Here is a 57,225-nt window from a genome sequence, read left to right on the forward strand (position 1 = left end):
TTCAACAGACCCTCCACCTTGATGCCGTCCAGGTCCCCGGTCAGCTTCGGTTCAGTGCCGATGATGACCAGTTGTGAAGGTACGCCCCGCTTCCGCAACTCGCGGTGGATCCGCACCACCAGATCGCCCTGTTTGCGTTCCCAATCGTAGCCGATGTAGAGCAGCCGGCAGCGATCGCGCCGCCGCTCCGTGATGGCCCGCATCACGTCCCCGTGCTCCGGTATCTGGTCCAGGTTCGGTCCGAAGGGGACCACATGCGTCTTCGCTGGATCGGCACCGTGCCGTTCAATGGCCGACCGCGCCGCCCATTCCGAGGAATAGAAGGCCAGATCGGCCTTGCGAAGAGCTTTGGCTTCGAGCTCCATGCCGTTCCGGATGGTCTCGCGGGCAAGCCGTGAAAATTCCGGATAGAACCCGATCATCCCGGCGAAGGTGGCATCGGTCCAGAAGGCGATGGGCGCGTTGGTCCGCAGGTAGGGCACGGGCAGCGAACTGGAAGCCAGCACCAGGTCCGGGTCCAGTCCCTTCAGCTGCGCGGAGACCGACTCGCACAATTCCTGCACGACACTTTCCTGGCGTTCGGTCTGGAACTGCTTGCCCAGTACCATGTTGATGGCTTTCCGCACACGCCAATAGCCCTGGTTGCTGATGGGTTCCGGCTGGATGCGCGTGACCCGATGGCCGTAGGCCTCCAGCCCTTTGGCCATGCTCGCCGCCGTGGCGGGCCAACTCCCTTCGGAGCGCAGCCCCGTGAAGGTGACGAACGCGATGTGCATGCCGGTCTGGACGTACCTGGTGTCAGGTCAAATGTAGGTGCCCCCCATTCGTCGCGATTCCATCGCCTGTAACGGTCCCTGGCAGGGATATGTGTTTTCCTATTGTTCCACCATGATCCTCGCGCGGTGCGACAGCGGACCTTCATGCATCACCAAGTGGTACAAGCCGCTCATCAGTGATCCCTCCACGATGAGACCCTGACCACCGGCGGATACCATGCCCCTCCAGGCTTCACGTCCGGCGGCATCGAACAGTTGGGCCATGGCGGCATGCTCCATGGGTCGGCCGAAGCGCAACTCAGTGCCGGCCTTCACGGGATTCGGATGCACATGGAACAGGACATTGGCGCCGGGAGTATCCTCCGCACCGGTGGAAATGCCGCATACGACATCGTCCTCCTGGATCAGCACGATGCCGGTGAAGGGTTGCAGGGCGATGCTGTTGCTGTAGGTGGTGCCGTTCACATCGCTCCAGCAGCCGTCCAATGGGAAGTTCTGGAGGTTGGTGGTCTCATTGAAGAGCAGGATGTGCCGCTCGTAGGGGTCGATCGGTTGCACCTGCACGCGCTGCAGGCTCACGTTGTCCAGCCAGTAGGTGGGTTCCGTGTAGTGGTTGATGAATTGTACACGGGCGCCTTCGGTACGGTCGCTTTGGAAGAAGATCTCCAGGTCGCGGCGTTCATTGCTGAAGGGCAGTTCCTTGTTGAAGAAGGCGTAGGGACCGGTCATCTGCGATTCACCCTTCACCTCATTCTTCAACTTGCCGTGCGCGGTGGATTGGATGCTGAGACGCAAGCGGTAGAATTCACCATCGATCAACGGCACCATGTTCTGCTGGTGCAGGAAGAAGATGTCGTAGCTGCTGTTGTCGGCGAAATGCACCTTCATGGCACCATTGTCCAGGAAGGTGTGGTCCTGCGTCACCTGGGCCTGTGTGGGCCAACCGGTCCAGCCGTTCACGTTCTGGGTGAAATGGCCGTTGGTGATCAGCTCATTGCCGATGACCTGCTGTACGGCGTAGGGTGACAGCCGTTGCTGGCTCCGCGTGGACCCGACGTCCTCGCCGCGCTCCTGCTGCCAGCGCTCCAAGGTGTATCGGCGGTGCTCGCCCGTGGCGAAGTAGCGCACCATGATGCTCAGTTCGTCGTAGGGATGGAAGAAGCGGTTGTTGCTGAAGGTGCCGAAGTCCACATCATTGGGCGAGTACACGTTGAACTGGCGCATGCACAGCTGCTCTGGCCGCACGCTGAACATCACATTGCCCGAGTAGATGGTGTTGTAGGCGGGCACGTGGAAGGGCGGGGTGGAGCCCGGGCCGTTGTTGTTGGAATAGTCGGAGAGGCTCAGTTGCACCGCGTTGTCGAAGAGCACGTTGTTGCGGATGATGTTGCCCGCCGAGAGCATGGTGTGGTCCACATGGATGCCCGCCCCGTCGCAGCGCGTCACCACGTTGCGCTCCACGGTGGTGTTCACGATGTAGGTGTTGCCGAAGTAGATGCCGAAGCCTATCCTGTAGTAGGCGTAGTGCTGGGTGGCCACGCTTTCCAGGTCGCACACCATCTCATCCACGATGTTGTCGCGCACGATCACACCGTCCGCATTGTCGAAGGTGATGGCGGCCCCGTCGTTGAGGATGGAGGTGGCACGGCGCACCACGTTGCGTTCCACCAGGCCGTTGTTGGTGGTGCCGATGCCCAGGTACCCGATGTTCTCCAAGCGGTTGTCACGCACAACGTGGCCATTGCCGGAGATGACGATACCGAAATAGCCCCAGCCATCCTCGCCCTGGCCGGGCACGATCGCGATGTCCGTCAACGTATTGTTGGCCACGAGGGTGTTGGGCTCGCCATAAATGCTGATGGCCGTGGCGTAGGTGTCGTGGATGGTATTGTTGATGTACTGGTTGTTGCTGCCGCTGCTGGAAACGGCCTTGTAGCAATAGCGGAAGGTGCAGTTGGTCACCACCACATGGTGGGCCACCTCCGTGCTGATGCCCGCGGCGGTCTGCCCCTGGAAGGTCATGTTCTCGATACGGATGTGCTGGCGCTGCCAGCCGGGCACGAAGCCGTGGTTCACCGTGGAGGCGAGCACCTGCGCGCTGTTGGGATTGGCGTTGCCCGGCAGCCACACGTACAATTGGTTGGTGGCGGCGTCATGGTACCATTCGCCTGGCGCGTCAAGGGCGGCCAGGCTGTTCTGGATGAAGAAGCCCCAGTCGTGCGTGCCGGGGTTGAGGCCGATCTGCGAGATGTAGAGCGTGCCGTTGCTGTGGTTGTTGATGTTGGCCTTTTCGTAGGACCAGTTGCTGGTGCGGATGACGATCTGCGCGCCGTTCCATTGGCCGTTGGGCTGGTCCAACTGGGCCGGATTGGAGATCTGCGTGTTGGTGCCCTGCGCGTTGCGGAGCCAGCCGCTGTTGGGGAAGCGCGCCAGCGTGAGAGGCTGTCCATTCACGATGACATACTTGGGCGCAGTGGTGAGCGTGGCCCGCCAGATGTTTCCCTGGTGCTGCACCCAGTTCGCCACTGGGTAGCCGCCGGAGATCACCGGGTTCTCGCCCGTGCCATAGGCGCCGAAGACGATCGGGTTGTTGGCAGTACCGTTGGCGTTCAGGTGCAGGATGCCGGGGTAGACCCCCCCGCGCTGGAACATGATCTTGTCACCGGGCTGCATCCCCTGGGTCACCTGTTGCGCCCGCTGGAGCGTTTGCCAGGGGGTGTTCTGCGAGGTGCCGTTGTTGGCGTCGTTGCCGTTGGGCGATACGTAATAGGTCACCGCGCCGGCCAGCGAGGGCCAAAGGATGACGGTGAGCGGCAGCAGCTTGCGGAGTATCGATCGGCCCATGGTACAGGTTCGTTTGCCGCGTTGAACCGAAGCCTGCTCCAGCATGTTCCGAACATTCGACGATCGGCCCTTTTCACCCGATGGATCGGGTTTCTGGCCCTGGCGCGCTTCCACGCCGGTCTGTTGAAGGGGTGGGCCGTCCCTATCGGGGTGGGCCCGCGATGCCGGGTACTTTCGCGCCGTGCGCAACAAGACCGGTCCCCTGCGGGTGCTCGTCGTGGGTCAGACCCCGCCACCCTTCGGCGGCCAGGCCATGATGATCCAGCACCTCCTGGATGGCCGATACAGCACCATCCGGCTCTACCATGTCCGGATGGCCTTCTCCGAGGATATGGACAGCGTGGGCCGGTTCGCTTGGCGCAAACTGTGGGTGCTGTTGGTCACCATCCTCAAGGTCTGGTGGGCACGGATCGTGCACAGGCCAAGGGTGCTCTACTACCCGCCTGCCGGTCCGGGTCGCGTTCCCGTGCTTCGCGATATCGCGCTGCTGCTGGCCACACGCTGGCTCTTCCGGCGCACGGTGTTCCACTTCCATGCGAGCGGTGTAGCGGATCACATCGGCAGCATGCCCGGCCTTTGGCGTGGGCTGGCCCGCCTGGCCTATGCTCGTCCCACATTGGCCATACGCACCGCACCTCAGAATCCTGACGATGGGCAGCGCTTCGGTGCCCGGCGCAGTGTGGTGGTGCCCAATGGGGTGCCCGACCGGCGTGGCAGCGTGGAGGAACATTCAGCCGTGGAGGGCGGGACCATCACCATCCTCTTCACCGGCGTATTGATCCCCAGCAAGGGTGTGGAAGTGCTGTTGGATGCTTTCACCCGGCTTGTCGCCAGGGGGGTGGATGCACGTCTCCAACTCATGGGACGCTGGGGCGATGCGGCATTCGAGCGGCGATGCCTGGACCAGATGCGGCAACAGGGCATCGCGGATCGTGTGGAGATCCTGGGGGTGAAGCATGGCACGGACAAGGACCACTTTTTTGCCAACTGCGACATCTTCTGTTTCCCCTCGTTCTTCGAGTCCGAAAGCTTCGGCCTGGTGCTCGTGGAGGCCATGAGCTTCGCCAAACCCGTGGTCGCCACCCGATGGCGCGGCATCCCCTCGGTGGTGGAGGATGGGCGCAACGGCATCCTGGTGCCGGTAAGCGACGCCCAGGCCCTGGCCGATGCGCTGCTGCGGCTGTGCCGTGATCCGCGACTCCGCCGTGCCTTGGGTGATGAAGGCCGGCGCATCTTTGAAAAGCGCTTCACGTTGGAAGCCTTCCACCAAGCCATGGAACACGAACTTCTTCAAGCTGGCATATACGATCGATGAGCATGCGGTTGTTGGTCACGGGCGGTTCAGGCTTCATCGGTACCAACCTGATGGCGCGTTTCATCGACCAAGGCGTCCCGCTGCTGAATCTCGATTGGGCACAACCCCTGGACAGGTCCCACCAGGCTTGGTGGCGCGAAGTGGACATCATGGATCGTGCTGGGCTGGAGAACGCCTTCAATGACTTCAGGCCCACCCATGTGGTCCACCTGGCCGCCCGGACGGACACGGACGAGAAGACCGATGTGGAAGCCTATGTGCAGAACCATGAGGGCACCCGCATCCTGCTGGAAGCGGTGCGCAACAGCACTGCGGTGGAACGCGTCATCGTCACCAGTACGCAATTCGTCTGCGAGGCGGGCTACCAGCCCAAGGACGACCTCGACTTCAAGCCATTCACGGTATATGGGGAATCGAAGCGCCTCACGGAACTGGTCACGCGTGATGCCGGACTATCCTGTGCCTGGACCATCATCCGCCCCACCACCATCTGGGGACCCTGGTCCTTGCGCTACCGGGATGTGATGTTCAAAGTGATGCGCAAGGGTCTCTATTTCCATCCAGGCCGCCAGCGCGTGATCCGATCCTACGGATACGTGGGCAACGTGGTGTGGCAGATCGAGCGCATGCTGTTGGCTGAAAGAAGCGCGGTGGATGGCAGGGTCTTCTATGTCGGCGACCCGCCTTTCGATCTGAAGACCTGGGTGGAGACCGTATCGCGCGAGCTTACCGGGCGGACGGTGCGCTACATCCCGGCCTGGTTCGTCAAGGCCACAGCGCTGTTCGGTGATGCGATGAAGGCCCTTCACCTTCCATTCCCCATCAACAGTGGACGTTTCCGCAGCATGACCAGCGACTACATCACACCCATGGACCGCACCATCGAGGCTTTCGGTGAGGCACCTTGGTCGATCGAAGCCGGTGTGAAGGAAATGGTCCGCTGGTACGACGAGGTGAGCCATGGTGTGGCCGTACCTCCGCATCGTGTGGCCAAGCGCATCAACACGGATAGCGAGCGGGCATGATCCGGACACTCCCCAAGCGCCGGGTACTCACGGTGGACGTGACCACGGGTACTTTCCAAGAGCAGGTGGCTAGGATCATGGACCAGGCTGCGGCAGGAAACCCGTCTTACGTGTGTTGCGTGAATGTCCACATGGCCATGGAGGCTCGTGACCCCGGATTCGCTGCCGTGGTGAACGCCGCAGGGATGGCCACGCCTGATGGTATGCCCATCGTACGCAGCTTGAAACTCCTGCACGGCATCCGGCAGGATCGGGTGGCTGGCAACGACCTGATGCCAGCCTTGCTGGCCGAGGCGGCGCGCATGGGGGTCGGGGTGTTCCTCTATGGGGGAGCTGCCGAAACATTGGCCATGATCGTAGCGCGTGCGCGGCAGGAGTTCGTGGGGATCCGGATCGTGGGCACCTACGCACCGCCGTTCAAACCATTCGCGGAAATGGCGTTCGATGCGGATGCCCGGCGCATCGCCGACTCAGGCGCGGGGCTGGTCCTCGTGTCGCTCGGGTGCCCCAAGCAGGAACGCTGGATGGCTCAAATGCAGGGTCGTTTCCCGGCTGTGAGCGTCGGCCTGGGTGGTGCCTTTCTACTCTACGCTGGCATCGATTCCCGCGCCCCGCGTTGGATGCGCGACCTCTCTTTGGAATGGCTTTATCGCCTGGCTTTGGAGCCCGGAAGGCTTTGGAAACGCTACCTCATCACCAATACGCGCTTCATCGCCATGTTGGTGGGCGCACTCCTGAGAGGCAGGTCCAGGCGGAAGTGATCGACGGAACCGCGATAGGGTTCGACGAATATCAACAGGTCTTTCCATTGCCACGCGAATGACCATGGTCAGTGCAATCTTCTGATATCCAGTTGTTTGAGAACCTGGACCGTGGCACCATGTCCAGGCCTTGGCATGGAGATGAACCGGTTATCAACATCGACGAAAGAATGATTTTGTCCGACGAACTTGACAGGGGTTGAGTGGTCCGATAGCTTTGCGCCCTGTCGGTGGTCGATCCATCGGCGGTCCGCCCAACCTCCGCATGGACAAGACCACTACGCTTACTCCCGATCTTGGTACCGAGCGCAATGCGCGCACGGAGTTGGCCAACGACCTTGGCAACCTGCTTCGCGCGAGCCGCTTTTCGCTTCAGCACGTGCAGACCGGCCTCAACAAGGTGCTTACGCTCGAACCACTCACCTCGGTCAAGGACCTGGTCATCGTGGGCGAAGGCCCGGCGGCCGAAGAGATCTTCCAGTATTGCGAGGACCAGACCGTGCGCGGCTACCGCTTCCGGGGCATTTTCTCCGACCGGCCATTGGAGGGCCCCTTGGGCGAACGCCGCGTGGGTGACATCCAGGCAGCCAAAGCCTTCGCATTGCAGAACCGCATCGACATCCTGTATTGCGCGCTGCCGGGCACGCGCCGCCAGGAGATCACCGACCTGATGGAATTCTGCGAGCGCAATACCATCCGCTTCCGGGTCATCCCCAGTGCGGAGAGCTTCATTCCTGTGGTGAAGACCAGCGACCTGGAGTTCCATGGAGCCGTGCCGGTGAGCAAGTTGCGCCGCGAACCCTTGGAGAGGGTCTCCGGCCGCATCCTCAAGCGGGCCTTCGACCTGGTCTTCTCCACGGCCGTCATCGTGCTGGTGTTCACTTGGCTTTTCCCCTTGCTGGCCCTGTTGGTGAAGCTTTCCAGCTCCGGCCCGGTCTTCTTCAAACAATCCCGCCTCGGCCGGGACAACAAGCCCTTCACCTGCTGGAAGTTCCGCAGCATGCGCATGAACAAGGAGGCCGACAGCAAGCAGGCCACCAAGGACGACCCCCGCGTGACCCGCGTGGGCAGGTTCCTGCGCAAGAGCAACCTGGACGAGATGCCCCAGTTCTTCAATGTGCTGCTGGGCCACATGAGCGTGGTGGGTCCCCGTCCGCACCCCTTGAAGCTGAACGACCAGTATCGGGACATCATCGACAAATACATGGTACGCCACTTTGTGCGCCCGGGTATCACCGGTTGGGCCCAGGTGAACGGCCTGCGCGGCGAAACGCGCACCCCTGAACTTATGGAACGCCGGGTGGAACTTGATGTCTGGTACCTGGAGAACTGGTCCTTCTGGCTTGACCTGCGGATCGTGGTGCTCACCGTGACCCGGATGTTCGGCAAGGACCCCAACGCCTATTGAGCTTCTCCCCCGGTCTTTTCACCCAACCGGTTCTTCGGGAAGGCAAGACCGCTATATTTGCGGCCCCTCGCCAGGGGGCAAGACCGAAAAACACGATGGCCAATCACAAGTCAGCACTCAAGCGGATCCGCCAGACGGAGACCCGCAACGAGTTGAACCGCTACCAGCACAAGACCACGCGGAACGCCTTGCGCAAGCTGCGCGGCACCGAGGACAAGAAGGAGGCGGAGAAGCTCCTCCCGGAGGTGTCCTCCATGCTGGACAAGCTCGCCAAGCGGAACATCATCCACCGCAACAAGGCCGCCAACCTCAAGTCGTCCATCCAGAAACACGTCAGCGGGCTGAAGTGATCCCGCACGTGGCTTACCTTGGACAGGTCCTCCATCGGGGGACCTGTTCTTTTTCCAGCCCATGAGCGAACAGGAGGCACCGGAAAGCCGGCGAAGCATACGGGAATGGGCCGAGGATGACAGGCCCCGCGAGAAGCTCATGACCCTGGGCGCCGGAGCGCTTTCCAACGCCGAGTTGATCGCCATCCTCATCCGCAGCGGCAGTCAGCGGGAAAGTGCCTTGGACCTGGCCAAGCGCCTGTTGGGCGACCTGGGCGATGACCTCAACACCCTGGGCCGTGCAGGTGTGGCCGATCTCACACGATACAAGGGGCTGGGGGAGGCGAAAGCCATCAGCATCGTGGCGGCTCTGGAATTGGGCCGGCGCCAAAGGGCCACAGGTCCGAAGGAGCGCCCGCTGATCGCCACCAGCCAACATGCCCTCGAAGCGATCCGCCATCGCCTTGCCGATCTGGCGCATGAGGAGTTCTGGCTGTTGATGATGGACCGGGGCAATCGGCTCATCGGCGACCAACGCGTGAGCCAGGGAGGCATCCATGGCACCGTGGCCGACCCGAAGGTCATTTTCAAGAAAGCGCTGGACCATCGGGCCTCATCGGTGATCCTATGCCACAACCACCCCAGCGGCCAATTGCGCCCCAGCGAGGAGGATATCAAACTCACCCGCAAACTCACGGACGGTGGCCGGCTGTTGGATATCACCGTGCAGGACCACCTGATCGTCACCTCCACCGGTTACTTCAGCTTCGCCGACAACGGCATGATGTAGATGGCGGGTCCTCTGCGCATTCTCACGGTGGTGGGCGCCCGCCCGCAGATCATCAAGGCCGCGGCCGTCAGCAGGGCTTTCGCCGCTGCGGGTGCTTCGCGTTTGGCCGAGACCATCCTGCACACCGGCCAGCACTATGATGACAGCATGTCGCGGGTGTTCTTCAGGGAGCTTGGAATTCCCGATCCGCGGATCCAGCTGGGTGTGGGGTCGGGCAACCATGGGGCGCAGACCGCGCGCATGCTGGAAGGCATTGAGCAGGCCTTGGACAAGGTGAGGCCCGATCTGATGCTGGTGTACGGTGACACGAACAGCACACTCGCCGCATCGCTGGTGGCGGCCAAGGCGCATGTGCCGCTGGCGCATGTGGAAGCGGGCCTTCGCTCCTTCGACAAGTCCATGCCCGAGGAGGTGAACCGCATCGTGTGCGACCACTGTTCAACCTGGCTTTTCTGCCCGACACCGGCCGCTGTGGACAACCTGGTCAAGGAGGGCTTCAACAGCGACCGGAAGGGTGTGCCCAATGCCGATCATCCCGCTGTGCTGCTTGTTGGCGATGTGATGTACGACAACAGCCTGTACTTCGCCGGGATCGCGGATCAACGCAGCACCCTTTTGAAGGAACTCGGATTGGAGCGCGAGGGGTTCTTCCTGGCCACGGTACACCGTGCGCACAACACGGACGATCCGGTCAGGTTGAAGGCCATCATGGAGGCGCTGGTCGCCGTGCATGCGACGCATGGGCTTCCCGTGGTACTGCCCCTTCATCCGCGCACGAAGGACCGGTTGGAAACCTTGGACAACGGGGCGTGGTGGCGCAGCTTGAAGGCGAGCAAAGCGCTGCAGCTGGTCCCGCCGGTCGGATTTCTTGACATGGTGGCGCTGGAGCGCGGTGCCAGGCTGGTGCTCACCGATTCGGGTGGCGTACAGAAGGAGGCCTTCTTCTTCGGGAAACCCGTGGTGGTGCTGCGCGCCGAGACCGAATGGGTGGAACTGGTGGAGCATGGCCAGGCGCGTCTGGCGGACGCCGATCCGGAGCGGATCCTGACGGCCGTGGGCGCATTTCTCGCCGCACCATGGGGCGGGGCCCCCGCGTTGTATGGCGACGGCCATGCGGCGGAGCGCATCAGCCAGGTGCTCGTCGGTTGACCGGTACACGCCGCCTACCTTGGCCCGAACAGGATGGCCACCGAGAAACCCAGGGTCCATGTGTACATCGAGAAACCTGCGCCGCGGGCCGTGTATGCTGTGCGTGAGCTGCTCGGAGGTGTGCTTGGTCTGGAGGTCGTGCAGCATACCGATCCCGCATCGTGCGCCACGGCTGATGGTGCGAAACTGAGCTATGGTGAAGCGGAAGTTCCCGGTGCCTTCCGGGTCACGCCTGCGGGTCTGTTGCAGGAGGAGGGCGTTCGCCCCCTGGAACCGAAGGTCACCGTCCACCATGGGTTGCCGACCATGTTCCCGGTGGAAGGCGGCGCCCTTCCATTCGACCCCTTCGCAGCGGCTTTCTACATGTGGACCCGGTATGAGGAAGTCGCCGGTATGGAGTCCGACTCGCATGGCCGGCCGGTCACCACTGGTTTGCATGCCGCACGCCATGGACACCTCGAGCGGCCCGTGGTGGATGAATGGGCCGCGCGCCTGGTCGAAGCATGGCGGGCCGCCGATCCGGGTCTGCTGCTGGTGAAGCGCCGGTACACACAGACCTGCACCATCGATCTGGACCGCGGATTCAAATACCTCGGGAGACCCTGGTGGCGCCAAGTCGCGGGTCTTTTGCGTGATGCCGGAAGTGGCGATCGAAGGGCCGTGGCGGAACGGATCCGGGTCCTTGCTGGCAGGATGCGCGATCCCTATGACGTGTATGCGGAGCTTGCCCGGGTGCTGCCCCGCCATGCGCAACGCACCATCTTCTTCGCACTGAGCGCACCACCAGGACCCATGGACCATGCGGTGCCGGTCCGCAACAAGCACTATCGGCAGCGGTTGATCGGCCTCTCCAACTGGGCCGAGGTGGGTGTCCATCCCGGCTATGACAGCAGCGAGATCGTGGAGCACATCGGACGTGACATCCAGGCGCTTGCCGCCGCCATCGGGCTGCCGGTCCATGTGGGCCGGCAACATTTCCTCCGCATGCGGATCCCGTTCACCTACCGCGAGTTGGAGAAGGCCGGCATTCGCGAGGACCACAGCATGGGCCTGCACGATCGGATCGGTTTTCGTGCCGGCACCTGCACACCTTACCGCTGGTACGATCTGCAGCAGGAGTGCGCCACCGAACTGATGGTCCATCCTTTCGCCGTGATGGACGACGCGCTGCACCGCAAGATGGGCCTGGCACCGGACGCGGCGGTGGACCAGGTGCGCCATGTGGTGGACCGCGTGCGGGCCGTGTCGGGCAGCTTCGTAGGTCTGTACCACGAGGCCTATCTCGGCGACGATCCCACGCTCGCTGGATGGCGGGCGGCCATACACCGCATCATTGAAGAAGCGCGCCCATGACCCATCACCTGCGGCACGGTGATATCGACAAGGACCAGTGGGACGCGCTGCTGATGCGTTGCGCCGATCGCCTGTGGTACGCGCAAAGTTGGGTGCTTGATCTCGCTTGCCCAGGTTGGGAAGCCTTGGTGGACGAGGACAATGGCACGATCATGCCGTTGACCTGCCGCACCAAGTGGGGCATCCGCTACCTCTTCCAGCCGCTGGGCCTGCAACAACTCGGTGTGTTCTCGCCCGCACCTTCAGCTGCGGACCATGCCCATTTTCTGCGCGCCATACCGAAGCCATACCGCTACGCGGATATCCACTTGAACATCGTCGGGGTGGACCAGCGGGTACCGGACTTCACCTTCGAGCAGCGGACAAACCAGGTCCTTGCCTTGGATCGTCCGATCGGGGAGTTGCGCGCGGCCTACGCGCAGGGCCATCGGCGCAATCTGCGCGCCGCGGATGGATCGATGCGCATCACGGCCATGCCGGTTGCCGCGTTCGCCCAATTGTTCCGGGCCACCACGGGCGCCCGATATGGGCCTTCCTCGCTGAAAGGATTCGATGCTTTCACACATGTCATGCAAGCGGGTGTAGACTTTGGCCAATGCGAGATCGTGGCGCTCAGCGATGCGCAGGGTCCCGTGGCCGCGGCCTGCTTCGCCGAATGGCAGGGGCGGTGCATCCTGCTGAAATCGGCCAACACGGAAAGGGGTCTGGCCGCACGCGCCATGTTCCGCATCGTGGACGACCGCCTCGCACGGCATGCGGGCACAGGGATGCTGCTCGACTTCGCCGGATCGATGACGCCATCTGTGGCGCGCTTCAATGCAGGGTTCGGGGCGGTGGATGCGCCCTACCTTCGCGCGGTGATGAACAGACTGCCGTGGCCCCTGCGGTGGCTCAAGTGACGATGCCCATGGTATTCGAACTGGTGAAAAGGCCCAGCGTGGCCAACCACTTCCTCGCCGAGTTGCGTGATGTGGCGGTGCAGAAGGATCCCATGCGTTTCCGCCGCAACCTGGAGAGGCTGGGCGAAGCACTGGCTTTGGAACTGAGCCGCACCATGCCGTTCTCGGAACAGGAAGTGACCACGCCATTGGGCATCGCCCGCGTGCAGCTCCTTGCCGAGCAACCCGTTCTCAGCACCATCCTCCGTGCCGGCCTGCCCATGCACCAGGGCATGTTGAACGTGTTCGACCGGGCGGACAACGCCTTCATCAGCGCCTACCGCAAGCACCGCAAAGGCACGGATGAGTTCGACATCGAGGTGGAGTACCTCTCCAGCCCGAGCTTGGAGGACCGTGTGCTGGTGTTGTGCGACCCCATGCTCGCCACGGGGCAGAGCATGGTGCTTGTATACAAGGCCTTGCTGCGCATGGGCAAGCCGCGCGAATTGCATGTGGTGTCCGCCATCGCCAGTGCCGAGGGGCTCGCCTATGCCCGTCTGCACCTGCCGCCCGGCACGCGTTTCTGGGTCGGTGCCATCGACGAGGAGATGACCGCGCAGGCCTATATCGTCCCCGGCCTGGGCGATGCCGGCGACCTGGCCTACGGCGAGAAAGCCTGAAGCCATGGGCGCCATCGCGGAGATCTTCTCCATCCTGGTCACCAGCATGGTCAAGTTCGCCTTTTCGCCTCTGCTGGCCTACCAGCTTGGCTATGGCTTCCTGGATACGCTGATGATCACGGCCCTGGGCGGCTGCTGCGGCGTGCTGTTGTTCTATGGCGCCAGCGGCTGGCTGATGGAGCGCGCCCGGCGGAAGCGCGTCGCGCGCGAACTGGCCGGTGCCGCCCGCAAGCGCTCGTTCACCCGCACCAACCGCATGATCGTGCGCGTGAAGCGGCGCGGACTCGGTGGCCTGGCGGCGATCACACCGGCCATCCTCTCCATTCCCATCGGGTCCATCATCGCCGCCAAGTACTACCGGGACGACCGTCGCACCCTGCCCATGCTGCTGGTATCCGTGCTCGCCTGGGCCATCCTACTCAGTGGATTCTGGACCTTCGCGAGGTGAGGCGCTACCGGCACATCTTCTTCGATCTGGACCACACCCTGTGGGACTTCCGCACCAACTCGCGCGCGACGTTGGAAGAACTCCATCGGGACGAGGGACTGCGAGCCATGGGCGTCACGGATTTGGAAGCATTCATCGCCACTTACGAGGAGGTGAACACCGTGCTATGGGGCCGCTACGAGCGCGGACGGTTGCACCGCGATGTGCTGCGCGTGCTGCGCTTCACCAACACGCTGCGCGCATTCGGCATACGCGATGAGAAACTGGCGGTGCGACTAGGGCGTGCTTATCTGGAGCGATGCCCATTGCGCACCGCGCTCATGCCCGGCGCGCTGGAACTGTTGCACGAACTGCGGCCCACGCACGGTCTGCACATCATCACCAATGGCTTCGATGAGGTGCAGCGCACCAAGCTCACCGCGAGTGGCATCGCGCATCTCTTCGGGGCCGTCATCACCAGCGAGCGCGCGGGCGCCCGCAAACCCGACCCGCGCATCTTCGCCAAGGCGCTGCACGATGCCGGCGCCGAAGCGCAGGAGAGTCTGATGGTGGGCGATGACCGCGAAGCCGACATGGCCGGCGCGCGTGGATCGGGTCTGGACCATGCGCATTTCGCGGCGGAGACCGAACCGGACCCCCTGGCCACCTACCGCATACGCGACATGCACGAGCTGCGCGCGATCCTGTGCTGATCAGTCCGGAATGAAGCGGTAGACCATCACCTGCCGCTTGCCGGTGATATGGCTTTGACGCAACAGGCTCAGGTCTCCCTCGGGCGTGATGTTGCCGCTGTAGGAGATCTCGCCGCGGCGTGGTGTGGTCACGAAGAAGAGGCTGTCGTTGCGCACGTCCACCATCACGTTGTAGTGGCCACGGTCCGGGTCGGGCACCGCATCGCGCACCAGGTTCCCCGGCAGCTCATCCTCGATCTGCCGCACTCCATTGATCAACACCGCGTTGCCTTCCGGGAACAGCCGGATGAGGTAGACGATGTCGGCGGCCTCCGACTTGTAGTAGCCATCATAACGCGTGGAGAGGCCCTCGAATGGACCGGTGCGTGGCGATGATGGCTTGTTGTTCCCTTCCGTCGCAGCACCGGTGTCGCTTCCGCCACAAGCCGCCAGGAGTGAGATGAACAAGAGGCAGGGGATGTTCGCTGGTCGCATGGGGTCAATTCCTGAATCGTGCGATCGCCGTGGAGGTGCCGGTGACCTTTTGTCCGATGCTCACGGTCACTTCCGCATCAAGGGGGAGGAACACGTCCACGCGCGACCCGAACTTGATGAAGCCGAACTCGCCGCCTTGAGCAACGGTCTCCCCTTCACGGCTGTAGGTGCAGATGCGCCGGGCCAGTGCTCCCGCGATCTGCCGGAAGAGCACTTCGCCATGCCTGGGGTGCTGCACAACCACGGTGCTGCGCTCGTTCTCGGTGCTGCTCTTCGGGTGCCAGGCCACCAGATATTTGCCCGGGTGATACTTGAAGTATGACGTGGTGCCCTTGACGGGATACCAGTTCACATGCACGTTCAACGGCGACATGAAGATGCTCACCTGCCTGCGGCGGTCGCCGAAGTACTCCAGTTCCTCCACCTCTTCGATCGCCACCACCTTGCCATCGGCGGGAGCCATCACCTGGCCATCGTCCAGCAAAGGGGTCCGTTTGGGCACCCGGAAGAAATGGAATACCAGGCCCAGGACGGCGAGCAATGCGATGGTGACCGCGATGATGACGACCTTGGGCAACACGGGCCATTGCCACATTGCGAACAGGGCGAAACAGACCAGTGCGGTGACGAGGAGCAGGGTGGGAGTCCCTTCGCGGTGCAGGCGCATGGGCGTAGACGAGCGGCCCAAAGATAGCCGGGCGTTCCAGCCGTCAAGCGCGGGCCAGCAGGAAGAGCATGGCCGCCGGTGCGGCGAGCAGCAGCCCATCGAAACGGTCCAGCATGCCACCGTGGCCAGGCAGGATCGTGCCCGAGTCCTTCACACCCGCAGCGCGTTTCAACGCCGATTCCAGCAGGTCGCCCAGCAGGCTTGTGGCCGTGATGATCACCGCCAGCGCCATCCAGGCGGCAAGGCCCAGGCTGCCGGTCCAGGAACCCAGCCAAACGGCCACCAACAGCGCAGCGACCAGTCCGCCTACCGCCCCTTCCATGGTCTTGCCTGGGGAGACGGCGGGCATCAATTTGGTGCGCCCGATGCTCTTGCCCACGAGGTAGGCGCCGGTGTCGCCCGCCCAAAGCAGGAACATGAAGCCGGCGAATGTCTTGAAGCCCATGGCCGCCAGCAGGGGCAGCAGCGCGAATGGGATGGCGATGTAGAACACATGGGCCAGTATCGCACCGAGTCCGGCCACCGCGCTTTCACGTTGCGAAGTGAGGATCGCCAATACGGCGATACACATCACGCCCATGGCGAGGAGCAGGGCATTGGCGAAGTTCCAGTCGGGGTGCACGGCCACCACGGATACGCACAGGTACACGATGCCGGACAGCCCCACCGTCAGCTCCATGCGTGGCCCGCCCGTGCGCCAATGCAGGTGATGGTATTCGGCGGCGGCGATGGCGCAGGCGGGAAGGAAAAGCAGGCAGGTGGTGACCGGACCAGCCCAGGCCGCGCCCAAAGTGAGCGCCACGTAGACCGCACCGGTGAGGGCGCGGATCGCTAGATTCATTCGACCTGCTGGTGTTTGCGCACAAGGTACAGGGCGCGCACCACATCCTCGGGCCGCACCAGTACCACGGCTTCACCCATGGGCGGATAGGGCGAGGCCACCTGGTCCAACACCACCGCGGCGATGCCATGGGTTTCCAACAGGCCCTTCACCAATTGCGCCTCCTGCGGGCCACTGGCGCTGTAGATCGCTTTCCAGTCGCCCATGGCGGAAGTGCAGTCGTTGGGCGGTGATCAGGCCGTGCCGGCAGCGCTGTCCTCGCGCTCCACGGGCCGCTCCTCCTGGGTGCCGCCACCATTGTTGGAGGACGCGGGCTCGGCCTTCACGAAGGGGCGCACGCCGAAGATCTTCTCCAGGTCCTCCTTGAAGATGACCTCCTTCTCCAGCAATTGCGTGGCCAGCGCGGTGAGCTTGTCCTTGTTGTCCGAGAGGATGCGTTTGGCACGCGTGTATTGCCCCTCGATGATCTTGCTCACCTCCTCGTCGATCACGCGCGCGGTCTCTTCGCTGTAAGGCTTGCCGAAGGCGTATTCGTTCTGCCCGGAGCTGTCGTAATAGCTCACATTGCCCAGGCGCTCGTTCAGGCCGAACATGGTCACCATGGCGTAGGCCTGCTTGGTCACCTTTTCCAGATCGCTGAGGGCGCCGGTGCTCACCTTGCCGTACATCACGTCCTCGGCGGCACGCCCACCCAGCGCGGCACAGATCTCATCGAGCATCTGTTCGGCGGTGGTCAGGTGGCGCTCATCGGGCAGGTACCAGGCGGCACCCAGCGAGCGGCCGCGCGGCACGATGGTGACCTTCACCAGCGGCGAGGCGTGCTCCACCAACCAGCTGATGGTGGCATGTCCGGCCTCATGGTAGGCGATGGCGCGCTTCTCCTCGTCGGTGATGATCTTGTTTTTCTTCTCCAGCCCACCGATCACGCGGTCCACGGCGTCAAGGAAATCCTGCCGGTCGATCGCGTTCTTCTTGCGGCGCGCGGCGATCAGTGCGGCCTCGTTGCAGATGTTGGCGATGTCGGCACCGCTGAAGCCCGGGGTCTGTTTGGCCAGGAATTCCACATCCACCGAGCGCGTGTCGAGTTTCAGCGGCTTCAGGTGCACCTTGAAAATGGCCATGCGCTCGTTGAGGTCGGGCATGTCCACGTAGATCTGGCGGTCGAAGCGGCCCGGCCGCATCAGCGCGCGGTCCAGCACGTCGGCCCGGTTGGTGGCGCCCAGGATGATCACCCCGGTGTTGGTGCCGAAGCCGTCCATCTCGGTGAGCAACTGGTTGAGCGTGTTCTCGCGCTCATCGTTGGCGCCCATGCTCACGCTGCGGCCACGTGCGCGTCCGATGGCGTCGATCTCGTCGATGAAGATGATGCTGGGGGCCTTCTCCTTGGCCTGCTTGAAGAGGTCGCGTACGCGGCTGGCGCCCACCCCCACGAACATCTCCACGAAGTCCGATCCGCTGAGGCTGAAGAAGGGCACGTTGGCCTCGCCGGCGATGGCTTTGGCCAGCAGCGTTTTGCCCGTGCCCGGCGGACCCACCAGCAGCGCGCCCTTGGGGATCTTTGCGCCGAGGTCCGTGTACTTCTTCGGTGTCTTCAGGAAGTCCACGATCTCCTGGAGCTCCTCCTTGGCCTCGGCCAGGCCGGCCACATCGTTGAAGGTGACGTTGGTACTCTTGCCGGCCTCGAAGACCTGTGCGCGGCTCTTCCCGATGTTGAAGATCTGCCCGCCGGGTCCGGCACCGCCACCGATGCGGCGCATGACGAAGATCCAGATGGCGATCATGATGCCGAAAAAGAGCACCCAATTGAGGATCTCGCGGCCCCAGTTGTCCTGTGTCTCGAAACGGTAGGCCACGTTGTGCGTCTCGGCGCCCTCCACCAGGCGGTCCTTCAGCATGTTGCCGGAGCCGATGTTGAACACGTAGTGCGGCCCCTGCACATTGGGCCCCGAAATGGGCGAACCCTTGATCCGGTCCGCATGCTCACGCTTCTCCAGGCGATCGCGCTTGATGTGCACCTTCACGATCTGGTCGTTCACCACCGTGATGCGGTCCACGTCGCCAGCCTCCAGCATCTTCTGGTACTCGGTGGGGTCGATCGGCACCATCCCGCCCGAGTAGTTGAACAGGTTGATCGACAGGATCACCAGGATGATGATCCCATAGATCCAATAGAAATTGAAGGAGCGTTTCGGGCGCTCCTTGTTCTCGTTCCTTTCCTCGTTGTGCTCCACCGCGTGTTCCTTATCGGCCCTCAGGCCACGTTCTCATAGACCCTCCGCGTGGCATCGCCCCACAGGTCCTCCAGGGCGTAATGCGCGCGCTTGTCCCGGTGGAAGATGTGCACCACCGTGTCCACCAGGTCGATCAGCACCCATTCGGCGTTGCGCTCGCCTTCCACATGCCTGGGCTTCTCGCCCGTGCGTTCGCGCAGGGTTTCCAACACCGAGCGCGTGATGGCCTCCACCTGGGTGGCCGATTCGCCATGACAGATGATGAACTGGTCGCATACGGTGTTCGGCACTTCGCGCAGGTCCAACACCACGATGTCCTTTCCCTTGACCTCCTGGATGCCTTCCACGATCGCATCCACCGTACGGGCGGACATGGCGCCCCGTGCCTTGCTCATCAGGTCGTGCTTGTTCGGTTCAAAGGTAGCAAGATACCTTCCGGCCTTCCCCGGGACCATCCGCCCCATGGACCGCCTGTCACAAGCCATCGGTGTCACGCTCATCGAGTTGCCTTCGGTGGAAAGCACCAACAGGACGATCGCGGGCATGGCGGTCCGCTCCGAGCTGCCGCATGGGGCCGTGCTGCTGGCCCATGAGCAGACCGCCGGGCGCGGCCAGCGTGGCCGGCAGTGGATCTCCGCCGCGGGACTGGACCTGACCTTCAGCCTGCTGCTGCGGCCGCAGGACATGCGCGCCGATGAACAGTTCATCATCGCGCAAGTGGCGGCACTGGCCGTGCATGACACCCTGGTGGGGCATGTGCCCGGGGCGGTGCGGATCAAATGGCCCAACGATGTGCTGGTGGAGCGGCGGAAGGTGGCGGGCATCCTCATCGAGAATGAACTCATCGGCGATCGGGTGGGACAGTCCATCGTGGGTATCGGGCTGAATGTGAACAGCCGCGACCTGGACGCCGGCCTGCACGCCACAAGCATGTGCCTGGAAACCGGAGGGACCCTCGATCGCATGGCCGTGTTCGGGCAATTGATGGAGCACCTGAGGCGGCGGTATGCCCAAGGAAAGGAGGCCCCGGCCCGGCTTCGGGCGGACTATGCCGAAAGGCTTTGGGCCAGGGGCCGCTGGGCGGACATGCTGCTGGACGGGCAGCCCGCCAGCCTGCGCCCCATGGATGTGGACGGCCTGGGCAGGCTGCTGGTGGAGCATCCGGACGGGAGCGTCAGGGCCCACGGTCTGGACCGCCTCCGCTTCGCGCCTTTTCAGGGGGGAATGGCCGTTCCCTGAAAAGGTCTACTTTTGCCGTCCTTTCCAAGTTCAGCGGCGATGAAACGCACCTACCAGCCCAGCAAGCGCAAGCGCGCGAACAAGCACGGTTTCCGCACGCGGATGAGCTCTGCCGCCGGCCGTGCCGTGCTGGCCAGCCGCCGCCGGCAGGGCCGCCACAAGCTCACGGTGAGCGACGAGGCCTCCCACAAGTAAGCCTCCATGGGTGGTCCCTTGCCAGGGCCGCTCCCGGGCCGCGGTCTTGCGGTCTTGGTCCCGAACTTCCGTTATGCCCATTGGGCTTGCGGCAGTCCGTCATGGCTGATCCACGGTGATCTTCCGCATCGGCCATGGTGAAGAGCCTGATCCGCTATCTGCGCTACTTCGGCCATGCGGTCTTCGTGGGCAAGACCCGGCGGCTGGTGTGGCTGGATGTGAAGCGCTGGCTGCTCGGACCCAGGATGCGGTCCAACACCACCATCATCCCATGGTCCACCAGGACCTATGGCCGCGAGGAGCGGGCCGCTGCGCGTGAGGCCGCCGTTCGCTGGCTGTTGCGCGCCCAGGAGGCCACCGGCGACATGGGCTTCGCCACACACCGCCTGGTGGAGGGCTGGACCAGCACCTACGTGGAGACCACGGGCTACATCATCCCCACCTTGCTGGACCATGCCCGCCGGACCGGTGATGACCATGTCCGGGCCCGCGCCTTGGCAGCTGCCGATCGCCTGGTGGCGCTGCAACTGCCCAGCGGAGGCTGGCAGGGCGGCTACGTGGCCGATGGAAAGCCGGAGGTGGTCTTCAACTCCGCCCAAGTGGTGCGCGGCCTGCTCGCTGCGCATGAAGCGACCGGAAGCGCTGTATACCTGGATACGGCTCGGCGCGGCTGTGAGCGCTTGTGCGACCTGCAGGACCCTGATGGTGCCTGGCGGAAGCATGCCTTCATGGGCGTGGCCAGGGTGTACGACAGCTATGTGGCGGCGCCCCTGCTGCTGGCCCACCGCGCCACGGGCGAAGCACGCTTCAAAGCGACCGCCGTACGCGACCTGGAGTGGATCCTGGCGCATGGCCTCACCGCCAACGGGTGGTTCCGCGATTGTGACAATACGCTCAAGCACAACCAGCGGCCCATCCTGCACACCATCGCCTACACGCTGGACGGACTGATCGACTGCGGAGAGCTGCTGGGCGAGGAGCGCTACATCGCCGCGGCCCGGAAGGGTGCCGACGACCTGTTCGGGACCTTCAACCGCCGCAAGACGCTACATGGCCGTTTCGACAAGGATTGGCGGGGATCGGAGCACATGATACCCACCGGTTGCGCGCAACTGGCCATTGTTTGGCTGAAGCTCCACCGCATCTCCGGTGACGTCCAATACCTCAATGCGGCGCTCAAGTTGAACGACCAGTTGATCGCCATCGTGGATCGAGGCGCGCAGGAGCACCCCGACACGCGCGGCGCCCTGCCGGGATCCTTCCCCATCTGGGGTCGATACGAGCCCTTCGCCTTCCCCAACTGGGCCACGAAGTATCTTGTGGATGCGCTCTCCTTGGAGCAAGAACGCCTCGACGCGATCATGGCCCAGCGATGAAAGCGGGTATCACCACCTACGACCTTGGCGACCGCTACTTCCTGGTGCAACTGGCCGCGCTGTTGCGTGCGGGCGTGACACCTGATGTGGTGATCCACCACGGCGGCGGTCCATGGTTCGGCACTTGGAAACGGCTGCGGGGCCTCTGGCGCACACTGGACACCCACCGTTCCGGTGCGTTGCGGCAGCTGCTGTCGAAAGCATCAGGCGCGGAGCGGCGCGCGGATGCCCTGGCCTCCATCGATAGGGAAGTGGCCGATGCGAAGCGCTTCCTCGGAGCTGCGCGGATCGTGACCACCGGGGACATCACATCGCGCTCCTGCCTGAACGCGTTGCGCGGAGCGGGGCCGCTGGCGCTGGTGTGCAACAGTGGACTGGTGCGCGGGCCGGTGCTGGGAATGCGTGAGGTCGTCCTGCTCAATGTGCACGTGTCGAAGCTGCCGCGCTTCCGAGGCATGAACAATGTGGAGTGGGCGCTTTTCCACGGGGAGCCGCTCTGGGCCACCGTCCACCGGATCGATCGCGGCATCGACACCGGCGACATCCTCCTGCAGCGGCCGATCGACCCGCCGACGGGCATCACCACCATCGCCGCCGCGCGCGACCACGCCTTTCTTCAAGGGCACCGGCTCGTGGGCGAAGCGGTGGTGGCGCTCTTGCGTGGCGATGCCAGTTGGCGGCCGCAACCCGGCCCCGTGTCGCCGCTTGACCAGTACTATGTGATGCACCCCTTGTTGCGCGCCGTGGTGGAGCAACGCCTTCTGGAAGGCAGTTTACCGCCGCGCGACGCCTGATCAGGATCGACCCGCACCGAGCAGCGTGGCGATGGCCATACCCAGTTCGCTGGTCAGCAGCACATGGCCCAGTGGAAGATGCTGGATGCTGACGGTCTCCGGAGCGTGCTTCCGCAGCCTTTGGCCCAGCCTGCCGGGGATCACCCGGTCGAACTCCCCGAAGAAGAGGTGGACCGGTATGCCGCGCCGTTCCGCGTTGGCGGCCACCGTGGCCAGGTCGGGCTCGATGCGACGGTAACTCAGCCACACATCGTGCACCAGCCGGCGCTTCTCGATGGTGTCCGTTTGCCCGATGAGGAAGCGGTGCATGCGCTCATTCATCAGGCGGATGGCCTTCAGCAGATGGATGACGGCGTGGATGCGCTGCGGATGGGTGATGAAACGCTTGTACAGCCATCTTCCGAAGCGCGAAGTGGCCAGCCCGCGGTACCAGGGGCGCGTCTTCAGCCCATCGGGCGCGGCCAGGAAGGCCCGTTCCACCCGGAGGGGGACCTGTTCCAGCAGGTTGAGCACGGTGCGCCCGCCGAAGCTGTAGCCCAGCAGCAGCACCTTGTCCGCACCAAGGTGGTCCATGAACGCCGTGAAATAGTCGGCCAACTCCTGCGGCGTGTAGGGCCTTTCGGCCCGGATCGGTTCCGAAGGGCTGTTGCCATGGTAGTGCAGGTCGAAGGCGTAAATGGTGCACAGTCCGCCCAGCGGCCCTTCCAGGATGTGGAAGTCCTCGCCGGTGCGCCCGAAGCCGTGGAAGGCCAGCAGCGGCAGGGGGCCGTGTCCGTAGGTGCGGTAGGCGAGGGTGGGGCCGTGGGTGAAATAGGAGACCATGTTCCAGTATGAAGACCACAGAGCCACAGGGTCCTCAGGGCGATTCCTGCCCCGGCGGCAAAGAAACGAGTGCGCACCCCAGTAGCTTCTTCGTTCGCTGTGCATCTCCGCGTCCCCGTGCCGCTGTGGTCTTCTTCCGCAGTTCTCCACGATCCCCCCGCCTTTTCCACAACCAGGGCCCCGCACCCGCTGCGCGGGTACATTTGCGCTCCGGTATCCAACTACCGGACATGCCCAAAGACCCCAGCATCAAGTCGGTCCTGCTCATCGGCAGTGGACCGATCATCATCGGCCAAGCGTGTGAGTTCGATTACTCCGGCAGCCAGGCAGCACGTTCCCTCCGCAATGAAGGCCTCGAGGTCACGCTGATCAACAGCAACCCGGCCACCATCATGACCGATCCGGTCACGGCGGACAACGTGTACCTGTTGCCGCTGACGCCCCAGAGCATCGAGGAGATCCTGAAGAAGCACAAGATCGACGCGGTGCTGCCCACGGTGGGCGGCCAAACGGCGCTGAACCTGGGCATCGAGTGTGAGAAACTCGGCATCTGGAAGGAGCATGGTGTGCGCATGATCGGCGTCGACACCAAGGCCATCGACGTCACCGAGGACCGCGAGAAGTTCCGCCTGCTTATGGAAAGCATCGGCGTACCCATGGCGCCCAGCAAGACCGTGACCAGCTTCCTCGAAGGCAAGAAGGTGGCGCAGGAGTTCGGCTTCCCGCTGGTGATCCGCGCCAGCTACACCCTGGGTGGTGCGGGTGCCAGCTTCGTGAAAGACCCCGCCGAGTTCGACAAGCTGCTGAAGCACGGCCTGCAGATCAGCCCCATCCACGAGGTGATGATCGACAAGGCGCTGCTCGGCTGGAAGGAGTACGAGTTGGAGCTGCTGCGCGACAAGGACGACAACGTCACCATCATCTGCTCCATCGAGAACTTCGATCCGATGGGCATCCACACCGGCGACAGCATCACCGTGGCGCCGGCCATGACCCTCAGCGATCGCACCTACCAGCGCATGCGCACCGAGGCCATCAAGATGATGCGCGCCATCGGCGACTTCGCGGGCGGTTGCAACGTGCAGTTCGCGGTGAGCCCCGATGAGAAGGAGGAGATCTACGCCATCGAGATCAACCCCCGTGTAAGCCGTAGTTCCGCGCTCGCCTCCAAGGCCACGGGCTACCCCATCGCCAAGATCGCCAGCAAGCTCGCCATCGGCTACCGTCTTGATGAACTGGAGAACCCCATCACCGGCACCAGCGCCTTCTTCGAGCCCACGCTCGATTACGTGATCGTGAAGGTGCCGCGCTGGAACTTCGACAAGTTCGAGGGCAGCGACCGCCGCCTCGGCGTGCAGATGAAGAGCGTCGGCGAGACGATGGGTATCGGCCGCAGCTTCCAGGAAGCGCTGCAGAAAGCCTGTCAGAGTTTGGAGATCAAGCGCAACGGACTGGGTGCAGACGGCAAGGAGACCACCGACCCCAACGTGCTGCTCGAAAGCCTCGCCAATCCCAGCTGGCACCGGCTCTTCCACGTGTACGATGCGATCAAGCTCGGTATCCCCTTCGCCAAGATCCACGACCTCACCAAGATCGACATCTGGTTCCTCAAGCAGATCGAGGACATGATCAAGACCGAGAAGGAGGTGGAGAAGTACACGCTCGACACCATTCCCCGCGACCTGCTCTTCGAGGCCAAGCAGAAGGGCTACGCCGACCGCCAGGTGGCGCACCTGCTCGGCTGCCTGGAGAGCCAGGTGTACAAGAAGCGGAACGAGCTCGGCATCAAGCGCGTGTACAAACTGGTGGACACCTGCGCCGGTGAGTTCCCCGCGAAGACGCCCTACTACTACAGCACGTTTGAGGAGGAGAACGAGAGCGTGCGCAGCGACCGCAAGAAGATCGTGGTGCTCGGCAGTGGCCCCAACCGCATCGGCCAGGGCATCGAGTTCGATTACTGCTGCGTGCATGGCGTACTCGCGGCCAAGGAGCTGGGCTACGAGACCATCATGATCAATTGCAACCCGGAGACCGTGAGCACGGACTTCGACACGGCCGACAAGCTCTACTTCGAGCCGGTGTTCTGGGAGCACATCTACGACATCATCCTGCACGAACAGCCCGAGGGCGTCATCGTGCAGCTCGGCGGGCAGACCGCGCTGAAGCTCGCCGAGAAACTGGAGAAGTACGGCATCAAGATCATCGGCACCAGCTACGCCGCGCTGGACATGGCCGAGGACCGCGAGCGCTTCAGCTCATTGCTGCGCGACCTCAACATCCCATACCCGAAGTTCGGCGCGGTGCGCACTGCGGAGGAGGCCATCGCCCTTTCGCGCGAGCTCGGTTTCCCCCTGCTGGTGCGCCCCAGCTACGTGCTCGGCGGCCAGAAGATGAAGATCGTGATCAACGAGGAGGAGCTCGTGGACCAGGTGCTCGACATCCTGCGCCTGATGCCCGACAACAAGATCCTCATCGACCACTTCCTCGACGGCGCCATCGAGGCGGAGAGCGATTCCATCTGCGACGGTGAGATGGTGCGCATCATCGGCATCATGGAGCACATCGAGCCGGCGGGCATCCACAGCGGCGACAGCAACGCGGTGCTCCCGCCCTTCGACCTCAGCGAGAAGGTGATCCAGCAGATCCGGGAGCACACGCACAAGATCGCGCTGGCCCTGCACACCGTGGGCCTGGTGAACATCCAGTTCGCCATCAAGGACGAGGTGGTGTACGTGATCGAGGCCAACCCCCGCGCCAGCCGCACCGTGCCCTTCATCGCCAAGGCCTACGGCGAGCCCTACGTGAACTGGGCCACCAAGGTGATGCTCGGCGCCAAGCTCAAGGACTTCCAATTCAAGCCGCGGCTAGATGGCTACGCGATCAAGGTACCCGTCTTCAGCTTCGACAAGTTCCCGAACGTCGATAAGTCACTTGGGCCTGAGATGAAGTCGACCGGTGAGGCGATCTACTTCATCAAGGACCTGAAGGATCCGTTCTTCAGGCAGGTGTATGGGGAGAGGAGTATGTACTTGAGTAGGTAGCCCGGATAGCCAGACCGCATGGAAGGGAATCAGAACGATGGAGCGCTTGCCAATCAGCGTTTCAATGTCTTCATCAAGACACAGATGCGGTCCTACAGCCTGTTGGATCTCTCAAGGAGCGACTTGGACGGGATTGTTGTAGCCTTTGATAGTGGAGAGGCAGACATCCTGTTGGACGGAAAGAAGTACTTCATTCAGAACATCTGGGAAATTCGCGTGTACACCCACGATCAGCGCGAGAAGTTTCCGGGTAATTCACTCCTCAAGTTCTGTGTGGAGAACAGGCTGGCGGGCTCCAACCTGTATGGGACAGAACCGTTTGTTCCATTGAAGGTTCTGGACAAATTTGGGCAGGACGTGACGAGGTCATTTATTACTGGCAAGCAGGGTGGGTTGAAGCTAAAAGCTAGTACACCGGCGGACGGACACTATGTGGATCTCGGCCGCCTGAACGAGATAGAGAAGCTCGCCTCAGGCCAGTTCGATTTTTCGAAGCTCCTTCAACTGCTGAGGGAATTGAACATGGCTCACGCTCATCAATCGTTGCTGTCGATCCCAATGCTCGTCCGCGCCATCATAGATCATGTGCCTCCAGTTTTTGGGAAGAGTTCCTTCGCCGAGGTATGTGGAGCCTACGGTTCGAAGAGCTTCAAGGACAGCATGAACAATCTTGACAAGTCTAGAGGCCATCTCAAAAATAGTTGAGGTGTCCTGAGCCATGAACAACGGGCGTTTGACAACCGAAGAAGGGAGGGTCTTGATCCTTTCACCGTGCATGTCCTCTTTCGATGTCCAAAACGATGGACTGCACGGACGCCCAGTGGGAAGCGGTCAAGGACCTGCTCTCACCTATTCAAGAGAGGACCGAGACGCGTGGCAGGAAGCCACTGGATGCTCGGGAGGTGTTCAATGGGGTATTATGGATCTGCCGGACAGGAGCCAGATGGCAGGATCTTCCACCGCGCTACCCTCCTTACCAGTCGTGCCATCGGTACTTCCAGCGCTGGTGTCAGCAGGGCGTATGGGACAAGGTGCTGTGGGCCTTGGCGCAGGACCTCAAACGAAGAGGGAAGATCGACATCACAGAATGCTTCATCGATGGCACCTTCTCCAGTGCCAAAAAAGGGGGCTCCATATCGGCCCGACTAAGCGAGGTAAAGGCACCAAGATCATGGTCGTCACAGACGCTGCTGGTCTTCCTATCGCCGTACGGACCTTCGGAGCCAGCACCCACGAAGTGAAGCTCGTGACCCAAACGCTGGCCGCGCGTTTCATGGAAGAATTGCCCCAAGTGCTCATCGGCGACAAGGCCTACGATAGCGATCAGCTCGATCGCAAGCTCAAGCGCAGGAAGGTCCGCATGATCGCACCGAACCGCGCAGGGCGTTCAAAATCCCAAGATGGAAGGGAGCTTCGCAGATACAAGCGGAGATGGAAGGTGGAGCGATGCTTCGCCTGGCTCAACAACTTCAGGCGTACTGTGGTCCGCTACGAGTATCACAGCATCAACTTCCTGGGCTTCGTCCAGCTCGCTTGTGCCATGATCCTCATGCGCAAACTATTTTGAGATGGCTTCTAGTCGGAAGATTGCAGACTCGTACTTGCATACACCGATCCGCATCCGTGAGAATCTGCCGACCCCAGTTCAGGTGAACTTCAGACATGATCTCGATGTGCTCTTGCAAGAGATAGTCCGAATCATGAAGTAGGCCCCCGCTCCCGCGGATCTTCGATCCGTGGTCCTTCTCATTGGAGCTCCTCATCCTGGACTACGTCTTGGTGATCTGTGATCAAATCCCCCTGGTTCCCATGTCCCTAATGCCCGTGCAGCAAGGGCGTGTACCGCTCCCAGGCATCCTGCTCAATGGCGTTCCGTCGCGCCCGCAACAGATCCGCAGCCGCTTCGTCCCAACCTCCGCAGGGTCTCCCGCAGGGGACCCTGCGCCTAAACGACGAACTGCTCGGCCTCACCATGGCGCTCCTTTCCCGCCAAGATAACCGAACTCCTGGTAGGGAGTAAGTGGCGCGGAACGGTTCTCGCCGCGCACGTAGAACGCGAAGCTGGAGTGTGGGTACTCAACGGCGTCATCGTGCAGGCGCCAGCGTTTGCTTACGGGGTTGGCATGGATGTAGCGCAGCTTCTGCTCGATCATGCGTGCGCTGAAGAGCTCGATGAGGTCGGTGGACGTGTCGAACACGCGGTGCTTTTGCCCCCTGGCCCGGTCGCTGGGGCGCAGGCCCTCGCCCAGCCGTTGGAGCAGGTCGTTGCGGCTGGCCTTTTGCAGGCGCTCGATGATGGCATAGGCCATGAACCGCTTGCCGTTGGCCAAGGTGCTGTTCAGCTGACCCGCTTCCGGCACGCGGATGATGAAGTGTACGTGGTTGGGCAGGATCACATAGCCTCCAACCTCCGCAGGGTCTCCCGCAGGGGACCCTGCGCCTAAACGACGAACTGCTCGGCCTCACCATGGCGCTCCTTTCCCGCCAAGATAACCGAACTCCTGGTAGGGAGTAAGTGGCGCGGAACGGTTCTCGCCGCGCACGTAGAACGCGAAGCTGGAGTGTGGGTACTCAACGGCGTCATCGTGCAGGCGCCAGCGTTTGCTTACGGGGTTGGCATGGATGTAGCGCAGCTTCTGCTCGATCATGCGTGCGCTGAAGAGCTCGATGAGGTCGGTGGACGTGTCGAACACGCGGTGCTTTTGCCCCCTGGCCCGGTCGCTGGGGCGCAGGCCCTCGCCCAGCCGTTGGAGCAGGTCGTTGCGGCTGGCCTTTTGCAGGCGCTCGATGATGGCATAGGCCATGAACCGCTTGCCGTTGGCCAAGGTGCTGTTCAGCTGACCCGCTTCCGGCACGCGGATGATGAAGTGTACGTGGTTGGGCAGGATCACATAGCCCAGGAACCGAAAGCCTTTCCCGTGGGCCACGTGCATCCAGTTGTAGAACAGGTCGTAGCCATTGGTCTCCATGAACAGCGGTAGCCACTGGTAGCATGTGAAGGTGGCGAAGTACACTGCCCCAGGCTTGTTGCGCAGTCTTCGGGTGGCCATACGGGCAAGTTAGACCATTATGGCCTCGAGGCGCAGGGTCCCCTCGTTCCTCGGGAGACCCTGCGGAGGTCTGGGGTTGCGATGGATGTATCCCCTGCTGCTGCGAGCCAGCGACGCTTGACTCTCCAACCTCAGCTCTCCGTCCGCTGCCCGCGTACATGCGTAGCCTCGGACATCAGCTTGCCCTTGCCGTGCGTAGTGTCCCACTCTACTAAAGTGGGTGCGGGTGGCAGGGTCAGACGGGCGTCCTTTGCGTGACGCAAAATGACCATGAGAACCCATCTTACCCTGGCCCTGGCTCTGCTGGCCGGTGCAACTACCGCCCAGGAGTTCAATTTCTACGGCACCGAGTATTTCCTCGCCTCGGAGCCGACGGGTTCGCCAGGGGCCACGCTGACCGCTTCAGGCACTTCCCTCGCTTCGTTCAATTACAACAGTGCTCCTCCGCAGCACCCCCTGTTCACCGCCGGGGTGTACTACCCGGTGCTGGATTGCGCGGGGAAGAACCTTTGGGTGCGTGTACAACACATCGCCCACGACCCGAACGGCACGATGAACGGCTTCAACGTGACCGGCACGCTCAACTCACCGTTTCTGCCCCTCGGGTCCACGGACCGCATAGGTGGTTGGTTCGGTTTCCTCTATGAGTTCCGCATCATCGCCGACCAGGCCCTGACCGGTGCCCGCACGAACATCCTGGGCAACCTCTTCCCCACCAACATCACGGTGGCCAGCCTGGAGACCTTGTATAACAACGGCGCTGACCTCTACGAATGGCTCTCGTTCGAGATACTGGATGCTTCGAGTACCGGCTGGTCGTTGAACTCCATCAACTTCACCGGTATCAATCCGGGTTCCAACCCCGGATTCAGCGCGGAACTGAACTACTCGACGACGGCGACGGTCTCCACCCCGCCAACCGGTTTCAGCACCACCTTCCCCACGGGCAGCCCAACGGTGTACGCGATCGACCTGAACCTGTCGGGCGCTGAACACTCCGAGTTCAGGATGACCGCCGGTGGCGTATCCCGCTTCCGCTATGGCTATGAGTTCGATCCCGGCGGCTACCAGGGCATGAGCATCGCGTTCGGCACCGGCGCCGTGCTGAACACCCTCGCGAACGATCCGCAGTGCGCTGGCGATGGGAATGGCAGCATCACCATCACGCCCACCGGCGAAGGCCCATTCACTTACGCCTGGAGCAGCGGTGGGAGTGGGATGACCGAGTCGGGTCTCGCCGCCGGGCAGTATACCGTCACCGTGACCGATGGCAATGGTTGCGTGTCCCAACAAAGCGTGGTGCTCAACGATCCTGAACCGTTGGAGGGCACCATTTTCGAGACCGATGACAACGGAACGGTCCTGCTCCAAGCCAATGTGAGCGGCGGCACGGAGCCGTACACCTATTCCTGGAGCAATGGATCCACGGAAATGACCACGCAGCCGGGATGGAGCGGCTCGTATTCCGTTACCGTGACCGATGGGAACGGCTGTGAGATCGTGCTGGACTACACCTATGTCGGCATCCACGAGCAGGGTGCCGCGCAGGTGATGATCTATCCGAATCCTTGCAGCGGGCAGTTGACCGTGGACGGTGGCGTTGCAGGTGGTCGTTTCCGCCTCTTCGATGCCGGCGGCCGCCTGGTCCTGGATCAGTGGATCACTGCCGGTGGCCGCACCGTGGTGGATGTCTCCGATCTGTCGCCCGGCCCGTACATCTGTGATCACCTGGGGACGCAACGCATCGTGGTGTTGGAACCGCGATAGGGTCGACCCACAGGAACGTTTCCGCCTCAGGTATCCGGTAGGCCCAAGTTGGAGGTCCTTCGCTTGAGCCGTTCCTGAGCGCGGTGCTGGTCATGGGCCGTGAAGAGCGGAAGACCCCCTTCTCCGGCAATTGGGCCTGCGACGCGCGACCGCTAGCCACAACACCCGCTCCCGCTTCCCTAATGCCCGTGCATCAAGGGCGTGTACCGCTCCCAGGCATCCTGCTCAATGGCCCCGCGGCGGGCGTGCAGCAGATCCGCAGCCGCTTCGTCCTGGTCCTTCATCGCGGCTTCCACGGCCGCGCTGTTCGCCGTGAGGGCTTCCTGGGTACGGCCTTCGCGCAGGAGGAAGAAGCTGTACTTGTCCCAGCTCACAAAGTCCGTGTCTCGTTCCAGGCTGAAGCGCAGGTTGGTGAAGTGGTATCGGTCCGCAGTGGGGATGGCCATGGTGAGCAGCACCACAAGGGATGCGCCCGCCATCCATAACAAGCGGCGTGTGGGCATCGGCCGTGCGCGCATGGCGATCACCAGGGCGATGCCGCTGAGGGCGATGGCCAGCACCAGCGTGGCGTTGCGGAAGGGGAATAGCTTGAGCAGGGCCACCAGATGCGCGGCCCAGCCCCATATGGCCAGTGCGGCCCAAGCAGCGGCCTTGTCCGTGCCACGCAGCAGCCGCATCACGCACCAGATGAGCCCCACCCCCAGAACGGCCAGCAGGAGTATGGTGTGGAAGGGCAGGTGCAGCAGTTTCAGCACCAGACCGATGCCGAAGGCGATGGGGAGGAGGAGGCGCATGGCGGCAAGGTCGCATTTTACCGAATAGCGGGCCGCCTGGGCCGGGATCCGGCCCTTCGGTCAACACCCTACCACTGGTCACTCCAGCACCACGCGCTTCACCTGCTCCGTTCCATCGCGCCGCACCCGGATGGCGTAGACACCCGCCGCATGTCCGCTCAGGTCGATCGTGTGCTGCGGGCCGTTGGCGATCGCCGCATGATGCACCGTGGCGCCCAGTGGGTCGACGACCTCCACCTGGACCACCCCGCCGGCATCGGAGAAGGAAAGTTGGAACTGGCCTTGGGAAGGGTTCGGATGGACGGTGAACGACGCCTGTTCGTTGTCGGTGGGCGCGATGCCCGAGGGCGCCTCGAATCCGGAGACACGGATCACGCGGCTGCCACCGCCGAATGTGGAGAACAGGAAATCGCCGGTGACGGGGTCGATCCATGCGCCTTCGGCGCCGGTGAGGCCGGTGACCATGTCGCGCGCCGAGGAGGTGACGGGCATCCCGTTGGCATCCACTTCATAGGCCACCACCTTGCCCAAGCCATAGGCGGAAATGACCATGGATGGGCCGATGAATGCCGCGGAGCCGGGTGGCACGTATGCGATGCCCTCGGGTCCCGAAGCGGTCCCGCTCACATCGACCTGGGCGGTGGGCGCGGAGAACGTATACATGCCATTGGCGTCGATGGTGTTCGGCAGGTCGTATAGCGCCCATTGGTTGTACGAGGCGACGATCAGGTCGCCGGCGCCAGGGAACCCATTGGGCACGAAGGCGTGGCTGCCCACCGAGGAAATGACCCCAAGGGGCGTAAGTGCACTGCTCACGTAGGTTTGATCGGGAAGGATCTGCCCCATGGCATTGATGGGGTATTGGGTGAAGAGCAACGTGCCGCCAGGGGTGAAGGTGAGGCCGCCATCGATGTAAGGGGCGTCCACGAAGTGGGTGGCCGGACCCGCGAAGCCAATGATGCTGTTCGTGACAGCATCGCGCACGAGTGGGACCGCATAGACGGCGCCGGTGATCTGGTTCGCCGCACCGCCAATGTAGAGGGTGTTGGGCTGGTCGGAACGGATGGTCAGGCCGCCATAGTTCGTTGGCAGGTCGGTGATGCTGCCGAGGTCCAGCATGGTGTAGCCGGCGCCGGTGAACTCGGCGGTGAGGGTCTGGGCATGGCCAGGGCCGCCCAACAACGATGTGGACGCAAGGACCAGGACAGCTGTCCATGGCACATTTCCGGTGTGCGACAGGCGGGGTGGATATGTTTTCATGGGGGTACGTGCTAGCATTCGAAAGGTAGGACCGCGATGCCCGTATGTCCACGCCAACTATCGTTCCATGGACCAGGTCTCCGGCCGTGTGAAACTGCGCGATACCGGGCTCTCCCCATCGGCGCCGGACCGTTCCCGCGCATGTGCGGCGGCCTGATGTTGCTCATGGCCCGGCGCCGTTGAAATTCCGTCCTTCACGATCCCTGAGAAGGGGCCATTCCGGTCGGGAACATCGGTACCATAGCCCCACTCGATGAAGTCATCGACGCCATAAATACCATTGATCGTTACTTCGCGATCCCCCCAAGACAACAACACCATACCCATGGCACACGAAACCAAACCCGAGACCGTCGCCAGCCAGAATGGCAACGGCAAATGCCCTGTGCTCCACGGGGCCATGCGACACCCTGTGGCGGGCCGAGGCATGCGCAACCGAGACTGGTGGCCCGAGCAATTGAACCTGAGCATCCTGCACCAACACCAGCCCGTGTCCGATCCCATGGACCCGGACTTCAACTACCGCGAGGCCTTCTCCAAGCTGGACCTGAAGGCGGTGAAGGCGGATCTCACGAAAGTGATGACCGACTCGCAGGAGTGGTGGCCCGCCGACTGGGGCCACTACGGCGGCCTGATGATCCGCATGGCCTGGCACGCAGCGGGCACCTACCGTACGGCGGACGGCCGTGGCGGTGCCGGCACTGGGAATCAGCGCTTCGCCCCGCTGAACAGCTGGCCCGACAACGGCAACCTGGACAAGGCGCGCCGCCTGCTCTGGCCCATCAAGCAGAAGTACGGCAACAGCCTTAGCTGGGCAGACCTCTTCATCTTGGCCGGCAACGTGGCGCTGGAGAGCATGGGCTTCAAGACCTTCGGTTTCGGTGGTGGACGCGAGGACATCTTCGCTCCCGAGGAGGACATCTACTGGGGTGCCGAGGCCGAGTGGCTCGCCACCAGCGACAAGCCCAACAGCCGCTACACCGGCAACCGTGAGTTGGAGGCGCCCCTCGCCGCCGTGCAGATGGGCCTGATCTACGTGAATCCGCAGGGCCCCGACGGCAATCCCGACCCCGTGGCCAGCGGCCGCGATGTGCGCGAGACCTTCAAGCGCATGGCCATGAACGACGAGGAGACCGTGGCGCTCACCGCCGGTGGACACACCTTCGGCAAGATGCACGGTGCCGGTCCTGATTCGCATGTGGGTCCCGCTCCGGAAGGCGCACCCATCGAAGCGCAGGGTTTCGGATGGCTCAGCACGTACGGCAGCGGAAAGGGTGGCGATGCCATCACCAGCGGTCTCGAAGGCGCTTGGAAGCCGAACCCCACGAAATGGGACAACGGCTACTTCGACATGCTCTTCGGCTACGAATGGGAATTGACCAAGAGCCCTGCCGGTGCGCATCAATGGGTGGCCAAGGATTGCAGGCCGGAGCACATGATCCCGGACGCGCACGACCCCAACAAGAAGCATCCGCCGATGATGACCACGGCCGACCTTTCGTTGCGCTTCGACCCGATCTACGAACCGATCTCGCGCCGCTTCCACAAGGACCCGCAGGCCTTCGCCGACGCCTTCGCCCGCGCCTGGTTCAAGCTCACGCACCGCGACATGGGGCCCAAGGCCCTGTACCTGGGCCCTGAAGTGCCCAAGGAGGACCTGATCTGGCAAGACCCCATACCTGCCGGGACCAAGCTCGCCGATAGCGATATGGCCGCGCTGAAGAGCAGCATCCTCGCGAGCGGTCTGAGCGTGAGCGAACTCGTCGCCACAGCCTGGGCCTCGGCCTCCACCTTCCGCGGTAGCGACAAGCGCGGTGGCGCCAACGGTGCGCGCGTGCGGCTCGCTCCCCAGAAGTTCTGGGCGGTGAACGATCCCGCGCAGCTGGGCAAGGTGCTCGGCACGCTGGAGAAGATCCAGGCTGAATTCAACTCAGGTGGGAAGAAGGTCTCAATGGCCGATCTGATCGTGCTGGGTGGCAGCGCTGCGGTGGAGAAGGCCGCCAGGAATGCGGGCTTCAACATCACGGTGCCCTTCAACTCGGGCCGTGGCGACGCCAGCCAGGAGCAGACCGATGTGGAGAGTTTCTCCGTGATGGAGCCGCAGGCCGATGGATTCCGCAACTACCTGAAGAAGACCTACAGCGTGCCCCCCGAGGAGATGCTGATCGACCGTGCACAACTGCTCACCCTGAGCGCGCCGGAGATGACGGTGCTCCTGGGTGGCCTCCGCGTGCTGGGTGCGAATACCGGCGGCAGCAAACACGGTGTGTTCACCGATCGGGTGGGCCAGCTCACCAACGATTTCTTCGTGAACCTGCTCGACATGCGCAACGCTTGGGCCCCAAAGAGCGGTGAGGAGGGCATCTACGGAAGCCACGACCGCAAGACCGGCGACCGCAAGTGGACGGGCACCCGCGTGGACCTGGTCTTCGGCAGCAACTCCCAGCTGCGCGCCATCGCCGAGGTCTATGCACAGGCCGATGCGAAGGAGAAGTTCGTGAGGGACTTCGTGAAGGCCTGGGTGAAGGTGATGGAGTTGGACCGCTACGACCTGAGGAAGTAAGCGGCCCCAAGACCTGAATGCGAAGAAGGCGGTCCTGTCGGGCCGCCTTCTCTCTTTGGGACGGTCGGCGCTCAGGCGCTGGCAGGGCCGCTATCGGTTCGTCTCAAGCTGCCTGGTGTCGTGCCGGTCCATTGCTTGAAGGCCACATTGAAGGAACTGGCATCGGCGAAGCCCAACAGGTCGGCGATGTGCGCCAATGTGTAAGTGGAGTTCCTCAGCAGGTCCTCGGCGAACTCCCTGCGCACTTCCTGGGTCAGCGCCCGGTAGCTCACTTCCTCTTCCTCCAGTTTGCGCTGCAGGGTGCGTGCGCTCATGTTCAGGTGGGCGGCCATCACCGTCAACCCCGGTGTCTGGCCTTGGAAGTCGCTCAGCAGGGCCGATTTCACCTTGTCCGAAAACCGTTCACGATCGCGGGCCTCCCGCTCATGCGTTCGCAGCAGGCTGGTGAACATGGCATGGAGGGAGCGATCGTGCGTAAGCAGCGGCCGTTCCATGTCCGCCGGGTCGAAATGCACACGGTTCATGTCCTCCGAAAGCGTGACCGGGCAGCGCAGCACCCTCCGGCACTCCTCCAGGTAACGTTGCCCGGTGTAGGCGATCTCCACACGTTTCGGAAGGATGGGCAGGCCGGTGAGCATGCCGGGCAGCCGGGTGTAAGCGACCAGACCCATGTTCGTCACATGCCGCAGCACATGGCCGGGCAGGTGCAGCAGCTGCGGTTCCACCCGGGTGGTGAGCATGAAGCTGTTGGTTGTGGCCACCACCTCGTGGTGGATCCATCCGGTCACCTGCCGCTGATATTCGGCGAAACGCATGAACCCATCGCGCATGTTCGGGCTGGTGTTCATCAGGTATCCGGTGAGCCCGGCCACGGTGGGCGTGACCTCCTCGCCGATGTGCAGCCCCAGGAGTTCGTCCTGTGTGGCCTCCTGCGCCTTGGTCCACAGGGCCACCACGGGGTCCACGCCGTGGAACAATTGGTCCATGGCATTGAGCTCCTGGGGCGTAAGGCCGATGGTGTGGCATAGCGCATCGAGCGAGGCGCCGCGTGCCACGGCGCCATGGACGATCTTGCGGATGATGTGGATGGTGGCGAACATGCCTGGCGCAAGTTCCCGATCAATTGGCGTTTCCGCCAAATCACCCCCCGTCCAGGTCCTGCCAAGTTCGCGGCATCAAAAACCATCAACGAACATGGCACGCATCGGACAGACCCTTTCGCACCCCATCACCGGGGAGACCATCACCTGGTTGGAGACCGCCGCTACCACCGCAGGCCGGCATTTGCGGTTCAGGTTGGACGTGGAACCCGGCGGATACGCTTCGGTGGAGCATATCCACCCGGAGCAGGACGAACGCTTTGAGATCCTCGAGGGCAGCATGGAGTTATTGTTGAACGGTGAGCGGCGCATGCTGCATCCCGGTGATGTGGCGCTGGTGCCCAAGGGCGCGCCCCATCAGTGGTGGAACGTTTCCAAGGAGCGGGAACTCTCGTTCCATGTCACCTTCACCCCGGCGTTGAACACCGAAACGATGTTCGAGCAGGTATGGGGGCTGGCCGCCCAAGGCAAATGCACGCCCGATGGCGGCCCGCGCCTGATGGACGCCTTGGTGATGATGAACGTGTACAAGGTGTACCTGACCGCCGCCCCGCTCTGGCTGCAGAAGTTCCTCAGCGCGATGGCGGGCTCGATCGCGCCGCTATTCGGCTTCCGGAAGTTCCATCCGCGGCTCAGTCCCGATGGACCGGCCGGTGTGGCCGTATGACCGCCGGGCTGCGGGAAGCCGGCATGCCGAAGGGACACAGGACGGGCCTTTCAACCCTTCCTGCGCCGCCGTTCCGCCAGCAGCAGGCCCAGTTCGCGGCCGGTCTGGCCCTTCACGCTGGTGTTCTCGGCCGCGCGGCGAATGAGGTAGGGCAGCACCTCGCGCACCGGGCCATAGGGCACGTACTTGGCCACGTTGTAGCCGGTGGCCGCGAAGTTGTAGCTGATGTTGTCGCTCATGCCCAGCAGCTGTGCGAACCAGATGCGGCGGTCATCATGCCGCAGACCGCGATCGTGCATCAGGCGGGCCAGGAGTTGTGAACTCTTCTCGTTGTGCGTGCCCGCCATGAAGGCGATACTGCCCACCTGCTCCAGGCAGTAGGTGAGGGCCGCATCGTAGTCGCGGTCCACGGCGTGCTTGTCCACATGGATGGGTGAGGGGTAGCCGTGTTCCGCGGCGCGCGCACGTTCCTTTTCCATGTAGGCGCCGCGCACCAGTTTCAGGCCGATGTGGTGCCCTGCGGCGCGCGCGCGTTCGTGGCAGCCTTTCAGATAGGCCAGCCGGTCGTGGCGGTACAGTTGCACGGTGTTCCATACGATCGCGCGTTCGCGGTTGCAGCGCGCCATCATCTCCTCCACCAGCGTGTCTATCGCCGGTTGCAGCCAACTCTCCTCGGCATCCACCAGCAGGGGGATGCCAGCTTCCACCGCCGCATCGCACAGGCGCGTCATCCGGGAGCGCACACGGTGCCATTCGGCTTCCTCCGAGGCGTCCAAGGTCTTGCCCGCGCTCACCTCGGCCAGCAGTTCCGTGCGGCTGATGCCCGTGGGTTTGAAAACGCAGAAGGGGATGTCGCGCCGCTCCTTCGCCACGGCGATCGTCCGCAGCACCTCGCGCACCGTGTCGTCCAGCGCGACCTCATCATCCTGTCCCTCCACGCTATGGTCCAGGATGGTGCCGATGCCGCTGCGCGCCAACTTCTCCGCCGTGCGGAGGCTTTCCTCGATGGTCTCCCCGCCGCAGAACTGCTTGAAGATGGTGGCCTTGATCATGCCTTTCACGGGCAGACGCAGGGAAAGGGCCGCCTGCGACATGCGCTGGCCGAAGGCGGAAAGCCAGGGCGTGCCGATGATGCGGAACAGCCAGGTGGCGCGCCAGAGGTCGGCGTCGCTCTTGTCGGCGAAGGCGATGCGGGTATCGCCTGGATCGGGCAGGGCCTGCGGGGCTTCGGTGGCGGTGCCTGCGGGGTGCGGCATGGCGTGCGGTCTCGCCTGTGGGCGCGTGGCCCGTTCCTTCGTTCCTTTGGACAAAGGCCGCAGGCCGGGCCAAATGTAGCGATGGCATGACGCCCCTGGACGTACGCTTGTTCGATGCCGACGGCTGCCCGGTGGCCTGTGGCACGCATGCGCTCGCGGCCCTGGAAGGCACGATCGCCGCATGGCCCGGTACGCCACAGACCTTCATTTTGGGCGATGACAACACGCTGCGCGATTGCCTGCCCGAACTGCTCGCCCATGTGCCCGCGTTGCGCGATGCGCCCACCATCGCCATTCCACCCGGTGAAACATCGAAGCGCATCGCCATGTGCGAAGCGGTGTGGGAACATCTCGCGGAGGAGGCCGCGGGCCGCGATGCCGTGCTGATCTGTCTTGGCGGTGGGGTGGTCACCGATCTCGGTGGCTTCGTTGCGGGCGCCTACAAGCGTGGCATCCGCCACATCCACGTGCCCACCACGCTCATGGGCATGGCCGACGCCGCCATCGGCGCCAAGACCGCGGTGGACCTCGCGGGGGTGAAGAACATCGTCGGACTCTTCCACAAGCCGCTGGGGGTGTTCGTGCATTTGCCCTTCCTGCGCACCCTGGGCAAGCGTGAACTCCTCAATGGACTGGCGGAGATGATCAAGCATGGGCTGGTCTGTGACGCGGCGCATTGGGCGGCCATCGTGGACGCCCCCTTGCACGACCTCGAAGCGCTCGCTCCGCTGGTGGAACGCTCGGTGGCGATCAAGGCCGCGGTGGTGAGCGGTGATCCGCTGGAGCAGGGACCGCGCCGGCTGCTCAACTTCGGCCATACCATCGGACATGCCTTGGAAGCGCAGGGCTGGGAAGGGGGGCGGCATGCGCCCCTGCATGGCGAGGCCGTGGTGGCCGGTATGATATGCGCCGCCTGGCTAAGCACGGAATTGGGCCAGTTGCCCGCCGGGGATCGGGACCGGATCACCAGCCACCTCATGGGTCTGTTCAAGCATATCCCGTCGGACACCATGGACGATCATCGCCTCCTGGAGTTGATGCGCAACGACAAGAAGAACAGCGGTGACGGATTCCGCTTCACCCTGCTGGAGGCCATCGGGCGCGGCCGCATCGACATGCGTGTGGACGCCGACCAGGTGCGGCAGGCACTGGACCATTACCGATCCATCACGGCACATGTCTGAAGTGACCATCCACGTGCCGGGAGCGCCACTGCGTGCCCGTATCGTACCGCCACGCAGCAAGAGCGTGGCCAACCGCGCGCTGGTACTCGCCGCATTGGCCGGCGATGCGGACAGCGTGAGGGATCCCGGCGATGGCGATGACACGCGCGCCCTGCTCGCCGCCCTGCGCCATCGGCCGCGTGTACTGGATTGTGGCGCGGGTGCCACCACCTTCCGCTTCCTGCTCGCCTGGGCCGCCGCGCAGGAAGGCGAGGAGCACCTGGTCACCGGAACACCACGCCTGCTGGCACGCCCGCACAGCGACCTGGTGGAGGCCCTGCGCGCCGTCGGTGCGGACATCACGCCAATGGCCGAAGGGATGCTGGTGCGTGGCCGCCGATTGAAAGGCGGCACCGTACGGTTCGACTCGCCGATCAGCAGCCAGTATCTCAGCGCGCTGCTGCTGGTGGCGCCCGTGATGAAGGAGGGTCTTCGCTTGCACTGGACCGGCACACGCCTCAGCGAGCCATATGTACACATGACCCTGAAGCTCTTGGCGGAGTATGGCGTGTTCCCGGCGATGGAGATGGACGGCGTGAGTGTGCCGCCCGGCGGACTCGTGCCTACCACGCTGCAAGTTCCCCCGGACTGGAGCGCGGCGGCCTTCTGGTATGAAGTGGTGGCGCTTTCACCCGGCGCGGAGGTCGAACTGGTCGGTCTGCATGACGACACGCTGCAGGGCGATCGTGAAGCACGGCACCTGTGGGCCACCTGGGTGGAGAGCCAGGACACACCTGTCGGTCTGCGCCTCACGCATCGCGAAGAGGTACGGTCCTGGGAAGCGCCGCATCGCGGCGGCACCACCGCCGATCTGCGCCACACGCCCGATCTCTTCCAACCACTGGCCTTCACCCTCGCCGCCCGGGGCGATGCGGCCATCCTCACCGGCTTGGACAATCTGCGTGTGAAGGAGACCGATCGCCTGCGTGCCGTGCAAGCGGCCTTGCAGACGATGGGAAGGATCGCCGATGCCCATGAAGGGAGCTTCACCTTGCGGGCCGATGCGCATCCGCTGCGCGCCAGCAACACCGTTCTTGATCCCGAGGCCGACCACCGCATGGCCATGTCGCTGGCACCGCTCGCCGCTGTGCTCGGCCACATCACCATCCGCGATCCGCGCGTGGTGGACAAGAGTTATCCCGGCTACTGGGACGACCTGCGCACGGCGGGGTTCGTGGTGGAGCGATAGTGCTGCCACCCCATGGTGCCGCGCTTGAACTGGCATCCATGCGCGACTCAGCGATAGTGCGGAATGTTCCGCCCGAGAACGATCCGCAGGTGACCGCGCCATGTTCCCTGTTCGTCACGCAACAGGTGGATGTCGAGGTCACCACCACGCCCCTCCCTTGATGCGCGGAGCGGTGCCGTCAGGAGTGGGTCGTCCAGGAAACGCACCTCATCGATGTAATAGACGTTCTTCCCGGGTTCTTCCACGAAGATGTGGATGTGGGCGGGCGCGTTCTCCCCGGGGTAGGGAGCCGGTCTGATGCTGTGGAGGCTGAAACGGCCATCGGCCCCTGTACGCGCCCAGCCGCGCAACCGTCCATGCCGCCGCCCATGCTGTTGTCCGGGTGCAGGGATATACAGTCCTTCCGTGTTCGTGTGGTGGATGTAAAGCACCACGTCAGCGGCCGGTGTCCTTTCGTCCGCCATCAGCACCGTGCCTTCCATGAGCATGGCCTCCCCGGGCTCGCCGGGAGGCGTGAGCCACAATACGCTCGCGATGGAGTCTCGCAGAGGCATACCGGCGCACAGTTCCTCGCAACCATCACAAGGTCCGCCGATAGGTTCGGTCACCCGCGAGGCAACGGGACCCTCGGGAACACAGGCGAGCAGGCACATGGAAAGAAGGAGCGGGCAGCGCTGGTCCATGGAAGGGGAATGCGCACACGCGGTCCGGGTAACGTGAACGACCTAAGCGGACAGCGAATACCTTGCGCTGCCGTGGTCGATCGGCGGTGGCCCGGCCCCCGCACGACACCGTTCGGAGATCCCCTAAGACACGGCCACAATACAAGCACACATGCCCTTCCCCACCGACCTTGAGATCGCGCAAGCCGCGCGCATGAAGCCCATCGCTGAAGTGGCCGCCGGCCTGGGCGTCGATAGCGCCCTGATCGAGCCTTACGGTCACTACAAGGCCAAGCTGCCGCTCTCGCTGATCGATGAAGGGCGCATGAAGCGGGCGAAGCTGGTGCTGGTGACGGCGCTGAGCCCCACGCCCGCCGGGGAGGGCAAGACCACCACAAGCATCGGCCTGCACGAGGGCCTGTGCCGGCTGGGCAGGAAAAGCGTGGTGGTGCTGCGCGAACCATCGCTCGGGCCGGTCTTCGGCATGAAGGGCGGCGCGGCCGGTGGCGGTTACGCGCAGGTGGTGCCCATGGAGGACATCAACCTGCACTTCACCGGCGACTTCGCTGCGATCGAGAAGGCCAACAATCTGCTGGCCGCGCTGATCGACAACAACGTGCAGAGCCGCACACGCGGACTGGGCCTCGATCCGCGCACGATCAGCTGGAAGCGTGTGATGGACATGAACGATCGCGCCCTGCGCAGCATCGTCATCGGCCTGGGGGGCACTGGCAACGGCGTGCCGCGCCAGGATGGGTTCAACATCACCCCGGCGAGCGAGGTGATGGCGATCCTCTGTCTGGCCACCAGTTTCGAGGATCTGAAGAAGCGGCTGGGCGATATCTACATCGGGCAGACCTGGGCCCGCGAGCCGAAGTACGCGCGCGACCTCAAGGCCGAGGGCGCCATGGCCATTCTGTTGAAGGACGCCATCAAGCCCAACCTGGTGCAGACGCTGGAGGGCAATCCCGCCATCCTGCACGGCGGCCCCTTCGCCAACATCGCACAGGGCGTCAACAGCGTGCTGGCCACGCGCATGGGTCTCAGTCTCGGCGAATACGTGGTGACAGAGGCCGGCTTCGGCGCGGACCTGGGCGCGGAGAAATTCTTCGACATCAAGTGCCGCGCGGCGGGCCTGAAGCCCGATGCCGCCGTGGTCGTGGCCACCATCCGGGCCTTGCGCTATCACGGTGGTGCCGACATCAAGATGGTGAACGAAGCCGCGCCGGACAAGGTGGAGAAGGGTCTGGCCAACCTGGGCCGCCACATCGAGAACATGAACAAGTTCGGCGTGAAGGCCGTGGTGGCCATCAACCAGTTCCCCACGGACACCGACGTTGAGATCGAGCTGGTGAAGAAGTATTGCGCGGAGCGTGGTGTGGATGCCGTGCTGGCCCAGGGCTTCGCGCAGGGTGGTGCGGGCATGACCGCATTGGCAGAGGCTGTGGTACGCACAGCGGAAAGTGGCGAAAGCAAGTTCAAGCCACTCTACGACCTGTCCCTGTCCATCCAGGACAAGATCGCCATCATCGCCCGCGAGGTCTACCGCGCGGATGGTGTGGACTACACCGGCGAGGCGCTTGTCGCCTTGAAGCGCATCGCGAAACTCGGGCTGGAGGGCGTGCCCATCTGCATGGCCAAGACGCAGTACAGCTTCAGCGACGACAAGGCCCTGCGTGCGGCGCCCACCGGCTTCCGCATCACCGTGCGCGACATCGAGATCGCCGCCGGTGCCGGATTCGTGGTGCCCATCTGCGGTGAGATCATGCGCATGCCCGGCCTGCCGGAAACGCCCGCAGCTGAAGGGATGGACATCGACGCGCAGGGTGTGATCACAGGTCTGAGCTGATCGATGCCCGAGCGCCACATCATCGCGGTGATGTTTTCGGTGCTGTTGTGGCCGGTCGGATCCCGTGCACAGGAGGTGGACCAGAGAGCGCCATCGAAGTCCGCCGTTTCCATCGCCTTCGGTGCGGCATTGCCGATGAACGATCTGGCGAACAAGTCGTTCCGTGCGCGCAGTTCCGGTTTCGCGCAGCCGGGTCCTGCCGGTGCGATCACCTTCACACATCGCCTGCAGGATGACTGGGGCTTGACCGCCGCCTTGCGCGTGCAGCGCCATGCCGTGGATGAAGCGGCCTGGGCGCGTGAGGTTCCGGTAGGGCCGCCGGAATTGGATTGGACCCTGCGCAGCGGCCCATGGGAGATGGCCACCGTGTTGTTCGGCGCGTTCGGCATCGTACCGCAGGGGCCGCGATCACACATCGAACTGCGGTGCATGGTGGGCGCGCTGTTCGCGCGATCGCCTGAAACGGACGCCACAGGCGTGCAGGATGGTGAAGGCATCCGCATGCTGCGCGAGGTAGGCCAGGCCACAGGCTTCGCCATCAGCTTCGGCGCGGGCTACCGATACGATCTCGGTGAGCGCTGGACCTTGGTGGCCGATGCCGATCTGTGGGGAGGCCAGGCGCGTTTCCGGCAGGTCCGGGCCATCTTCATCGAGATCGTCAACGACGCGGAAGTGGATCGCATGGCCTACGTGGAGGACTTGAAGCAGCGCATGAACGCGTTGTTGATCACAGCAGGGGTGGGGCTGCGGTTCTGAAAGACCACGAAGCGGACGAGCGCTCCGGCTCACTCCACCATGAAGATCCGCGAGGAGCCTGGACCCAGGGCGGGGGCTTCCAGCAGATAGGAGCCGCTGGCCAGGCCTTCGATGGCGACAGGACCGGCGTGGCTGGTCACCCGCAGCGTGCGCACCAACCGGCCGGCGAGATCGCGTACAAGTAAGTCGGCCGGCAGGGGCAGGTGCTGGGGAAGTGCAGCGTATACCGTGCCGTCCAGCGCGGGATTGGGCCACACCACCACACCTCCGCCACCGATGCGGTCGATGGCCACGATGTCCGTGAGCTTCATGCTGCCATCATGGTCCACGATGCGGAGGCGGTAGTAGCTCGTGCCCGCGAGGGGCATCTGGTCATCGAAACGGTAGTGGCGGGTCTCCATGCTGTGACCCGCGGCATCCACCATCTGCATGCCCGTGAAGTTCTCGCCATCGGCGCTGCGCTCCACGCTGAAGTAGTGCGTGTTCTCCTCGCTGGCGGTGGCCCACAACAGCACGTTGGCCGGGCCGGAAGCGTGGCCCGTGAAGTACGCCAGTTCCACGGGCAGGATCAGGCCCAGGCAGTCCATGGTGGTGGCCGTGGAGCAGGGTGCGCAGGTGGGCGCGAACACGCGGCCCTCGGCGAAGGCTGTCCATTGCGTGTTGTTGCGGCCGGGGATCACCGTGGCCCCCGTGCCCGAGCCATTGTTCAGGCCATGCACCGCGTGTCCATTGTTCCACTGTGTGCAGATCGGCTTGCTACCGATCATGGTGGCAATGCAGTTGGAGCCCTCATACAGGATCGTCTGACTGGTATAAAGCTGCGAGGGGCAATCGTACATGGGCACGTTGAAGTAGCTGGCGATGAAGCGACGGTTCGGTGCCGTGCCCACGGTCTGGTAGCGGATGTTGCCGCCGATGCCGGGGTGGATGTCCTGCCACGGACTGTGGATGGCGTTGGTCACGTAGATCGGATTGTTCGTCGGTATCGCCTGCGTGACCCAACTTGAGTATGTGCTCGCGTTGGCCGTGTTGAACGTGATGTAGTTGTTGGAGGAGATCAGGCACTGGGTGTAATTGGCGCCATTGTAACAAAAGCTGAAGCCGATGGGGATGACCGTGCTGTGGATGTCGTCGGACAGGAACAATTGTGTGCCCGCATGCGGCTCGGCCAGGAAGGGGATGGTGGTGTAGTCGTAGCACATGGGCTGCGGTGGCGGTGGGCAGGTGATGTTCAGGATGAAGGGCCCTTGTGAAGCCGCCCAACCATGTACCAGGATGTAATAGGTGACACCGTTCACACCGAGCCAGGTCACTTCGGATTGCAGACCGCAGAAGTCATCGTTGCCATTCACGCAGGTGAGCGCGGTGCAGACGCCGGTGTACACCCTGATCCGGGTATCGTAGCCGCTGCCGCACAAGGAGGCGGTGATGTTGGTTCCCGTGCCGGTGATACGGTACCACACCCCGCCGCCGGTGCCATCGCCGGTGCCGCAGAAGGGGGCCACATCGGCGCCAGCGAAGGAGGTGTTGCCTGTGACCGAGCTGCCGCAGGTCATGATGATGGCGGCGCCGCAGACGTCGTTCGGTGGCGGTCCGGCGCAGGTGAGGTTCAGTGTATAGTTGCCTTGTGCGGCACCGAAGCCATGTACCAGGATCCAATAGGTCACCCCGTTGGCGGCGAACCAGGTCACTTGTGACTGCAATCCACAGAAGTCATCATTGCCCGCCACACACGTGAGGCCAGTACATGCGCCGGAGAACACACGGATCTGCGTATCGAAGCCACTGCCGCATAGCGAGGCGACCGTATTGACGCCGGTGCCGACGAAGCGGAACCACACCCCTGGGCCAACGCTGTTGGCGGCCGTGCCGCATGCGGGGCCATTCTGCGCGGGGAAGCCTATCGTGCTGCCGGAAACGGACGCGCCGCAACCGATCAGGGTCGCACCGGCGCAGGTGGCGCTCTGGCCCTGCGACATCGTGGGTGCCGCCAGGCCGGCGATCAGCAGCAGTCCGCTGGCGGTGATGCGGGTCATTCCTTCCATGCGGGCGATTCGCTCGTGTGCTGGGGCTTGCCCACCACCACCTTGCCATCGATCTCGTAGCCCCAGGATTGCATGTCGGCGCGCAGCGCGGCTTCCGTGAGTCCGGCGCCGAACAGTTTGAAACAGACGCATCCCGGGATGAAGGCCACCTGGTGCACGCCTTCAGACTCCATCAGGGCCTTGAGCACAGGCTTGGCCGTGGCATGGTCCTCCACTGCGGACAGCGAGAACATCATGCCCACATCACCCGGGCGTTCCTGGGCCTGCAGCGCCAAGGCGCCCGTGACGCAGAGCACGACCGCGATCGATCGGGCCATGATGCGCCAACTTGTGCCGATGGGAATTGCTTTGGGCATGTTCGCCATGTAAAGGTATCCTGAGCCATGGGATGTGGATCGCGATTCGTGGTGGAATATCCAGCCTGTCTTGTAGACCCTTCCTTGTTCCCGACCCGAAAAGGCGCGCCGATCCTCGAACCAGGGTTCGACCAGGGGTCCATCCCACGAGACCGGGGGCCGTCATGGCCAGACGACCTCCGCACTTGACGGCAGGATCATATCGCACCACCAACGTGGTGTGCCGGTCTGACCATGGGGAGCCGGAATGCACGCATTGAACCGGCCGGGACCGCATCAGGATATGGTCCCAGTACCGATCTTCGCGGCCCTACCGGGGCTGTAGCTCAGCTGGCCAGAGCGCGTCGTTCGCAATGACGAGGTCGTGGGTTCGACTCCCATCAGCTCCACCGGGAAGGCCGGTCACCACTGGCCTATTCCACCACGAAACGTCCTGTGGTCGTGGTCCCTTGGGCATCCCGCAGGCGGGCCGTGTAGACACCTGAGGACAGCCCTCCCACCTCCAGCGTGATCCGCCCGATACCTGGCGGATGGCCGGCCGGTCCATCGGTCAGCACCACGCGGCCGGTGGCATCGACCACTTCCAGTTGATAGGCGCTTCCGGAACTGCCGAAGGCCACCTCCACCCGGTCGCGGGCCGGATTGGGATAAATGCTCACGGCCGCGGTGATCGGGTCCTCCGCGGAGCTTCCCAGCGGACTGCTGGTGAGGTAGCGGGCGAAGAGCACCGGGCTGGGCACCCCGTTGGTGGTGGTCACCTGGTCGTGCACGGACATCAGGGGCACGGGCGTGCCTGGCAGGTACCACGAATAGTGGGTGAACAGGTAGTTGATGATGTAGAGGCCACCAGCCACCACGTCGGTGTAGTCCTCGATGGTGCGGACGCGCAGCACGTTGCCGTATGTGCCGGATGGCATCATGATGGTCCCGTATCCGTCGGCCAGTCCGTTGATGGTGCCGGTGCGCACCACCGGTGTTCCACTGCTGGAGAAGTTGCTGCTGAAATTGTCCGACCAGCTGCAGCCATAGCCGCATGGATACCCCATGGTCTTCTCAGGGTCCTGGTAGATGATCAGCGAACTGATCATGCTGGAATAGTGGCCCAGCAGATCGATCCCGCTGGATGTGGCCTGCATGTATCGGTAGTCGTTGTGCACATCGAGCATCGCCACGGTGGCATTGGGGAAGACCGCGCCGAATGGGGTGGCGGCCGGTGCCATGTAGTTGAAGAAGACCGGTGCGCCAGTGGGCATGTTGCTGAAGTCCCAGACCTGGTTGGCACCCCCGGGACCTGGAGGCACATTGTTGGTCTGGTGGAAGGTGAAGTACTGGCCGGGTACCGGGGCATTGTTCGCCTGGTCCAGGGTCTGTGCCGCCAGCACGGTGGTGCACAAGACGGCGGGCAGGAGGACATGTCTGTTTCCCATGGTCATGCGGTTTTGATGTGCACACGATAGTACGGCCCGAATGGACCCTTGTGGGGGACAGCGCGGCAGGAACTATCCACAACAAGGTGTGTCGCGAGCACTCAGCGGTCCTTCCTATCGGCGCTTGGATCCGGATGACGTGACGACACCACCGCCACGCACCACGGCAGCAGCCAGGCGGTGCGTGCCATGAAGCGTGTGTCCACCGTGCTCAGGGTGCCGCACACCCAGGCGGCGATCACCACGGCCGCCATGCCGAAGACCAGCAGGACAAGGCCGTGTTCACCACGTCTTCCCCTTCCCCAGGGTGAAAGCAGAACGATCCAGCCTGCGCAGGAGAGGATAAGGATCCATGGATGGATGCGATCCACCACGTGCAGCCCCAGGCGGCCATCGCCGGTGTTCTGGCGCGCCGCGCGGAAGGCCGGCAGATGCGCGGGCACATTCTCGGCGATCATATAGTGGGGCGGGCTGCCGGGATCGCGGTACCAGCTGTTCTCCAGTTCATCACCCACACGGGTGATGGCCAGATTGCCCAGCAGGCCTTGCAGGCTCGCACCCGCATGCAGCGCCAGGTAACGTGGATCGGTCAAGGTGCCCAGCAAGATGGCCTGGTACTCCTTCCGCACAGCTTCCTGCCCGCCCTGCCAGATCAACGGCGATCGATCACTCCAGAGGAACTCGCGCGAAGTGGTGGGCAGGCTGTCACGATGGGCACAGATGCCGTAATGCTCCGTGTCGCAATACGTATCCAGCCAGGCTTCGAGGATGCCCGTTTCGGCCAGGCGGCCCATGAGGAACACATGCGTGTAGCCCGCCTTGTCTTCCTGGCCGATGAGGTTGCTCACCGCGATGCGGGAGAGCGGCCACGCCGTGATCAGCAGGCCGGCCATGGGGATGGCGCGTGACCAGGGGATCCGTATTCCTGCGCGGTGCGCGGCGATCGCGGAAACGAGCAGCACGAGCGGCATGATCGCCACGTTGCTCAGGTGCACCCAGCAGGCGAAGAACAACAGCAGTGCCAGGGCGCATTTGGCCAGCAAGCCAAGCCGGCCGGCGATCAACAGCAAGCCTGCCATGGCCCCCAATGCGGTGAAGATGTCCGGCACCAGCTGGCTCGCGTACCAGCCCAGTCCGGTACACCAGGCCAGCACGCCCACCGTGATCAGGAACGGGACACGCGCGCCGCTGCCGAAGCGCCGCCACAAGGCCCACAAGAGCAGAGCGCACAGCAACGCCTGCATCACCACCGGTCCCCACAGGCTCCAGCCGCCCAGGCTCGTCAACCGGATGAAGCCCCCGTACCAATAGGGCCGGTCCGGTGGCACATAGTCCATGAAGGCGGAACGGAGGTAGGTGCCGGTGTCCGAATACACCAGCGGAAAGCCGTTGTACAGCGCAGGTAGCAGGATGAGCCCGGTGGCACAGAACAGCGTGGCGGCGGTGGGAAGATGCTGCTTCATGCCCTCGGTCCCGGTTCAACGTGGGCGGATCGCTCACGCTCCACGTAGTACATCTGCACCTGGCCCTTGCCCTTCACCTTCACCGGACCGCGTGGCACGGCTTCGATGTGGTCCATCACCAGTGCATAGGTGGCGCCGCTGATGTTGACCCGGCCCGGTGCGCCATTGCTTTCCATGCGGCTGGCGAGGTTCACCGTGTCGCCCCAGATGTCGTAGGCGAATTTCTTCTCGCCCACCACGCCGGCCACCACCGGTCCGCTGTGGATGCCCACACGCAGTGTCCACTCCGGCAGCCCCTTGGTGCGGCGTTCCGCATTCACCTCGCCGGCCGAGTCGATCATGTCCATGGCCAGCCGTACCGCCCGCAGGGCATGGTCGGCACAAGGGTCCGGTACACCACTGGCGCACATGTAGGCGTCGCCGATGGTCTTGATCTTCTCTACGCCGTGCTTGTCGCAGAGCCGGTCGAAGCGGCGGAAGAAGAGGTCCAGGTCGGCCACCAGATCGCGGCTGTCCATCTCCTGGCTGTGGCCGGTGAATCCGGCGAAATCGGCGAAGAGCACGGTGACCTGCTCGTGCCTGCGGGCTTCGGCGGTGCCGCGCGTCTTGAGTTCCTCGGCGGTGCTGGCCGGCAGGATGTTGCGCAGGAGGCGCTCGCTGCGGTCCTTCTCGGTGGCCAGCTCGCGGGTCCGGACGGCAACGATGGTCTCCAGCCGTTCCCGGTCACGTCGCAGGCGCCGTTCGCGCAGCCGGACGATACCGGCCAGCAGCAACAGCAACGCGGCGGCCGTCCCTGCTTTGAAGGGTGTGGTGGCCCACAAGGGCGGTGTGATGCGGAAGGCGAAGCGGACCGGGTCGGGGGTCCAGCCACGGGTGTTGCGCGCTTCCACCTGGAAAACATAGTCGCCCGGTGGCAGGTTGCTGTAGGTCACGCGGTCCGTGGCGGTGATCGGCGACCAGTCCGGGTCATGGCCTTCCAGGATGTAGCGGTAGCGTACCTGCTCGGGGTAGGCCAGCGAAATGCCGGTGAAAGCGAAGGTGAGGTGGTTGCGGTCGTGCGGCAGCTCGAGGTCGACGGGCAGGCCATCGGGATCGAAACCCTTGCACCACGGGCTCCAGTCCGGCCTTTCGAAGAAGAGCCGCAGATCGGTGATATGTACGCTGGGTTCGCGGGCCTCCACCAGCCGCTGGCGTGGGTCATGGCGCGTGGCGCCGCGCACGGTGCCGAACCAGAGGGTACTGTCGCCATCCAGCATGCACGCGTTCCTGAAGGCCTCCGGGCATAGGAAACCGTCGGGCCGCCCATGTGTGGTCACGCGCAGGACGCGTTCCTGCAGTTCATCGAGTTCGATGTAGGCGAAACCCTGCCGGGTGCCCACCCACAGGTTCTCATAGGCATCCAGCAGCACTTGCTCCACACTGGGGCTGGGTAGGCCCTGGTCCATGCCGATACCGATCGCGGTGTCCGCCGATACGCGCCACAGGCCCGCACCCTCGCTGCCCACCCACAGGTTGCCGCGGCTGTCGCGTGCGATGCTGGTGGCCTTCACGCCTGGCAGGGCATGCGGGTGAATGGTGCCAGCAGCCCGATCCACGCGTTGCAGGCCATCGTCCGTGGCTGCCAGGATGCCTTCCGGTACAGGCAGCAGCGCATGCACCACCATGGGTCCCAATGGTCCGATCTTTTGCCAAGGCTGCCCGGCCGCGCGGTGGAACACCCCCTTCGCGCTGCCGGCCCAAAGGCCATCCTCATCGTCCACGGCGATCGTGCGGATGATGCCCGCGTCGGTCGCCAGGTGGCCCATGGGTTTGAACCGATCGACCTCCAGGCGGAAGATGCCATGCGAGGCCGTGCCCGCGATCAGATGGCCCTGCTGGTCCTCGGCGAGGCAGGTGACATAGGGGTCGGTGAGTCCTTCGGCCATGCTGAAGACACGCAGGGCCGTACCATCCCAGCGCGCCACGCCACCACCCAGGGTGGACATCCACAGCAGGCCATCGGGGGTGCGGCGGATGGCACTGACGATGCGCGAACCCAACCCGTCGCGTTCCGTGAAATGCAGGAAGGCGGCACTCACCACCTTGCTTATGCCACCGAACCCCGTCCCCGCCCAGACCGCGCCGCTCCGGTCCTGCAGCACGCATCGCACCAGGCCATGGCCCAGGCCGTTCGCCTCGCCAATGATGCGCAACAGGGGTTGCCCACCCCTGCGGGTCAATTGGTGCATGCCAGCGGGGGTGCCCAGCCAGATGTCACCCGCCCGCGACCGCATGACGGACAGTACACGGGCATCGGGCAGGGCGATGGGGAAGGCGCCCATGAAGCGTTCCGCGGGTGGCAGGGGGGCCAGGTCACGGTCCAGTTCCAGATAGCCATGCGATGTGCCGACGAGGACACCCAAGCTGTCGGCATGCAAGGCGAAGACCTGGGGGCCGGGGAGTTCACTGTTCACCGCCAGGGCATGCCAGTGTCCTTGCCGCAATTCGTACAAACCCTGATCGGTGCCGGCCAGCAATCGGCTCTGGCCGCTCCAAACGAGCACGCGTACCGCACTGCCGGGCAGACCCTGGCCCTGGTCCATCACGCTGATACCATTCCCGGCGTGGACGATCACCTGCCCGCCCGTCGTGGCCGCGTAGACGGTGCCTTGCAGGTCCGTCGCGATCGAGCTTACCACATGGCGCGCGTTGATCGGGGCTTGCAGCACGGCGATGCCTCCACTTTCCACGCGGGCCAGGTCGCCATTGGGCAGGCCCAGCCACATGCCGCCGCCAGGCATGGCGCAAAGGGCCGTGACGCCCTCGGTGGGCAGGCCATCGCGCAGCCCGAACGTGGTGAAGTGGAGCCCATCGGTGCGCACCGCCCCACCATCGGTGGCGATCCACAGGAATCCAGCCTTGTCCTCGCGGAGGGCATGCACCGAAGCGCTGGGGAGGCCGTGCTCCAAGCCATAGGTGCGCACATCGTATTGCTGCGCCTGTGCCGCCCCGGCCAGCGCCACCAGGCCAAGCCGGATCGCTTGGTGGAGCAGGGCGCGCGGGGTGCGGAGCATGGCCGGAAGATAGGCGCGCGGCCTTTCCATGCGGCGTGCCGATCGGATTTGGGATCGGGTCATCCGGGCATTACCTTCATCCGCGTCGAACCACAATCCCATCCAAGCATGAACATCACCTTCAATGAACTGCGGCGGATCAAGGACAACCTGCCCGATGGGAGCATCCACCGCATCGCCAAGGAGCTCGACCTGAACGTGGAGACCGTGTGGAACTATTTTGGAGGATACAGCCACCCGAATGGGAAGCCCATGGGGGTACATCTCGAAGAGGGACCCGACGGTGGCGTGGTGTCCTTGGACGATACCCGCATCCTGGATCTGGCCAAGCGGATCCTCGGCGAGGTACCCGCCCACGCCTGAGTGGCGGCGGCTGGTCAACGAACTTCCGCCGCGTGCGGAAAGAGAGCGGTCTGTACCCACGGGCCGCTTTCTTTTTGGCGGCACTTCGTTCCGCACACCAAGCGCTCCCGGGCGCGGGCGCACCATCTACCGCTCCACGATGCGGAACTCCACGCGCCGGTTCAAGGCGCGGTTCTCCTCGCTGGTGTTGGGTACCTGGGGTTGTCGCTTGCCATAGCCCTTCCAACTGATGCGCTCCGCGGAGATCTTCTTCTTCAGCAGGTGGTCCACCACGGCCTTGGCGCGCGCATCACTCAGCTTGTCGTTGTAGGCCTCACTGCCCTGATCGTCCGTATGGCCTTCGATCTCCACGCGCAGGAAGGGGAAATCGATCATCAGGTCCACCAGATTGTCCAGTTCCTTCTCATAGCCCGGCAACAGGTCGGCCTTGTCGAAGGCGAAGTGCACATTGTCCAAGCGTACACGTGTGCCCACGGCCGGCTCGATGGTGTGGATGTCCACGGCCGTGCTGCTGGCGTGCTGCACGGGCACCTGGCGCGGCGGGGGCGGCACGCTTTCCCTGGGCTTGGGCGATAGCGCGGTGCCCGGCGGTGCCAAGCGCACATTCACGTCGTCCACGAAATAGTAGCCGCCGCGTTCACCCTCGGGCATGCGCTCATGCTGCGTGTGGTCATCGCCGTAGAAGTTGCCGATCAGCAGATAGCGCTCGCCACCACCGGCTTCGAACACACCACTCACCCTGTGCCAGCCGCTCTTCTTCACCACCTTCTCCTCGTTCACCGTGGGGGTGATGTGCAGCGGCAGGTTGTCGCGCGTGGCGATCGGCACGTCGGTGAGCAGCAGGCCGATGTTGTTGCTCGCCTCGTTGCTCTTCACGGCGCGCTGCACCCAGCATTCGGCGATGTAGCGTGTGCCTTGCGCGAGAGGTTCCATGAGTTCCACCTGCAGGTACTCGTGCCAGAAGGTGGGTGTGTTGCCCTTGCCGTAGATCTTGATCCCCGCCATGGCGTGGCCGGTGCGCGGTGATTGCTTGCCGCTGCTGTGCTTGGCAGGATGCGCCCAGCAATCGGGGTCGTTCTTGGTGGTGAAGAGGTCGGGCGTGGTCTGCGTGGGCGAGTTCCAGTAGGCCACGTTGCTGTTGAATTTCTCCACGTCCTGCGTCCAGCCGCAGAAGGGCTTCACGAACTCCTCGAAGCCCGGGTTCGGTACCAGGTTGGGCATGGTGTCGTGCTGCAAGGCGCGTTGCAACACATTCTGAGCAGCGGACTGCGAAATGACGGCCACCAGGACAAGCGACAAGGCAAGGCTGCGTTCCATGCGATCAAAAGTACCGGGGCGTTCCAGGGTCGGCGGCGGCGGCGTTCGCTTGGTTTGAACAGCCGATCGTGGGCGCCCCCGGGTAACTTCGCCGCCCCTTGGCGCGTCCCACGCGCGTTCCTCACCTCATCATCCCATGTCCTTGCGATCCATCCTTGCGCTTGTTCGCGATGCCATTTGCGGTGGCGAGGACCAGGACTTCACCCGTATGGGGGTCCGGCGCGCCATCGTGCTGCTGAGCATTCCCATGGTGCTGGAGATGGGGATGGAAAGCGTGTTCGCCTTGGTGGACGCCTTCTTCGTGAGCCGCCTGGGCACGGACGCCATCGCCACGGTGGGCCTCACCGAAAGCGTGTTGATGATCATCTACTCGCTGGCCTGGGGTCTGGGCATGGGCGTGACGGCCGTGGTGGCGCGGCGCAGCGGCGAGCATGATCCACGCGGGGCATCGCGCTCGGCCATGCAGGGCATCCTGCTCGCCACTGTGCTGGGTCTGGGCATCGCCGTGCCCGGCTTTCTCTTCGCGGGCGACATCCTGCGGCTGATGGGTGCCGAGGCCGGTGTGCTCGCCGTGGGCACCGGCTACACGCAGGTGATGTTCGCCTCGAACATCGTGATCCTGCTGCTCTTCGTGAACAATGCGGTCTATCGCGGCGCGGGCGATGCGGCCATGGCCATGCGGGTGCTGGCGGTGGCCAACGGCATCAACATCGTCCTGGACCCGCTGCTGATCTTCGGCATCGGGCCCTTCCCCGAGATGGGCGTCACGGGTGCGGCGGTGGCCACCACCATCGGCCGGGGCACGGCGGTGATGTATCAACTCTGGGCGTTGTCGCGTCCCAAAGGCCGCATCATATTGCTTCGCTCGGAGACGCGCCTCGACCCGGCCGTGTTGTGGACCATCGTGAAAGTGAGCGCCGGTGGCGTGGCGCAATTCATCATCCCATCGCTCAGTTGGGTGTTCCTGGTGCGCATCGTGGCGGTCTTCGGCAGCGCCGCCGTGGCGGGCTACACCATAGCGGTGCGTGTGATCATGTTCAGCATCATGCCGGCCTGGGGCATGGCCAACGCGGCCAGCACGCTGGTGGGTCAGAACCTGGGTGCCAGGGAGCCGGACAGGGCGGAGCGCAGCGCGTGGCTCATCGGCCACTACAACATGTTCTTCATGGTGGGCATCGCGCTCTTCTTCTGGGCCACCGCACCCTGGATCGTGTCCTTCTTCACCTTCGATCCGCTGGTGGCGCGCTACGGTGTGGAGGCGCTGCGCATCATCTGCCTCGGCTATTTCTTCTACGCCTACGGCATGGTGCTGGCGCAGGCCTTCAATGGTGCGGGCGATACGCTCACGCCCACGTGGATGAACATCATCTGCTTCTGGATCATCGAGATCCCGCTCGCCTGGTTCCTGTCCCGAACGCTCGGCTGGGGCGTCACCGGTGTGTTCGCCTCCATCGCCATCAGCGAAAGCATCCTGGCGGTGCTCAGCGCGGCGATCTTCAAGATGGGGAGGTGGAAGTTGGTGAAGGTGTGAAGTGGAGTTGAGAGGTTGGAAGTTGATGGTTTGAAGGTCGCGGAGCTGCCGGACGGCACAGGGTCTGCCGACCAACCTCCAATTTTTCAACCCTGCCTGCCGGCAGGCAGGCTCCAACGTCAATGGCCGAGGGCCAACAACTACGGAGCGAACCCCGCCGGCTTCCCCGCCTTGTACCAACGCAGGAGCGTGTCGATCATGTGCTCCATCTTGCGGTCGTCGGCCCAGGTGCCCCGAAACACGAGGTTGCCGTCCGCGTCCACGAGAAAGGCCCCGTTCGGTGCACGGCCGTAGAGGTCGTAGACCCTGTTGTCCAGGCCATCCACCAGCACCGGCAGACCGCCCAGCTTGGCGAACTCCTTCGCGTAGCCGGTCTTCTCGGCATCCGTCCTGGGCAGCGGGAAGGCCTTGAAGGACTTGCGGTCCTCGGGATGCAACTCGCGGCCGTAGATCACGAAGAGTTGCACGGGTTCCTTCTCGTATTTCTTCAGCAGGCGGCTCCAGCGTTCGACCTGCACACGCGCCGGCGGGTTGGTGACGGTGCCGAACATGAACGCGCGGATCTTGCCCTCGTGGGCACTGAGCGTGTAGGGTGTGCCGGCATTGGCCTCGGGCAGGGTGAAGTCGTGGGTGCGTGGTACCATGCCACCGCCCTCGCTGTAGGTGCGGATCTCCCGGATGGTCTTCCGCATCAGCTTGTCGAAGTTCATGCGGAAAATGTTCACCTGTTTCCGCATGGCCTTGATCTCCCGCTGGCTGTATCCGTTGAGGAAGTAGTCCAGGTCATCGTGGAAGATCAGCGTGGTGTCCGTGGGGTACCACCCGGGGTCCCAGTTGTTCAATTGCGCGCGGCCATGGAAAGGCAGGCCCAACAGGGAAAGGAGCACCAGTATGGACAGGCCGTTGCGCATGGACGGCCAAAAGTAGATCGCGATCTTCGTCCCACTTACGCCACCGTCATGCGCCACCTCTGCCTTTCGCTTCTCTTGATCGCCGGCATCCATGGCCTCCTCGCCCAAGGCTATACGACCTGGATCACCGGCAACCCGAACAGCATCACCACCGAGCCGCTTGGCGGGGTTTGCCTCATGGGGGGCGCCACCGAGAACGACGAGGCCATGAAGTGGTTCCTGCAGCGCGCCAATGGCGGTGATGTGCTGGTGCTGCGGGCCAGCGGCAGCAATGGCTACAACAACTACTTCTACAGCGAACTGGGTGTCACCATCAACCGCGTGGAGACGATCCGCTTCGACAATGCCACGGCCGCCTATGTGCCCTATGTGCACCAGCGCATCCAGGAGGCGGAGGCCATCTGGTTCGCCGGTGGGGACCAGTGGAATTATGTGAACTATTGGCGCGACACGCCCGTGGCCACCTTGATCAACGAGGCCATCCAACAGCGCGGC

53 protein-coding genes and 1 tRNA gene (2 of these 54 only partly in view) are annotated in these 57,225 nt (G+C 63.7%); 31 read left to right on the forward strand and 23 right to left on the reverse strand.

The features are described from left to right. Together KIT10_13820 and KIT10_13825 are read right to left on the reverse strand one after the other, a co-directional pair. Window positions 1–776, reverse strand: partial view of a glycosyltransferase family 4 protein gene (locus tag KIT10_13820; protein MCW5900339.1) — the 5' portion only. 373 nt of this gene lie to the left of the window's left edge; 776 of the gene's 1,149 nt are visible here — the first part of the coding sequence; the start codon lies at window positions 774–776; the stop codon falls past the left edge of the window. A 99-nt stretch (window positions 777–875) separates the two neighbouring features. After that, a complete protein-coding gene (locus KIT10_13825; protein ID MCW5900340.1) occupies window positions 876–3,620 on the reverse strand; it encodes a right-handed parallel beta-helix repeat-containing protein in 2,745 nt (914 codons plus the stop codon). A gap of 181 nt (window positions 3,621–3,801) precedes the next feature. Between KIT10_13825 and KIT10_13830 the strand changes: the two genes are divergently transcribed. From KIT10_13830 to KIT10_13885, 12 genes are all read left to right on the forward strand, one after another. Beyond that, the gene (locus KIT10_13830) at window positions 3,802–4,935 is read left to right on the forward strand and encodes a glycosyltransferase family 4 protein (GenBank protein ID MCW5900341.1); all 1,134 of its coding nucleotides are present in this window, start codon (window positions 3,802–3,804) and stop codon (window positions 4,933–4,935) included. A 2-nt stretch (window positions 4,936–4,937) separates the two neighbouring features. Continuing rightward, window positions 4,938–5,960, forward strand: a complete 1,023-nt coding sequence (locus tag KIT10_13835) for an NAD(P)-dependent oxidoreductase (GenBank protein MCW5900342.1) — start codon at window positions 4,938–4,940, stop codon at window positions 5,958–5,960. Continuing rightward, entirely contained in the window at window positions 5,957–6,721 is a 765-nt protein-coding gene (locus tag KIT10_13840; GenBank protein ID MCW5900343.1) for a WecB/TagA/CpsF family glycosyltransferase, read from the forward strand. Before KIT10_13835 ends, KIT10_13840 begins: the two co-directional genes overlap by 4 nt. Window positions 6,722–6,986: 265 nt before the next feature. After that, window positions 6,987–8,129: an exopolysaccharide biosynthesis polyprenyl glycosylphosphotransferase gene (locus KIT10_13845; GenBank protein MCW5900344.1), complete on the forward strand. Its 1,143-nt coding sequence runs from the start codon at window positions 6,987–6,989 to the stop codon at window positions 8,127–8,129. 95 nt (window positions 8,130–8,224) lie between these two features. Next, window positions 8,225–8,479: a 30S ribosomal protein S20 gene (gene rpsT / locus KIT10_13850; protein MCW5900345.1), complete on the forward strand. Its 255-nt coding sequence runs from the start codon at window positions 8,225–8,227 to the stop codon at window positions 8,477–8,479. Between the two features lie 61 nt (window positions 8,480–8,540). Next, on the forward strand, window positions 8,541–9,248 hold the full coding sequence (radC, locus tag KIT10_13855; protein ID MCW5900346.1) for a DNA repair protein RadC: 708 nt from the start codon (window positions 8,541–8,543) through the stop codon (window positions 9,246–9,248). Then, window positions 9,249–10,397, forward strand: a complete 1,149-nt coding sequence (gene wecB / locus KIT10_13860) for a UDP-N-acetylglucosamine 2-epimerase (non-hydrolyzing) (GenBank protein ID MCW5900347.1) — start codon at window positions 9,249–9,251, stop codon at window positions 10,395–10,397. Between the two features lie 33 nt (window positions 10,398–10,430). Continuing rightward, on the forward strand, window positions 10,431–11,750 hold the full coding sequence (locus tag KIT10_13865; GenBank protein ID MCW5900348.1) for a polysaccharide deacetylase family protein: 1,320 nt from the start codon (window positions 10,431–10,433) through the stop codon (window positions 11,748–11,750). After that, window positions 11,747–12,649 (forward strand): hypothetical protein, encoded by a 903-nt coding sequence (locus tag KIT10_13870; GenBank protein ID MCW5900349.1) that lies wholly within the window; start codon window positions 11,747–11,749, stop codon window positions 12,647–12,649. Before KIT10_13865 ends, KIT10_13870 begins: the two co-directional genes overlap by 4 nt. Before the next feature lie 8 nt (window positions 12,650–12,657). Then, window positions 12,658–13,308 (forward strand): uracil phosphoribosyltransferase, encoded by a 651-nt coding sequence (gene upp, locus KIT10_13875; protein ID MCW5900350.1) that lies wholly within the window; start codon window positions 12,658–12,660, stop codon window positions 13,306–13,308. A gap of 4 nt (window positions 13,309–13,312) precedes the next feature. After that, on the forward strand, window positions 13,313–13,756 hold the full coding sequence (locus KIT10_13880) for a hypothetical protein (protein MCW5900351.1): 444 nt from the start codon (window positions 13,313–13,315) through the stop codon (window positions 13,754–13,756). Further along, a complete protein-coding gene (locus KIT10_13885; GenBank protein MCW5900352.1) occupies window positions 13,753–14,448 on the forward strand; it encodes a YjjG family noncanonical pyrimidine nucleotidase in 696 nt (231 codons plus the stop codon). Before KIT10_13880 ends, KIT10_13885 begins: the two co-directional genes overlap by 4 nt. Here KIT10_13885 and KIT10_13890 read toward each other — a convergent pair whose 3' ends face one another. The 6 genes from KIT10_13890 to rsfS are packed head-to-tail and all read right to left on the reverse strand — an operon-like array spanning window position 14,449 to window position 19,056. After that, window positions 14,449–14,895, reverse strand: coding sequence for a hypothetical protein (locus tag KIT10_13890; GenBank protein ID MCW5900353.1), 447 nt, complete (start codon window positions 14,893–14,895; stop codon window positions 14,449–14,451). 31 nt (window positions 14,896–14,926) lie between these two features. Continuing rightward, on the reverse strand, window positions 14,927–15,589 hold the full coding sequence (locus KIT10_13895; GenBank protein MCW5900354.1) for a phosphatidylserine decarboxylase family protein: 663 nt from the start codon (window positions 15,587–15,589) through the stop codon (window positions 14,927–14,929). Window positions 15,590–15,632: 43 nt separating this feature from the next. Next, the gene (locus tag KIT10_13900; GenBank protein ID MCW5900355.1) at window positions 15,633–16,430 is read right to left on the reverse strand and encodes a phosphatidate cytidylyltransferase; all 798 of its coding nucleotides are present in this window, start codon (window positions 16,428–16,430) and stop codon (window positions 15,633–15,635) included. Then, window positions 16,427–16,636 carry a DUF2007 domain-containing protein gene (locus KIT10_13905; GenBank protein ID MCW5900356.1) on the reverse strand — a complete coding sequence of 70 codons (210 nt, stop codon included), beginning with the start codon at window positions 16,634–16,636 and terminating at the stop codon, window positions 16,427–16,429. Before KIT10_13905 ends, KIT10_13900 begins: the two co-directional genes overlap by 4 nt. 27 nt (window positions 16,637–16,663) lie before the next feature. Next, entirely contained in the window at window positions 16,664–18,661 is a 1,998-nt protein-coding gene (ftsH, locus tag KIT10_13910) for an ATP-dependent zinc metalloprotease FtsH (protein ID MCW5900357.1), read from the reverse strand. A 20-nt stretch (window positions 18,662–18,681) separates the two neighbouring features. After that, window positions 18,682–19,056: a ribosome silencing factor gene (gene rsfS / locus KIT10_13915; GenBank protein MCW5900358.1), complete on the reverse strand. Its 375-nt coding sequence runs from the start codon at window positions 19,054–19,056 to the stop codon at window positions 18,682–18,684. Between the two features lie 67 nt (window positions 19,057–19,123). Between rsfS and KIT10_13920 the strand changes: the two genes are divergently transcribed. The 4 genes from KIT10_13920 (at window position 19,124) to KIT10_13935 (ending at window position 22,265) form a co-directional block, all read left to right on the forward strand. Further along, window positions 19,124–19,900, forward strand: coding sequence for a biotin--[acetyl-CoA-carboxylase] ligase (locus KIT10_13920; GenBank protein MCW5900359.1), 777 nt, complete (start codon window positions 19,124–19,126; stop codon window positions 19,898–19,900). A gap of 39 nt (window positions 19,901–19,939) precedes the next feature. Continuing rightward, entirely contained in the window at window positions 19,940–20,095 is a 156-nt protein-coding gene (gene rpmH / locus KIT10_13925; protein MCW5900360.1) for a 50S ribosomal protein L34, read from the forward strand. Window positions 20,096–20,229: 134 nt separating this feature from the next. Then, on the forward strand, window positions 20,230–21,471 hold the full coding sequence (locus tag KIT10_13930) for a hypothetical protein (GenBank protein ID MCW5900361.1): 1,242 nt from the start codon (window positions 20,230–20,232) through the stop codon (window positions 21,469–21,471). Further along, the gene (locus KIT10_13935; GenBank protein ID MCW5900362.1) at window positions 21,468–22,265 is read left to right on the forward strand and encodes a hypothetical protein; all 798 of its coding nucleotides are present in this window, start codon (window positions 21,468–21,470) and stop codon (window positions 22,263–22,265) included. Before KIT10_13930 ends, KIT10_13935 begins: the two co-directional genes overlap by 4 nt. Here the strand turns inward: KIT10_13935 and KIT10_13940 are convergent, their stop codons facing one another. Continuing rightward, window positions 22,266–23,087, reverse strand: coding sequence for an alpha/beta hydrolase (locus KIT10_13940; protein MCW5900363.1), 822 nt, complete (start codon window positions 23,085–23,087; stop codon window positions 22,266–22,268). It abuts the gene before it with no gap. Between the two features lie 230 nt (window positions 23,088–23,317). Between KIT10_13940 and carB the strand changes: the two genes are divergently transcribed. The 4 genes from carB (at window position 23,318) to KIT10_13960 (ending at window position 27,695) form a co-directional block, all read left to right on the forward strand. Continuing rightward, complete coding sequence (gene carB / locus KIT10_13945; GenBank protein MCW5900364.1) at window positions 23,318–26,128, forward strand: carbamoyl-phosphate synthase large subunit; 2,811 nt, start codon at window positions 23,318–23,320, stop codon at window positions 26,126–26,128. Window positions 26,129–26,146: 18 nt separating this feature from the next. After that, complete coding sequence (locus tag KIT10_13950) at window positions 26,147–26,833, forward strand: hypothetical protein (protein ID MCW5900365.1); 687 nt, start codon at window positions 26,147–26,149, stop codon at window positions 26,831–26,833. A 95-nt stretch (window positions 26,834–26,928) separates the two neighbouring features. Further along, the gene (locus KIT10_13955; protein MCW5900366.1) at window positions 26,929–27,369 is read left to right on the forward strand and encodes a transposase; all 441 of its coding nucleotides are present in this window, start codon (window positions 26,929–26,931) and stop codon (window positions 27,367–27,369) included. Then, complete coding sequence (locus tag KIT10_13960; protein ID MCW5900367.1) at window positions 27,300–27,695, forward strand: IS5 family transposase; 396 nt, start codon at window positions 27,300–27,302, stop codon at window positions 27,693–27,695. The genes KIT10_13955 and KIT10_13960 overlap by 70 nt, the downstream gene beginning before the upstream one ends. Before the next feature lie 400 nt (window positions 27,696–28,095). Here KIT10_13960 and KIT10_13965 read toward each other — a convergent pair whose 3' ends face one another. Continuing rightward, window positions 28,096–28,524 (reverse strand): hypothetical protein, encoded by a 429-nt coding sequence (locus KIT10_13965; GenBank protein ID MCW5900368.1) that lies wholly within the window; start codon window positions 28,522–28,524, stop codon window positions 28,096–28,098. A gap of 66 nt (window positions 28,525–28,590) precedes the next feature. Further along, complete coding sequence (locus tag KIT10_13970; GenBank protein MCW5900369.1) at window positions 28,591–29,178, reverse strand: hypothetical protein; 588 nt, start codon at window positions 29,176–29,178, stop codon at window positions 28,591–28,593. Window positions 29,179–29,448: 270 nt separating this feature from the next. Between KIT10_13970 and KIT10_13975 the strand changes: the two genes are divergently transcribed. Next, window positions 29,449–30,945 carry a hypothetical protein gene (locus KIT10_13975; protein ID MCW5900370.1) on the forward strand — a complete coding sequence of 499 codons (1,497 nt, stop codon included), beginning with the start codon at window positions 29,449–29,451 and terminating at the stop codon, window positions 30,943–30,945. A 179-nt stretch (window positions 30,946–31,124) separates the two neighbouring features. Here the strand turns inward: KIT10_13975 and KIT10_13980 are convergent, their stop codons facing one another. Continuing rightward, window positions 31,125–31,739 (reverse strand): hypothetical protein, encoded by a 615-nt coding sequence (locus tag KIT10_13980; GenBank protein MCW5900371.1) that lies wholly within the window; start codon window positions 31,737–31,739, stop codon window positions 31,125–31,127. A gap of 78 nt (window positions 31,740–31,817) precedes the next feature. Continuing rightward, window positions 31,818–32,999, reverse strand: coding sequence for a T9SS type A sorting domain-containing protein (locus KIT10_13985; protein ID MCW5900372.1), 1,182 nt, complete (start codon window positions 32,997–32,999; stop codon window positions 31,818–31,820). A 325-nt stretch (window positions 33,000–33,324) separates the two neighbouring features. On the opposite strand from KIT10_13985, the gene katG reads away from it, so the two are divergent. Next, window positions 33,325–35,562 (forward strand): catalase/peroxidase HPI, encoded by a 2,238-nt coding sequence (gene katG, locus KIT10_13990; GenBank protein ID MCW5900373.1) that lies wholly within the window; start codon window positions 33,325–33,327, stop codon window positions 35,560–35,562. Between the two features lie 71 nt (window positions 35,563–35,633). Here the strand turns inward: katG and KIT10_13995 are convergent, their stop codons facing one another. Continuing rightward, window positions 35,634–36,662 carry an AraC family transcriptional regulator gene (locus KIT10_13995; protein ID MCW5900374.1) on the reverse strand — a complete coding sequence of 343 codons (1,029 nt, stop codon included), beginning with the start codon at window positions 36,660–36,662 and terminating at the stop codon, window positions 35,634–35,636. A gap of 94 nt (window positions 36,663–36,756) precedes the next feature. Between KIT10_13995 and KIT10_14000 the strand changes: the two genes are divergently transcribed. Continuing rightward, window positions 36,757–37,329 (forward strand): cupin domain-containing protein, encoded by a 573-nt coding sequence (locus KIT10_14000; GenBank protein ID MCW5900375.1) that lies wholly within the window; start codon window positions 36,757–36,759, stop codon window positions 37,327–37,329. A gap of 50 nt (window positions 37,330–37,379) precedes the next feature. Here KIT10_14000 and KIT10_14005 read toward each other — a convergent pair whose 3' ends face one another. Next, window positions 37,380–38,585, reverse strand: a complete 1,206-nt coding sequence (locus KIT10_14005) for a proline dehydrogenase family protein (protein ID MCW5900376.1) — start codon at window positions 38,583–38,585, stop codon at window positions 37,380–37,382. Between the two features lie 86 nt (window positions 38,586–38,671). Between KIT10_14005 and KIT10_14010 the strand changes: the two genes are divergently transcribed. Both KIT10_14010 and KIT10_14015 read left to right on the forward strand, forming a co-directional pair. Next, window positions 38,672–39,769: a 3-dehydroquinate synthase gene (locus KIT10_14010; GenBank protein MCW5900377.1), complete on the forward strand. Its 1,098-nt coding sequence runs from the start codon at window positions 38,672–38,674 to the stop codon at window positions 39,767–39,769. Further along, the gene (locus tag KIT10_14015; GenBank protein MCW5900378.1) at window positions 39,762–40,997 is read left to right on the forward strand and encodes a hypothetical protein; all 1,236 of its coding nucleotides are present in this window, start codon (window positions 39,762–39,764) and stop codon (window positions 40,995–40,997) included. The genes KIT10_14010 and KIT10_14015 overlap by 8 nt, the downstream gene beginning before the upstream one ends. Window positions 40,998–41,044: 47 nt before the next feature. Here KIT10_14015 and KIT10_14020 read toward each other — a convergent pair whose 3' ends face one another. Then, on the reverse strand, window positions 41,045–41,551 hold the full coding sequence (locus KIT10_14020; protein ID MCW5900379.1) for a hypothetical protein: 507 nt from the start codon (window positions 41,549–41,551) through the stop codon (window positions 41,045–41,047). A 280-nt stretch (window positions 41,552–41,831) separates the two neighbouring features. On the opposite strand from KIT10_14020, the gene KIT10_14025 reads away from it, so the two are divergent. Beyond that, window positions 41,832–43,508, forward strand: coding sequence for a formate--tetrahydrofolate ligase (locus KIT10_14025; GenBank protein MCW5900380.1), 1,677 nt, complete (start codon window positions 41,832–41,834; stop codon window positions 43,506–43,508). A gap of 30 nt (window positions 43,509–43,538) precedes the next feature. Beyond that, window positions 43,539–44,264, forward strand: coding sequence for a hypothetical protein (locus KIT10_14030; GenBank protein ID MCW5900381.1), 726 nt, complete (start codon window positions 43,539–43,541; stop codon window positions 44,262–44,264). A 29-nt stretch (window positions 44,265–44,293) separates the two neighbouring features. On the opposite strand, the gene KIT10_14035 is transcribed toward KIT10_14030, so the two are convergent. Continuing rightward, window positions 44,294–46,300, reverse strand: a complete 2,007-nt coding sequence (locus KIT10_14035; protein ID MCW5900382.1) for a hypothetical protein — start codon at window positions 46,298–46,300, stop codon at window positions 44,294–44,296. Continuing rightward, a complete protein-coding gene (locus KIT10_14040; protein ID MCW5900383.1) occupies window positions 46,297–46,665 on the reverse strand; it encodes a hypothetical protein in 369 nt (122 codons plus the stop codon). The genes KIT10_14035 and KIT10_14040 overlap by 4 nt, the downstream gene beginning before the upstream one ends. 315 nt (window positions 46,666–46,980) lie before the next feature. Between KIT10_14040 and KIT10_14045 the strand changes: the two genes are divergently transcribed. Continuing rightward, window positions 46,981–47,054 (forward strand) — tRNA-Ala (locus KIT10_14045). Between the two features lie 24 nt (window positions 47,055–47,078). On the opposite strand, the gene KIT10_14050 is transcribed toward KIT10_14045, so the two are convergent. The 3 genes from KIT10_14050 to KIT10_14060 form a co-directional block, all read right to left on the reverse strand. Next, the gene (locus tag KIT10_14050) at window positions 47,079–48,092 is read right to left on the reverse strand and encodes a T9SS type A sorting domain-containing protein (protein ID MCW5900384.1); all 1,014 of its coding nucleotides are present in this window, start codon (window positions 48,090–48,092) and stop codon (window positions 47,079–47,081) included. A 101-nt stretch (window positions 48,093–48,193) separates the two neighbouring features. Further along, window positions 48,194–49,555 (reverse strand): hypothetical protein, encoded by a 1,362-nt coding sequence (locus KIT10_14055; GenBank protein MCW5900385.1) that lies wholly within the window; start codon window positions 49,553–49,555, stop codon window positions 48,194–48,196. After that, window positions 49,552–52,608: a hypothetical protein gene (locus tag KIT10_14060; protein ID MCW5900386.1), complete on the reverse strand. Its 3,057-nt coding sequence runs from the start codon at window positions 52,606–52,608 to the stop codon at window positions 49,552–49,554. The genes KIT10_14055 and KIT10_14060 overlap by 4 nt, the downstream gene beginning before the upstream one ends. Window positions 52,609–52,716: 108 nt before the next feature. Here KIT10_14060 and KIT10_14065 point away from each other — a divergent pair, with 108 nt between their 5' ends. Then, entirely contained in the window at window positions 52,717–52,971 is a 255-nt protein-coding gene (locus KIT10_14065) for a DNA-binding protein (protein ID MCW5900387.1), read from the forward strand. 126 nt (window positions 52,972–53,097) lie between these two features. Here the strand turns inward: KIT10_14065 and KIT10_14070 are convergent, their stop codons facing one another. Beyond that, window positions 53,098–54,288, reverse strand: a complete 1,191-nt coding sequence (locus KIT10_14070; protein MCW5900388.1) for an OmpA family protein — start codon at window positions 54,286–54,288, stop codon at window positions 53,098–53,100. Window positions 54,289–54,424: 136 nt separating this feature from the next. On the opposite strand from KIT10_14070, the gene KIT10_14075 reads away from it, so the two are divergent. Continuing rightward, complete coding sequence (locus tag KIT10_14075; GenBank protein MCW5900389.1) at window positions 54,425–55,819, forward strand: MATE family efflux transporter; 1,395 nt, start codon at window positions 54,425–54,427, stop codon at window positions 55,817–55,819. A 140-nt stretch (window positions 55,820–55,959) separates the two neighbouring features. Here the strand turns inward: KIT10_14075 and KIT10_14080 are convergent, their stop codons facing one another. After that, a complete protein-coding gene (locus KIT10_14080; protein MCW5900390.1) occupies window positions 55,960–56,730 on the reverse strand; it encodes a hypothetical protein in 771 nt (256 codons plus the stop codon). A gap of 48 nt (window positions 56,731–56,778) precedes the next feature. Between KIT10_14080 and KIT10_14085 the strand changes: the two genes are divergently transcribed. Further along, window positions 56,779–57,225, forward strand: the 5' portion of a protein-coding gene (locus KIT10_14085) for a cyanophycinase (GenBank protein MCW5900391.1). 849 nt of this gene lie beyond the right edge of the window; the window shows 447 of its 1,296 coding nt (coding positions 1–447); it begins with the start codon at window positions 56,779–56,781; its stop codon lies beyond the right edge, outside the window.

It is taken from the genome of Flavobacteriales bacterium, from assembly GCA_026129465.1.
In the GTDB taxonomy this organism is placed as follows: Bacteria; Bacteroidota; Bacteroidia; order Flavobacteriales_F; family PHOS-HE28; genus PHOS-HE28.

Bases quoted from the DNA above. Each gene is read 5' to 3' on its own strand.
- KIT10_14000 (MCW5900375.1), top strand. From the start codon at position 36,757: ATGGCACGCATCGGACAGACCCTTTCGCACCCCATCACCGGGGAGACC.
- KIT10_13905 (MCW5900356.1), bottom strand. From the start codon at position 16,636: ATGGGCGACTGGAAAGCGATCTACAGCGCCAGTGGCCCGCAGGAGGCG.
- rpmH (MCW5900360.1), top strand. From the start codon at position 19,940: ATGAAACGCACCTACCAGCCCAGCAAGCGCAAGCGCGCGAACAAGCAC.
- KIT10_13930 (MCW5900361.1), top strand. From the start codon at position 20,230: ATGGTGAAGAGCCTGATCCGCTATCTGCGCTACTTCGGCCATGCGGTC.
- KIT10_14075 (MCW5900389.1), top strand. From the start codon at position 54,425: ATGTCCTTGCGATCCATCCTTGCGCTTGTTCGCGATGCCATTTGCGGT.
- KIT10_14015 (MCW5900378.1), top strand. From the start codon at position 39,762: ATGTCTGAAGTGACCATCCACGTGCCGGGAGCGCCACTGCGTGCCCGT.
- KIT10_13980 (MCW5900371.1), bottom strand. From the start codon at position 31,739: ATGCGCCTCCTCCTCCCCATCGCCTTCGGCATCGGTCTGGTGCTGAAA.
- KIT10_13960 (MCW5900367.1), top strand. From the start codon at position 27,300: ATGGTCGTCACAGACGCTGCTGGTCTTCCTATCGCCGTACGGACCTTC.
- KIT10_13870 (MCW5900349.1), top strand. From the start codon at position 11,747: ATGACCCATCACCTGCGGCACGGTGATATCGACAAGGACCAGTGGGAC.
- KIT10_13985 (MCW5900372.1), bottom strand. From the start codon at position 32,999: ATGAAAACATATCCACCCCGCCTGTCGCACACCGGAAATGTGCCATGG.
- KIT10_13955 (MCW5900366.1), top strand. From the start codon at position 26,929: ATGGACTGCACGGACGCCCAGTGGGAAGCGGTCAAGGACCTGCTCTCA.
- KIT10_14040 (MCW5900383.1), bottom strand. From the start codon at position 46,665: ATGCCCAAAGCAATTCCCATCGGCACAAGTTGGCGCATCATGGCCCGA.
- KIT10_13920 (MCW5900359.1), top strand. From the start codon at position 19,124: ATGGACCGCCTGTCACAAGCCATCGGTGTCACGCTCATCGAGTTGCCT.
- KIT10_14080 (MCW5900390.1), bottom strand. From the start codon at position 56,730: ATGCGCAACGGCCTGTCCATACTGGTGCTCCTTTCCCTGTTGGGCCTG.
- KIT10_13845 (MCW5900344.1), top strand. From the start codon at position 6,987: ATGGACAAGACCACTACGCTTACTCCCGATCTTGGTACCGAGCGCAAT.
- KIT10_13865 (MCW5900348.1), top strand. From the start codon at position 10,431: ATGGCCACCGAGAAACCCAGGGTCCATGTGTACATCGAGAAACCTGCG.
- KIT10_14070 (MCW5900388.1), bottom strand. From the start codon at position 54,288: ATGGAACGCAGCCTTGCCTTGTCGCTTGTCCTGGTGGCCGTCATTTCG.
- KIT10_13895 (MCW5900354.1), bottom strand. From the start codon at position 15,589: ATGCGCCTGCACCGCGAAGGGACTCCCACCCTGCTCCTCGTCACCGCA.
- carB (MCW5900364.1), top strand. From the start codon at position 23,318: ATGCCCAAAGACCCCAGCATCAAGTCGGTCCTGCTCATCGGCAGTGGA.
- KIT10_13940 (MCW5900363.1), bottom strand. From the start codon at position 23,087: ATGGTCTCCTATTTCACCCACGGCCCCACCCTCGCCTACCGCACCTAC.
- KIT10_14035 (MCW5900382.1), bottom strand. From the start codon at position 46,300: ATGACCCGCATCACCGCCAGCGGACTGCTGCTGATCGCCGGCCTGGCG.
- KIT10_14060 (MCW5900386.1), bottom strand. From the start codon at position 52,608: ATGCTCCGCACCCCGCGCGCCCTGCTCCACCAAGCGATCCGGCTTGGC.
- KIT10_13950 (MCW5900365.1), top strand. From the start codon at position 26,147: ATGGAAGGGAATCAGAACGATGGAGCGCTTGCCAATCAGCGTTTCAAT.
- KIT10_14030 (MCW5900381.1), top strand. From the start codon at position 43,539: ATGTTTTCGGTGCTGTTGTGGCCGGTCGGATCCCGTGCACAGGAGGTG.
- katG (MCW5900373.1), top strand. From the start codon at position 33,325: ATGGCACACGAAACCAAACCCGAGACCGTCGCCAGCCAGAATGGCAAC.
- radC (MCW5900346.1), top strand. From the start codon at position 8,541: ATGAGCGAACAGGAGGCACCGGAAAGCCGGCGAAGCATACGGGAATGG.
- rpsT (MCW5900345.1), top strand. From the start codon at position 8,225: ATGGCCAATCACAAGTCAGCACTCAAGCGGATCCGCCAGACGGAGACC.
- KIT10_14010 (MCW5900377.1), top strand. From the start codon at position 38,672: ATGACGCCCCTGGACGTACGCTTGTTCGATGCCGACGGCTGCCCGGTG.
- KIT10_13995 (MCW5900374.1), bottom strand. From the start codon at position 36,662: ATGTTCGCCACCATCCACATCATCCGCAAGATCGTCCATGGCGCCGTG.
- KIT10_14055 (MCW5900385.1), bottom strand. From the start codon at position 49,555: ATGAAGCAGCATCTTCCCACCGCCGCCACGCTGTTCTGTGCCACCGGG.
- KIT10_13840 (MCW5900343.1), top strand. From the start codon at position 5,957: ATGATCCGGACACTCCCCAAGCGCCGGGTACTCACGGTGGACGTGACC.
- KIT10_14025 (MCW5900380.1), top strand. From the start codon at position 41,832: ATGCCCTTCCCCACCGACCTTGAGATCGCGCAAGCCGCGCGCATGAAG.
- upp (MCW5900350.1), top strand. From the start codon at position 12,658: ATGGTATTCGAACTGGTGAAAAGGCCCAGCGTGGCCAACCACTTCCTC.
- KIT10_13935 (MCW5900362.1), top strand. From the start codon at position 21,468: ATGAAAGCGGGTATCACCACCTACGACCTTGGCGACCGCTACTTCCTG.
- KIT10_14020 (MCW5900379.1), bottom strand. From the start codon at position 41,551: ATGCCTCTGCGAGACTCCATCGCGAGCGTATTGTGGCTCACGCCTCCC.
- KIT10_13825 (MCW5900340.1), bottom strand. From the start codon at position 3,620: ATGGGCCGATCGATACTCCGCAAGCTGCTGCCGCTCACCGTCATCCTT.
- wecB (MCW5900347.1), top strand. From the start codon at position 9,249: ATGGCGGGTCCTCTGCGCATTCTCACGGTGGTGGGCGCCCGCCCGCAG.
- KIT10_14050 (MCW5900384.1), bottom strand. From the start codon at position 48,092: ATGGGAAACAGACATGTCCTCCTGCCCGCCGTCTTGTGCACCACCGTG.
- KIT10_13880 (MCW5900351.1), top strand. From the start codon at position 13,313: ATGGGCGCCATCGCGGAGATCTTCTCCATCCTGGTCACCAGCATGGTC.
- rsfS (MCW5900358.1), bottom strand. From the start codon at position 19,056: ATGAGCAAGGCACGGGGCGCCATGTCCGCCCGTACGGTGGATGCGATC.
- KIT10_14005 (MCW5900376.1), bottom strand. From the start codon at position 38,585: ATGCCGCACCCCGCAGGCACCGCCACCGAAGCCCCGCAGGCCCTGCCC.
- KIT10_13900 (MCW5900355.1), bottom strand. From the start codon at position 16,430: ATGAATCTAGCGATCCGCGCCCTCACCGGTGCGGTCTACGTGGCGCTC.
- KIT10_14065 (MCW5900387.1), top strand. From the start codon at position 52,717: ATGAACATCACCTTCAATGAACTGCGGCGGATCAAGGACAACCTGCCC.
- KIT10_13970 (MCW5900369.1), bottom strand. From the start codon at position 29,178: ATGGCCACCCGAAGACTGCGCAACAAGCCTGGGGCAGTGTACTTCGCC.
- KIT10_13975 (MCW5900370.1), top strand. From the start codon at position 29,449: ATGAGAACCCATCTTACCCTGGCCCTGGCTCTGCTGGCCGGTGCAACT.
- KIT10_13835 (MCW5900342.1), top strand. From the start codon at position 4,938: ATGCGGTTGTTGGTCACGGGCGGTTCAGGCTTCATCGGTACCAACCTG.